Source organism: Gammaproteobacteria bacterium (genome assembly GCA_013003425.1).
Classification (GTDB): Bacteria; Pseudomonadota; Gammaproteobacteria; order Steroidobacterales; family JABDKV01; genus JABDJB01.
Genome location: JABDJB010000051.1, coordinates 1 through 41,987, shown reverse-complemented (window position 1 = coordinate 41,987; position 41,987 = coordinate 1). Strand labels below are relative to the sequence as shown.

Below are 41,987 nucleotides of genomic sequence, written 5' to 3'. Positions count from 1 at the left end.
GCCGTTACCTGCACCAGGCCAATTACACTTCTGGCTACCGTGTGCTGGACGCGTTTGATATCGCCAATGGCAACCTGTTGCAGGCCGCCTTTTTCGACACCAATCCGCCGGATACGGATGCACCGGGATTTGCCGGTGTGTGGAGCGGGTACTACTTCTTTAACAGTGGGGCCGTGGCTCTTAGCCAGATCAACAAGGGCGAGCTCTTTGTGCTGATGCCGCATCTGGATTCCGATGCAGACGGCGTCGAGGACCAACTCGATAACTGTCTGAACACCCAGAACGCAACGCAGACCGATACCGATACCGACGGCGTCGGCGATGCCTGTGATAACTGCACGGCGCGGGCGAACCCTGACCAGTGCGACACAAACGGCGACGGCTTTGGTAACCGTTGTGATGCCGACCTGGACAATAACAACATCGTTAATACGTTTGACCTGGCCGAAATGCGCAGCGATTTTGGTCTTTCCGGCAGCAACGATGCAGACCTCGACTGCAACGGCACCGTCAATACCTTTGACCTGGCCATCATGCGTGAGGACTTTGGCAGCGCACCGGGCCCGAGCGCCCTGGTGCCCTGAGCGGAGCAGGCTGATGAAAAAACTGGTCTCGCTACTGTTGATGGCTCTTGCTGTGCCGGTCGCGGCGCAGGACGTATCGCTGCCAAATATCAATGATGCGATTGAACCGCAGCAATCTGCCGGAGGCGAGTATCGACTTATGGTCGAGCCGGGTCTGAGCCCCATGCGTCTGAACACGTTGCACTACTGGAAGCTGCGGCTTACCGATGCAAAGGGCAGGGCTGTCGACGGCGCCAGCATTAACGTAGACGGCGGCATGCCTGGCCATGGGCACGGTTTGCCAACTGTGCCACGTGTAATCGCCGGTGATGAGCCTGGCCTTTACCTGCTGCGCGGCCTGCGTTTCAACATGGGCGGCGCCTGGGAGTTGAAGCTGAAAATCGATGACGGCGAGCGCAATGACCAGGTGCACCTGCAATTCATGGTGACCGACACGACGGGCAGCTGAGATGGTCACGGTGCAGCAGCTGCAAAGAGCGCTGGCGCTGGCTTTGCTGGCAACCGGTTTTCTGCACGGCTGCGCTGCACCGGGCCAGCCCGATAACCCGTTGACAGCCGACAGCCAGCCGGGAACAAAATCCGGCATTGAGGCGGTCGGCCCTGACGGATGGACGCCGCAGGAACTGGCCCTGATCCGCTCGCTGTCGTTACGCAATCTGCCGCCGCTGCCGCCATCCGAATCCAACCGCTACGCTGCGGACGAACAGGCGGCGCGGTTGGGGCAACGCCTGTTTTTCGATGAGCGCCTGAGCAGCAACGGGCAGGTGTCGTGCGCCAGCTGTCACCAGCCAGAGCTCGGTTTTGCCGATGGCCTGCCGCGCGGTGTCGGGGTCGACGTTGTTGATCGCAACACGATGTCCGTCATTGGTGCGGCATACAGTCCCTGGCTGTTCTGGGACGGTCGCGCCGATTCGCTGTGGCGCCAGGCACTGGGTCCACTTGAAGATGCACGTGAACATGGCGGTACGCGTACGCAACACGTGCAGGTTCTTGCCCGTCACTACAGTGACGAGTACGAGGCAGCCTTCGGGCCAGCGGCAGTGTTTGACCGGCTGGAGCAACTGCCGGCATCGGCCGGCCCGCTGGGTTCGCTTGACGAACTGGAGGCCTGGGAACAGATGACGCTGGCCGACCGCGATGCAATAAATCGCGTTTTCGCGGATATGGGTAAGGCAATAGAGGCCTATCAGCGTCGTCTCCTGCCGTTACCGACCCGCTTCGATGCCTACGTTGATGCCCTGAACACGGGTGATAACGGCCGTGCATTCGAACTGATGTCTGAAGTCGAGCGGCAGGGTCTCAAGCTGTTTATCGATCGTGCCGACTGTATGCACTGCCATAACGGCGCACTGTTTTCCAACAACGACTTCCACAATACCGGTGTCGCCGATGCTGATGAGAATACGCTGGGGGAGGGTCGTGTTCGCGGCGCACACCGGGCGCAGCATGGTGAATTCAGCTGCCTGAGCGGCTACAGCGATGCCGGTGAGAATGCCTGCGAAGAGCTGCGCTATATCAAGGCAACCGGCCCGGAACTGATGTCTGCTTTTCGTACGCCCAGCCTGCGCAACGTGTCGCGAACAGCGCCATACATGCACAACGGCCGGTTAGCGACCCTGGCAGAGGTCATTGACCATTATGCGGCGGCGCCACCGGGCGAACTGGGCCAGTCCGAGCTGCAGCCGCTGTCATTGAGCGCAGATGAAAAGAGCCAGCTCGTCGCGTTTCTCGGCACGCTCAATGAGCAGCAGAAAACCGACGGCAATCCCTGGCGTCAGAGGCCGCAGTAGCCTATTGCACTGTCCCGTCGGGGCCGATACGAATCACAAAGGCATCAAAATCTCCGGCGTTTGCAGCGTCGGTCAGTTCGCCGTCGGTGCCGCCGGTAATGTAAAGGATGCCGTCGCTGTCCTCGGCGACTGAGCCGGCAAGCATGTTGGCCGCTGACCCGTCCCCGCGTGTGGCCTGAATTTGGCGGGTCCATGTGATGGATCCGCCAGCATCGAACTTTTGTAACACGACGTAGGCTTCGGAGGGCCCGCCATTGGTTGCCGGCGGCGACGCGGCATCACCGACGCTACCGTAATTGATAATACCGCCGTCGGCCGTAATCAGCGGATCGGTGAAGAAGCTGGTCGTATCGGCACCGGAGTTGTCGCAGAAACGCCAAAGTTCCTGAGTGCCGTCGGCGCTGTACTTTGCAAAAAGCCCATCGCTGCCGGGGAACGCGCTGAAGTTGGTCAGGCCATTCAGGTACAGGGAATCATCCGGCGCAACAGTCACGCGGTAAAAACGGCCATTGCCGTCAGCGCCACAGTTGGCAAAGGCATCGGGTTCGCGCACCCACAAATCTGTTCCGTCGCCGGAATCGAGCTTGGCGATAAAGCCACAACGCTCACACGGGCGGACGCTGCTGGTGTCCCAGAACTCGCCGCTTATCACCAGGTTGCCGGATGAGTCAAAATCGATTCCGCGTGGTGCGATGCGATTGGAATTATCGATAAAGAAATTGACCGGATCGTCAACGGAGGTTAGCAGCTCACGTTGCCAGACCAGCGTGCCATCGGTGCCGTTGACCCTGGAAACCAGTCCGGCATGAAGAACGGACGGGTTGCTGGATTCCAGCCAGGAAAGCACATAAAGGTCGCCGGCATCATCTGTTGCCGCCCAGTATGCCGCGATTGTCAGCGTCGTTCCGGCCTCGACAGGAAGTGGCACGCTGAAAATTTCTGTACCGCCTTCATCAAAACGATACAGGTTGTCGCCGTCGCCCGATGAGACTATGTAATAGCCATCGTCCTGCGGACGCGCAAGCAAGCCGCGCGGGTTGTTGTCTTCCGCATCCCCAAACTGTGCGATCGAAGTCTCATTACCGCGCCGGTCAGTGGTACGTACAAAAAAATCATCGCCACCGGCATTTGGGGTTGATGCCACCTGGCCCTTGGTAGAGCCGACCAGAATCTGGCTGCCATCGTTCTTTATGACGAGCCCCTTCGTAATAAAAGCGTCATACGCAGCCGACCCGAGTTGCTGGGTGCCAGCCCAGCCGAAAATTTCGATGCTGATGGTGCCGGGGGCCGAAGTGGCAAATCCGTCGCTGGCCGTAACTGAAAAACTGTCGGCACCGTCGGCGGCGATATCAGGCGTGTAGACAAAGTCGCCGGTTGCTGCGTCAAGGCTGGTAACAGCGCCCTGGGCTGGCTGAGTGTTGATGGAAAAAGTGAGGGTGTCACCGTCGACATCGGTGGCAGACACGGTGGCGGTCACGGTTGCCAGATCGCTTGTGCTGTAGCTTGCCGGGGAAACGCTCGGCGGCGTGTTGACTGTAATCGTCACGGTAGCGGTGTTCGAATTGGCGATGCCATCATTGGCGTTATACGTGAAGGAGTCGTTGCCGGTAAATCCGCCGTCGGGCGTGTACTCGAAGTCACGGTTACCGCTACCGCTTAGATTTACCGTTCCGTTCGACGGGCTTTGGACTAATACAAACGTCAGTGAGTCGCCGTCCAGATCGCTCGCTGCCAGCGTGCCGCTGACAGCAGCTCCCGCCTGGGTGGACACTGAAACATCACTGGCGACAGGAGCGTTATTGCTCGGCGGCTGCGACGAAGCCAGCTGGTTACTACCGGAACTCCCGCAACCGCTCATCAACAACAGCACAATCAGCAGGCCTGAAAACCGCATATCGACTACCTCATTATTCTTTGATCGACCGGACATGGAGCCCAAAATCAGGCCGCGCATTTTATCAGCGCCGGGGATCAGCCGCAGGATCGCAATGGCTGCCAATGCTGTCCGGGCGAGATTTCACCAAATAATCAGGTTTTCTGCCGGACTGAGCTATATATTATGTAATTGCATGAACGGGATTAATAAGTGACGTCCGAGCTGCTGCGTGGTTTTTATCTGGGTGACGTACTGATCGAGCCGCTGCGCGGGCAGGTGACGGGTCCCGCCGGCTCGGCGCACCTGCCACCAAAAGCAGTGGAAGTATTGGTTTGCCTGGCGCGTGATCCCGGCCAGCTGGTGACGCGCGAGACTCTTTTGCACCGGGTCTGGGGCGCTGATGGCGGCAGCAATGAAGCGCTCAGTCATGCAATCAGTGATGTGCGCCACGCGCTCAAGGATCATCACGACGATCCGACTTATATCCAGACCCTGCCAAAGCGGGGCTACCGTTTGCTCGTCGACCCGGAGCCAGTCACGGAGAGCACATCGTCGGTGATCGGCGGCAGTGAGAAGGGTGTCCGGGTTTCTGATATCGGCTTGCTGGAAAACCTGAAGCGCCGCGGCGTACTGGAAACGGCCATTGCCTACATGGTTGTTGGCTGGTTGCTGATACAGGTTGCCGATATCGTGTTCGAACGCCTGTTGTTGCCAGGATGGGCAGCAACTTTTGTCACAGTGCTGGTTATCGCCGGTTTTCCGATTGCCCTGGTGCTTTCCTGGTACCTGGAATTTCGCGATGGCCGGGCCATTTTGCACAAGATGTCTCCGGTGGATGCACGTCGCCGGCGTTTTGGCAGAACCTACCTGTCAGTGCTGGCTGCTCTGGGAATTGCGGCAGTAGCCGTGTATATCTATGACCGGAATATCGGGCTGCCCAGTGCCGATGTGCCAGAGGTTCGTAAGCTGAGTTATGAGCCACCACCAATCGTCGAAAACTCAATCGCGGTTTTACCTTTCCTGAGTATCGATGGCAGCGAAGAGACCGGTATATTCGCCAACGGGCTTGCCGAAGATGTAATTGTCCGCCTGTCGCGCGTACCCGGTTTGCACGTTGCAGCGCGTGGCGATTCACACTCGTTGTCTCCAAACAGCTCATCTCAACAGGTGCGCGAACGGCTGCGGGTTCAGCTGTACCTGCAAGGCAGCGTCGAAGTGGCGGGCAACGAGATGCGGGTTGCGGTGCAGATGATCGACGCCGAAACCGGTTTTCATGTGCTTGGCCGACAGTTCCAAAAGCCGCGTGACGCGTTTTTTGACGTACGCGACGAAATTACCAGCCTGACGGTTGCCAATGTCCGGGTGGCGCTGCCACCGGAAGTGCAGGCCGCTGCACTGAATATCGAGGACGATCCGTCTGTAGACGCGTACGTGCTTTACCGCCGCGGCATCGACACGGCGCGAGGACCGGCATCGATCGGCAGTATCACTGCGGCACTCGGGTGGTTCGATGCGGCGCTGGAAGTTGACCCGGAATACGCTGCTGCTCACGCCGGCAGATGCGCTACGTACGTGAGGGGATACACTGAGGTCGACGACTCGTCCTACATCGAAAAGGCGCAGGCAGCGTGCAGCACGGCGCTGGCGCTCAACCCCAACCTGGATATCGTCCACACGGCACTTGGCGACTTGTATGTTTCGACCGGCCAGTACGCCGATGCCGAGGCCCAGTACCAGCGTGCACTGCGAAAGGATCCATCGAGTGTCGATGCGCTGATTGGCCTGGGTCGAACCTATCAGCGCATGAAACGGCCTGAAGATGCGGAAGCCAGCCTGCGGCAGGCTGTAAATATTCATCCTGGTAATGCCGATGCATTTAATACTCTCGGTGTCTTTCTTTTTCAGACCGGGCGTTTTGCCGAAGCGGCCAGGCAATACGAATACGTCGTAGCCCTCGATCCCGGCGACATGCGCGGGTTGGGCAATCTCGCTTCCGCGTACATGCTGCAGGGCAGGTTTGCTGAGTCGGCAGAGGCCTTCGAACGGGTGCTCGCGCTCGAACCGACCAAGGGTGCTTACAGTAATCTGGGGTTGATGAAATATTACCTGGGTGATTTTGATGCGGCGATCGAGCACCACGAGCGTGCTGTGGAGCTGCAGGAAAATGATTACCTTGCTCGCATCAACCTGGCGGACGCATTGTGGGTTGCTGAGCAGCCGCAGCCGGCACGGCAGCAGTATGAGATTGCCGCGCAGCTTGCCGACAGTGCATTGCGTGTTAACCCCAATGATCCGCTTATTCTCATGGATCTTGCCTGGATCCGCACCGCGCTGGGGCAGCACGAGCGGGCGGCCGAGCTGATCGGGCGGTCAAAAGCGCTGGCGGCGGACGATCCCTATGTCCACTATATCGACGGACTGATGCATACACGGCTGGGTGACGAAAAGGCGGCTCTGGCAGCATTTTCGACAGCCGTTGACCTGGGTTACTCAACCCGCCTGCTGGCCGGTGACCCGAACATCGGGAGTTTGCGCCACGACGCGCGCTTTGAGCGAATGGTCTCGCTGGCGGAATAGAAATTTTCGACTATGCTCAGTACAGGTGTGTCCCGGCAGGAGAAGATCGATGAACAAGCGAATATTATGGCTCCCAGGCGCAGTATTGTTAGCCAGTTGTGCCACCTATGGCCCACAAATGAACCAGCTCGGAATCCAGTCGCCGACATGCGACATCCTCAATGTACCGGCGAACTGCAGCAACCCGGGTGCGAGCGGGCCGAGCGCACCCAGCGTCAATTTCAATACGAATCCCAACGCCATGACGGTAGCGCCGCGAAACGTGTGCGCCAATCGCAACGCGACACTCGTTTTCAAGCTAACACCGAATAACCCTGGTGGCGATCCGCGGCCATTTGGGTCGGTCTCGGTCGTGGCGAAAGACCTTTCCAACACGTGGCTCATCGGCACCAATAACTCCGACCGCGAAGAAATCAGTATCGAAGTTCCGGACTACGTCGTAGCCGGCGACTACGAGTACACTTTATTCGTTAATGATGGCAACGCGCGTTGTGTCGATCCGCGCGTACACGTCGAGCACTGATTCAGGATATCGTCAGCGGGCCGCACGACCCTGGCGGGCGAGCCAGCGTGTCTGTGCTATCGCGCCAACGATGAATGCAAGCAGCAGAGCCAGATAGGTAGTCTTCAGGCGCGGGTCTTCGATTGAGTTCAACAGCGGGTCGCCGACCGGCAGCCGCAATGTCGCATCGGTCACGGCGGGAATGGCATGGAACAAAAGCGTCGCCAGGTAGCTTAACGGCGCCACGAAGCGTCCGGCAGCGCCAAACAGGCTGGTTCTTTCTGCAGTAAATCCGGCTGCCAGGGCAAGCAAAGTCAGGACAGCGAGCGCATGGGCGACGCCAAAGCCGCCGTGCTGGTATATACCCAGCGCAGTAACTGCAGTAAGCAATGTCGCCGCCAGGTACAAACGCCCGGCGAGGTTTGTGCTCGCCAGCAGTTTGTGCCGGATCAGCGCGACGACCCCGACAATAATGGCAAAGCCGCCTGCAGCGGTATGCAGCCATCCCAACAGCGTGATCTGCGGCATTGGCTCAGCGCCCACCGGATGCCGGCGTCTGCACTGCCTGTTCCAGTTCGACGAAAGCACGCTCGATGTGTCCGGCAAGTGACTGCAGGTCGCCGAGCTCTTCGGTTCCCACCAGTCCGAAATACAGCGTACCGGCGTAGCTGTACAGCGTGATGTTGAGCCGGTTGCCCGGGGTCAGCGTGCTGATCGGCACGATAGTCTCCACTTCTGCATCGCCAAGGAAGAGTGGTTTTTTCGGCCCGGGTACATTAGAGACCAGCGTGTTGCCAACCGGTGGCAACACATCGGTAAGACGCAAAAACTCGGCCAGCTGTGCGAAGACACCCAGTGCCAGCGTGTAGTGCATTACTGAACCCGGCGGCACACCGTCAACCTGGCTGCGCACATTGCGCAGCGTGAAACCGATCTCGCGCAACCGCACGTAGGGATCAGTGGTGCGCTGTGCCAGGTCAACAAGCACGATGCCGATCTGGTTGCCTGCCTTTTCGTCACCTTCGCGACGCAGCGATACCGGCATCTGGATGGTGATCGGCTGCTCCAGCTGTACGCCGAGATCTTCCAGGTAGTGATGCAGCGCCCCGTCGATGCAGGTGAGGGCGACATGATTGAGGGTCGAGCGGGTCAGCGAGCGGATCGTCTGCACGCGTTCCATGTCGACAGCCGCTACGGCAAGCTGCCGCGCCGAACTGACGCTGCCGGTCAGCGGTGTTTCGCCGGTGGCGCGAAACGGTACCGCGACGGCGTTGCGTGTCAGGCCGAAGCGCTCCAGCCACAGCTGCGCGCCCAGTTTGGCAAAACCCAGGACATTGATAAATTGCTTGCGCGACCCGAGCAGCAGTTTTTGCAGCAGGTTTTGCTGCACGCGGTCTGACTCACGGCGCTGCTTTGAATGGTCCAGAGCCCACACCGGCACCCAGTTACCGGTTCCCGGCCTGACGGCAAGAGAGCGGTTCATCCAGGCAGTGAGCGTGACGCCATCGGCATATGAGTGGTGCGTTTTTGCATAGATCGCAAAACGCCCGCGATCGACATTATCAATAAAGTGGAATTCCCACAGCGGTCGGTCGCGCGACAGCATCGGCCCGTGCAGGTTGGCAGCAAAGCGGGTCAGGGCGGCCATATCCAGCGGCTGCTCGGGCTGATGCAGCAATACATGGTCTGCAATGTCGAAGTGTTCCGCCTCGCGCCAGCGCGGCAAGCCGCCGCCGACAAAATCAATAACCTGGTTATATGGTGGCGTTGGCTTGTTGTGGGATCGTATTTCGGCGGCCAGTTGTTCGACGTAATCGACAGGCGCTCCGTCGGGTTTGCGCAATGTAATCAGGCCGGCGACATGCTTCGGGCTTTGTTCACTCTCGGTGGCGAAAAAGGCCAGGTCGAATATGGATAGCGTGTTCATAGTGGACTGGTTGTTTACCTGAGGCGGGTTTAGAAATTCAGCGGGCGCGGGCGCGGGCGCGGGCGCGGCGCAAGCCAAGCAATGCGGCATCGAGCAGGTCCAGTGGGATGCTGAGGCGAATTTTACGGATTAATGCGCCACGTATTCTGCGCTTTGAGGCTTTGTGTGCGTGCCGGTCGAGTTGTTTTGCATCGGTGGCAATTTCGTTGGCTCGCAGCAGTAGCCGGTCGGGTTCGACGAGTTCGTCAAAAAACCCGGCTTGCAGTGCTGTTTCCACATCAAAATATTGCGACAGGGTTACAGCGCGTTGGTAGTCAGCCGGTTTGAGGCGGTGACGCAGCATCGCTGCTGCCACCCGCGGCATCGTCAGGCCGATGGCAACTTCGTTGGCTGCAATTTTGAAATCGCCACGGCTGCCGATCACGTAATCGGCCGACAGCATCATAAACACGCCCATCGCCAGCACATGACCATTGCATGCGGCAATGACCGGGTAGGGGTAGCCCATGATCCGGGCCGTCAGGGCGTAGCCTGCACCAAGCATGCGCAGCGCGTTGCTACCGCCGCCTTTCATTACCTTGAGATCAAAGCCCGCGGAAAAAACCGACTCCCTTCCGGTCAGTATCACAATTGCCTGGTCCTGCTCGGCGCGATCGAATGCCTGGTTGATCTCGCGCAGCAGCTGCGGCGATAGCGCATTACGCTTGCCATCGTCAATCTCGATCGTTGCGACCTGGTCGCGCAGGGTGTAGCGAATGGAATCGGTGGTCATGGCTGCCAGTCTCACTTGCGTCGTGTCTGATCGTACACGCCCCGGCCACTGCGTGGGAACCTGCCTGTCCTGCCCCGGCAGTACTACATGCGTTAAGCTGCAACCAGACCGGCTCACTGCGTTGCCGTTGCCGGCGGGAGAATAATGCATGCAGCAGCTATCGGGGCTCGACGCCGCGTTCCTGTACCTGGAGACCGGGCAGATGCCGATGCACATCGGCAGCCTGGCGATCTACGATCAGTCGACGGCGCCGGGCGGAAAGGTCGGATTCAAGGATATCCTGCGCTTCTACCAGCAACGGCTGCATACCGCGCGGGCATTTCGCCGGCGTGCCGTGCATGTGCCGCTGGAGTTTGATCACCCTTACTGGATTGAAGATCCGGAATTTAATCTCGAATACCACATTCGCCACATCGCTTTGCCAAAACCAGGAGACTGGCGGCAATTATGTATCCAGACCGCGCGGCTGCACGCGCGTCCGCTCGACAGCAGCAAGCCACTGTGGGAAGCGTGGGTGATAGAAGGACTCGATAACGTCGCCGGAGTACCGCCGGGCAGCTTTGCGGTGGTCAGCAAATTCCATCACGCCGCGGTAGATGGTGTATCGGCTGCTGAAATCGCCAGCGCTTTTCATGGCTTGACGCCAGAGGTGGAGCCCGGCGACGCAGTGCCTGACTGGCAGCCGGAGGGTCATCCCACCCGGATGGGCTTGCTCGGGCGTTCGGCGGTACGAAGCATCCGTCAGCCGCTGGATATGGCGAAATTTGCCCTGCGCAATATTCCGGCCGCCGCGCGTGTCGGCAAGGGTGTGGTGACCGGCGACTTCGGCCTGCAGCTCAAGGTACCGAGGACGCGTTTCAACGATAACGTGTCTGCCCATCGCGTCTTTGATGGCCGCAGCTTTCCGCTCGACAAAATTCGCGCAATGAAAAACGCAGTACCAGGCGCCACGGTAAACGATGTCGTGGTAAGTATATGCGGTGGCGCATTGCGCAGGTACCTGCTGGAAAAGAATGAGTTACCCGAAGAGAGTCTGGTTGCGATGGCGCCAGTTTCGGCACGACCCGATTCGCAACGAGGTGCTGAAGGCAACCAGGTGACAACCATGAGTCTGCCGGTCGGCAGCGATTTTGCCGCCCCGCTCGAACGGCTGGCGGCGGTAACCGAGGCCAGCAGGCGGGCGAAAAAGCTCACCGCTACTATCGGGCCCTCGCTTGCCGCTGATGCGGCGCAATTCCTGCCCTCTATGACCACCGGATTACTGGCGCGCGCGTACGGGCGCAGCGGGCTGGCGAGGCGGCTGCCGCTTTTCTATAACCTGATCATTACCAATGTGCCTGGTGCTCAGCAGCCACTTTATTCGATGGGCTCGCGGATGGTTGCCATTTACGGTCTGGGTCCGGTCGCGCATGGCCTCGGGTTGTTCCAGCCAGTGGTGAGCTACAACGGAAAAGTCATGATCAGTGCAGTGTCGTGCCGCGAAATTATGCCGGACCCCTCTTTTTATTGTCAGTGTCTCGATGATTCCTACGCCGCGACTGCGGCAGCGACGTCAGTCGTTTGAGCTGCGACTGCGCGCGACATGCGCCAATCGGCGCGGAATCTTTTTCGGCTTAATCTCACTCGGCATCCTGCCTCGCTCGAATCGGGCCGGCTTGTTTCGGCGTCCTGCCTCCGCTGCGCCGGCACGACGCCGTAAAAGTTCTCTCGCCGTTCGGCCGGTTCCGGCATTCCGATGATGCGATATTGTGATCAGCGTCGCGGCTGGTGGTTAATTGGGGGTAAAAGGAGTCGAACCAGCCGGGCCGGTTCGACGATTATTGGGGCGCGAGAGCGGCCAGCCGCGAATTTGCAAATGGTGTATCGTGAGAAGCAAGAAACAAGATCGGTGACCAATGTCTGCAGTGATCAAACCGCAAGCCGACAACAACGCGAGCAACATCCGTAAGCCATCGCTGCTGCGGCAGGCGATGGAAACCCGCGCGATTGCCGAGCTTGCGGCATACGGCTGGCTATACCCGCTGCTCCGCATGGCGCCACGTGGTGACGGGCATGCCGTGCTGGTGCTGCCGGGTTTCCTTGCAAGTGGCCGGTCCACTTTTCCGCTGCGACACATTCTCAAGAAACTCGGCTACATGGGGCATCGCTGGAAACTGGGTCGCAACCTCGGCCCATCGACTATTGATGATGGTGCGGTGCTGGCACGTATGCACGAGCTGCGGCAGCGATACGATCGCCGTGTCAGCCTGATTGGCTGGAGCCTCGGTGGTGTTTATGCCCGCGAGCTTGCGTGGCGTGCCCCGGACGACGTGCGCATGGTAATTACTCTCGGTGCACCCTTGCGGCACCATGAGCACACGGCGGCAACCTGGTTGTACAACGAAATCCACATGGATCATATTGATCCGATCGCGCCCGAAGCGCTCGACCATGGCTATCGCGTGCCGCCCGTGCCGTGTACCGCGATATACAGTCGTAGCGATGGTGTCGTGCCGTGGCAGTGCTCGCTGGAAGTCGAGGCCGATCACACCGAGAATATTCGCGTTTATGGCAGTCACTGCGGGCTCGGTCACAACCCGTCGGTGCTGTGGGCAATTTTCGATCGGCTCGCCCAGCACCCGGATGCCTGGCGCCCATTCGATCGCAAGCAGTGTGCCGGTGGGCTTGTTTATCCCCGACCTGACCGGGGTATTTCCGCCTCAGGCTAGACCTGCCCGGGTTATGACAAGCAGCTGCAGCGCCGGCTGTGCGCTGACTCACGTTTTTTCTGCGGTGCTGTTGCAACAATCGCGTTTCCTATCAACGCAGGCGCAGAACCATGGCTCAGTATCAATCCGTCCGTGCAACAAGCGGCATCCTTGTGGCGCTTGGTCTCGCCGCCGTGATGGCGCTGTCACCAGCGGCTCATGCCAAGAAAGTGAAACTCAAAAAACTGCCCAACTCGCTGGACAGGCACGGGCTCGTCGTACTTCAGCTCGGCCCGAATATGTGGAACAACGCCACAGTGGTGCTGAAGCCAGGCCGTAACAGCAGCGCGCATGACGGTTTTTTCGTTGAGAAACTGAAGCCGGGTAAGTACACGCTGGAAGGAATTACCCGAGTCCTCGGCAGCAGTGGCACTTACAGCACCATTGCCAACGGCACAATTACGACCACGACATACGCGAAATTGCCGATTAACAGGGAGTTTCAGATCGAGGCCGGGAAGATTACCCATCTCGGGCTGCTGTACCTGATCCAGGAGCCGGGCAAGCCCGGTGGCGAAGGCAGCCAGGTGTACATTCTGCCATTTGAGAACCCGGGGCCCGAGCAGCGCTATTTCCAGAAGTACTACCCGGAACTGGCGGAAACAATCAAGCCTGCTGATGTGATTGTCCCGGAGTACAGCTACGTCAACGACAGGTTGACCGAGATACGAGAGATTGTTCTTGGATTGTATGCTGATGACGCAATCAAGCTTGCGCGGCAGGATCGCAGGTTTGGCGCGAGTGGTGCGAGCAACCCGATTCTGCTTTCACAATCAGGTTGGGCATCGGGCGACCTCGGGATGGTCGCAAGGAGCCGCGAAGGCCGCTTGTTGATTCTTGATAACCCGGCCGTCGACCGGCTGTCTCACATTGGCAGCGTCGCCGGTTCAGAGTGGTTTTACAGCCAGGCCGGTGGCCTGCTGCGCAACAGTGGTAGTTCGCTGCAGCAGGTGACCACGCTGCCAGGTGGCTTCTTTGTGAATAATGCCTTTAAAATTGGTGAACAGGGCCTGCTGCTTGTCGATAACCAGTTTAATTTCCTGGTTTCAGTCGATGCCGGCCAGAGCTGGAAACAGACCAGCGACTACAATGTTGGCAGAAAGCAGGCGCTGCGGGTTTCGCACTCGATAACCGGGGATGATGTTTATATCATCGGCCGTGACCATGCGCTGCTGATGAAACAGCCACGAGTGGTTGTGGTTGATCGCAAGACGGGCGAGATCAGGCCGTTTGCGGCACCTGCCAAAATCCTGAAGCACATGGTTGCGGCGTTTGAAACCGATGCCGGCTTGTTCGTCCAGACAGAGAAGCCTCTCTCGACGCCGACGACGCTGTATTTTCAGCGCAACGGGGCGACGGATTGGGTGAAAAATGAGATTCTCAGCTTCCATAGTTGCCGTGTCGCGATTCCTGCAGCAGAGCAGATCGAAGCCCTGTGTGGCTACGGCCGTGTGCACCTGGTCAGTCGCGACTTCGGCGAGTCATGGCAGCAGGTGCAGCAAACGATGTCGCACAACTGAGGAGTCATGACTGCAACGGAGCGGCCAAACATACGCAATATCGACTGCAGTCTTCATGACCATATTGAAGTTGTCTGCCTGCACGGCTATGAAGTAGAACTGGTCACCCGCGATGGAACACGCAGTCGCGGCGTGGCCAGGGATACGAAAACAAGTGAGGGCAAAGAATTTCTGCTGCTGGCTGGAGCCAAGGGCGAATTTGAAGTAGCCCTGCATGAGCTGCAGTCGTTGCAGGTGCTTACCCCCGGCGCACGGTTCTCAGTGCTGGAATTCGGCAATTGAAACTGTAACGGCGGCGCCAGCCGAAAAATACCTGCGACGATTGCTGCTGGGCGCGCCAGCCGCGAAACTCAATTATGGGCAGGGTGGGCGACGTGATCGCAGTGGGTCTGCAGCCCGGATGTGCGGTGATGGCCGCCGTTATGATCGACAAGGTAGGCCTCGTAGCCATCGAGCGATTCAATAACCTCCATGCCCTCGGTGATGCCAAGGACAAAAATCCCGGTTGCCAGTGCATCACACCAGATGCCGTCGGGACCCACTACGCTGACGCTGCGTACATCGCTGGGCGAATTACCGGTGCGCGGGTTGATGATCTGGTGATAACGCACGCCGTCCTGTTCGAAAGCCCGTTCGTAATCGCCTGAAGTCGAAATCGCCTGGTCATTGAGCGGGATGCGTACCTGGTAAACTTGGTCACCGGCGCGAGGATTCCGTATCTCTACCACCCATGGCTTGCCGCGGCGATCACTCATCGCCCGGGTGTCGCCGCCGGCGCTGACCAGCGCATGCATGGCGCCGCAGGCGGCCAGCGTTTTTATCGCGCGGTCGACGGCGTGTCCCTTGCCGATACCGCTGATATCTATGCGCATGCCGTCTTTTAGGAAGTGCACCGTGCGTTCGCGCCGGTTGGTCTGTACCAGCCGGTAGTCGACAACCTGCAGCGCCTTTTTCGTTTTCTTGCTGTCGGGGCGAACGCGTTTCTCGTAATCGTACAGAAACCCGACGCTGGCAAAAGTAATGTCAAAAGCGCCGCGAGTTACGGCGCCGAAGCGCAGTGCCTTTTCAATCAGGCCATAAAGCTCAGTGCTGACAGTTACCGGCCGACGCGCCGCTTTGCGGTTGATCTTTGCCATTTCGGACTTCGGGTTGTCGGCGCTGATCATCACGTCGATACGGCGCATCTCGTCCTGCACGCCGGAAATACAGCGGTCAGCGTAGTCAGGATTGTCGTGCCAGAATTCGATCTGCACGGTGTCTTCGAGTATGGCGGCGGTGCCGGTGTACCACTCTGCCTGTACCGCCGGCGCGGCTGACAGGCAGAATCCGATGATGCAAAGATATTTTTTCCACATAGCTGCTGAAATATAACAAGAAACCGCCCCGATCGAGCGGTTTGGTGGCCCGGTATGCGGTTCTGGCTGTGCCTGCAGCCCGCAGTTGTTAAGCATGGTCAACAGCGATTAGGCTTTGCCGTTCCGCAACCGGAGATTCTGCCATGAGGAATATCCCCTCGATCATACCCGTAGCGATATTGGCGCTGTACGCCCTGGCTTTGCCTGGTTGTGCTACCAGTCCGGCAACGACGCCCGGCAGTGGCGCATCAGATGAGCTGGCGGAGCTGATTGCTCAACATCGCGCGTATCAGCTGCGTGAATTTCCGACGCTCGCAACGCGAGCCGGCATGACCGACTACAACGACAGGCTCGGTAGCGTGAGCGCCGCAACGCTGCAGCGACAGCGGGAGTTTGAAAGTGTGTTGCTTGCGCAGCTCGGTCAACTGCCGCGTAATGAGCTCGAACATGCAGACCTGATCAACGCCGAGTTGCTCGACTGGGTGCTGCGCGACTCGCTGGCAGCACATGAGCTGGACCTGGCGCGGATACCGCTCAATACGTTCTGGGGTTTTTATATGGGCGCACTGCGTGCCAGCGATGGTGTGCGTATGGAGTCCGCTGAGGCGTACCGCCAGTACATAGACCGGATTCGTGATTTCCCGCGCTGGTTCGATGAAAACATTACCAATATGCAGCGTGGTATTGAAACCGGGTTTACGCTGCCACGTATCGTGGTGGAAGGCGTATTGCCGGGCGTCCTGGCACAGGTAAAAGATGACCCGGCGCAAAGCAGCCTGTACCAGCCGTTTGAAACCATGAGTGAGCGGCTTGCCGCCGCCGAGCAGGAGCAGCTGCGTAGTGCAGCCAGAGAGGCGATAGCCACTGCAGCGATGCCGGCCTTTGCCCGGCTGCATGAGTTCATGAGCAAGGACTATCTTGCGGCGGCTACCGCAACGGTAGGCGCCAGCGCTATGAATGGCGGCGCGGACTACTATCGTTTTGCGATTCGCCGTTACGTTACCGCCGATATGGACCCGGATGAGATCCACCGTATTGGCCTGGCCGAAGTGGCGCGCATTCGCAACGAGATGCGGCAGGTCATCGATGAGCTGGGCTTCACCGGAAGTTTTGATGAATTCACCGAGTTCCTGCGCACCGACCCTGGGTTTTATGCCAGCTCCCCCGAGGAGTTGCTGAAAGAGGCTAGCTGGATTGCCAAGCGCATCGATTACGTGATGCCCAGGTTTTTTGGCAAGCTGCCGCGCCTGCCCTACGGCATCGTGCCGGTACCCGACGAGATCGCGCCGAACTATACGACTGCGTCTTACAATCCGGCGCCCCTGGGTGGTGTGCGTGGCGGTGCCTACTGGCTCAATACATACCGGCTCGACCAGCGGCCGCTGTATGAGCTGACTGCGCTCACGTTGCATGAGGCAGCACCGGGTCATCATCACCAGGGTGCGTTGTCGCAGGAGCTGGACGACGTCCCCGAGTTTCGTCGCAACCTGTACCTGTCGGCATTCGGCGAGGGTTGGGGGCTTTATGCCGAGAAGCTGGGTATTGAGATGGGCGTGTACCAGACTCCCTATGATCATTTTGGCCGTCTCAGCTATGAGATGTGGCGCGCCTGCCGGCTGGTGATCGATACCGGTATCCACTCGCAGGGCTGGAGCCGGCAGCAGGGGCTGGACTACCTGGCGCAGAATACGTCGCTGTCGCAGGCTAACGTACGCGCCGAGGTCGACCGCTATATCTCGTGGCCCGGCCAGGCGCTGTCGTACAAGCTCGGCGAGTTGAAAATACTGGAGCTGCGACGCCGCGCCGAGCAGGCCCTGGGCGGCTCATTCGATTTGCGTGAATTTCACGACACTCTGCTGGGCAACGGCGCGTTGCCGCTGGTCATGCTGGAGGCTGAGATTGACCGCTGGATTGCGGCGCAGCAGCAAGGTGCCGACGTCGGCGGCTGAGGGCCTTTTTCGCGTTATGCCCGACCCGGCGCTGCCCGCCGGTATTGCTTGCCGGCCGGGTGAATACGGGTACACTCGCCGTCTCATGTTCCAGCGTGTCATTACTACAGTGCCTGTATCTGCAGCAGCAACCAGGCCTCGCGATTCCATCGGGCCGGTTTGCCCGGTGCCGTTATGAGCCCGGTCAGGCTGATGCTGGGGCCGCAGCGGCCGACGCCCAACCTGGGGGAAGCCTGTGATGCAGCCGGCGTACCTTCCGGCACGCTGGCCGTGATATCGGCCGGCCTGAAGGAGGCCGAGGCAGATATCGATCATGTGCGCCAGGCGCTCGGCCGGCCACTCGAGGATCTCGCCCTGTATCAACGTGCCGAAGCGGTCTTTGCCACTGATGCGGAGCTTGCTGCCGCCTGTCGCGCGCGCCAGGACCAACTGAAGGGGCAGCAGCGGTTATACCGCCTGCGCCTGCGGCAACTGGCGACTGCGGCGCGAAAGCTTCTGAAGACAAAGGGCGATGCAGAAATGCTGGCCGTCGAGCAGCGCCATGCGATTGAGCAGTTGCGGGCGCTCGACCGTCATCATCTCGAGCGCACACAGGCGATAAACATGCAGTGTGACGAAGTGCTGGCGGATAAGCCTTCCGAGCACTTGTCTCGTCACCGCGATGCCGTGCGACAGGTGTTGCAGCGGTCGGCCGGTCTGGTCATCACCGGCGGCAACCTGGCCATCATTCTCAACCGCATGCGCCTGTTTGGAGTCGAAGAGCTAATCAAAGATACGCATGTGGTTGCCTGGTCCGCCGGGGCGATGGCGCTCGCGCAACGTATTGTGTTGTTCCATGATCGTGCGCCGCACGGGCGGCGCGAGCCCGAGATTTTCGGTGCAGGTTTCGGGCTGCTGCCCGGTTTTATTTTCTTTCCCGACGCCGCGGCAAGGTTACGTGACAAGGATCGTGCACGAATGGAGCTGTTGTCGCGGCGCTTTGCTCCCGATCAGTGCATCGCGATGGACAATGGCACCGCCCTGCATTTTTCCGGTGCTGCCGTTGTCTCCGCCAGCAACGCACGGCGCATCGCAAAGGATGGCGGTTTAGAGAGTTTTCGCACGTCATGAACCCGCAGCTGCGACAACTGTTCCGCAAGGGGTCACCGGCGCCTGCCGCGCTCGAGGTCTTTATCAAAGAGACGGAATTCCCCCTGGTTGACGGCAGCGATGTAACTTTTGTCTATCACGGCCAGGCCGACGAGGTTTTCCTGAGGTGCTGGATTGCCGGTCTCGATACGGCACAGCCGTTTCAGCAACTGGCTGATTCCGACCTTTGGGCGACAACGATTGAACTGCCAAGGGGTTCGCGCATCGAGTACAAGTTCGAGGTTGTCAGCAATGGCCACCGGGAGCTGATCCTCGACCCGCTCAATGACGTGCTGGCGCACGACCCGTTTGGCGCGAACTCTGTATGCCAGGGTTACGGCTATGAGCGGCCCGACTGGACGCAGCATGATCCTTCCGTCCGCTCCGGGTCACTGGAGCAATTGCACTTCGATAGCGCAGTTTTTGGCGAGCAGCGCGAAGCTGTTATTTATCTGCCGGCCCGGTTTCGCAAGAATCGACGCTACCCGCTGCTGGTCGTGCATGACGGCAACGATTACCTGAATTTTGCTGCGCTGCAGACGGTGCTGGACAATCTCATCCAGGCGCTTGAGATACCGCCACTGATAGCGGCGCTGATACAGTCGCCGGACCGGTTGATAGAGTATTCCGGTAACGATATGCACGCGGATTTCGTCGCCAACGAATTGCTGACACAGCTGACAGACCGCTATCCGCTGCTGGACGAGCCGCAGTCACGCTGCCTGATGGGCGCCAGCTTTGGCGGGGTGGCGGCATTGCATACCGCCTGGCGCAACCCCGGTCTGTTTGGCAGGCTGTTGCTGCAATCGGGGTCCTTTGCGTTCAGCGACCTGGGGCGCCACCAGCGTGGCCCGGTTTTCGACCCGGTGGTGCAATTCATGAATGAATTCCGCAAGGGTCCCGGCCCGGTAGCAAATCGCATCTATCTCAGTTGTGGTATCTACGAATCGCTGATCTACGAAAACCGCTCACTCGTTCCGCGTCTGCAGGCCGAGGGCATCGAAGTGCGATTCGAGGAGGCTCGTGACGCCCACAACTGGGAAAACTGGCGGGATCGGCTGCGCACCGGGCTTTCGTGGCTGTTTCCCGGCCCGCTTTGGCTGGTTTACGAATAGACTGGTACTAATCACGAACTACTTTTGACAGGATTTACACGACAATGGCAACGCGAACTCGCCGAATAGGGCTTTCACTCGGGGCCGACATCTGCTGGCCAATCTGTTACGAAGGATTGCTGCGGAAACTCGACCTCGAAATAAAGACCGGGAATGAAACGCAGCGTTTCGAAGTGGAGCGCGTGCATATTGAACCTTTCGACCTGCGCCAGGAGTGTCGTTACGATGTCGTGATCGACCGCCTGACACACTGGTACCACACTTCGCGTGAGTGGATAAAGAAGTCGATACTTACCGACGACCTGTACGTGTTCAACAATCCATGGTCACTGACGGCAATGGAAAAACACACGAGTTACTGCGCCATGATGCGGCTGGGTTTTCCGGTGCCCGACACCTGGCTGGTGCCGCCAAAGGAGTATGCCGAGACCCCGGATCTGCAGCCGACTTTGCAACAGTACGCAAACCTGTTCGATCTGGGCGAGATTGGTGACCGTATTGGCTATCCGCTGTTTATGAAGCCCTATGATGGTGGCGCATGGGTTGGCGTGACTGCGATTCACGATCGGGAAGCGCTGCACGATGCCTACGACAAGAGCGGCACGCGGGTAATGCACCTGCAGGAAGCGGTGTTGCCGAACGACGCTTTTGTGCGCTGCCTGGGGTTGGGTCCGCAGTGGCGTTTCGTCAATTATGATCCGGCAGCGCCGTTACATGACCGCTACCGTATGGATACCCATTTTCTGTCTGCAGAAGACGAAAAACTTCTCGCGGACATGACCATGGTTATCAATGCGTTTTTCGGCTGGGATTTCAATTCCTGCGAAGCGCTGCGGGGCAAAGGCGTATGGCGGCCGATTGATTTCGCCAATGCGTGCCCGGATTCCCAGGTAAGTTCGCTGCATTTTCATTTCCCGTGGCTGATAAAGGCCAACCTGCGCTGGTCAGTCTTTTGTGCAGCAACCGATCGCATCATGCCGACGCTCAACTGGCAGCAATACTTCGCGATTGCCGCTGAAGACAAGCCCTTTGAGGACAAGCTGGCCGACTATTCCCGGCTCGCGATGGCCCATTTCGAGTACGATCGCTTTGGCGAGTTTTGCGAAAAGCACCTGGGCGATCTCGATGAGGTTGCACTGGAGTTTTTCGGTTCCGACGCAGCCTACGATGCCGTACGACAAAAGGTGGAGGCGCTGTACCCGGAGCATGAAGTAGAGGAATTTACTCAGCTGTTCTGGGATCGCATTCAGCAGTGGCGGCAACAGGACAGCGCGGCCTGATATGCACAAAGAGATTACGCATTGGTACACGCAGCGGCTGGAGCAGCACATTCAGCTGGTGCGCTGGGGTCATTACGGTACGCCGGTGCTGTTGTTTCCCACGGCAGGCGGGGACGCCGAGGAGGTAGAGCGTTTTCACCTTATCCACAGTCTCGCGCCGCTCATCGATGCCGGAAAGATCAAGGTTTACTCGACAGACAGCGTTGCGGGCCACACCTGGGTTACAGGTGAGCATTCGACTGAATATCGCTCGCGGGTGCAAAACCTGTTCGACGCCTACATTTATCATGAAGTCATGCCGGCTATCCGTAATGACTGTAAATCTGGTGACATAGAGATCATTACAGCCGGTGCCTCGATCGGCGCATTCAATGCAGTGGCGACCGTGTGCCGCCATCCGGATGCCTTTCGTGCGGCCGTTGGCATGAGCGGCACCTATGACCTGTCAAAGCTGCTCAATCACGGCATAAACCAGGATTTCTATTATTCTTCGCCGCTGCACTTCCTGTCAGGGCTGGAAGGCCCGCTGCTCGACCAGCTTCGTACGCGTTTCATACTCCTGGCGAGCGGCGAGGGTGATCACGAGGATATCGGCGAGTCCTGGCGGATGGCGCATGTGCTGGGCAGCAAGGGAATTCCAAACCGGGTCGACTCCTGGGGGCCTGAATGGCCTCACGACTGGCAAACCTGGCGGGAAATGCTGCCGCAATACCTGGCGCAGCTGGCCTAGAGCGCTGCCGAAGGCCGCGTGTTCTTTACCGGCGTGACCTGCGCTGAGCCAGATGCCGATCAGTTCAGCTTGCCGTCGCGCCAGTATTTGGTCCCCTTGACGGTGGCCTGCAGCGCCAGACCGCTTTCGGTGAGCTGGTAGATCGACACGTCGTCGACAATTGCTTCTCCGCCGACGGCAGCGCCCTTGTCACCAGCCTTCGCAGCCGCATCAGCCTGACCGCCGAATGCCCATCCATGCTCGATGAAGTCATTCATTGTCTCGCTGTCGTGAAACACAAACACCACGCGATAGTCTTTTACGCCGGCACCCAGGCCGATACCGACCTCACCCATGCGCATGTAAGTATCGCGGCCGGTTTCGTTGTTGTGCACGACCCCATACCCACCGCCAAAACTGGCCAGTATGAGGTTGACATTGGCGTTGCTGAACACTGCATAGCCGGGCGCTTCGGCAACCTCGGCCCGGGCGCTCCTTTTCTGCCGATAAAGCTGCTGCAGCACGTCGTTTTTCATTTCCTGTATCGCATCGCGTTTTTCCGCCGGCGTCGCGCCGCGGTTGGTGACACAGGACGCAAGCAGCAACGCCAGGATTAAAGCGAATAAACCGTGGACTAATCGCATCGTGGCCTCTCGATAAGCTGGCTGTCAGGGTCAATAGTCTACAGAGGCCGCCAGATTTTTACACAGCATGGGCAAAAGGTTGGCGGCCGGCGGGAGCCGCTCGCATCGTACCTCTGCTGGGCGGCTACTCCTGCGGCGCTGAGGGATTTCCCGGATAGGTTGTGCACAGGCACACGCCTACCCTCAGTCCCATATTCAACAATTCCGTTGAGGCGTCGCGAAAGGCCTGCAGCTCTTGTCTGCAGTGCGAGCCGGGCAGCTGTCCGGAAAAGCATCGCGCCTCTCACCAGGAGTACAGGCCATGTTGCGCTTCAGTCGCTTTGTTATCGTCGTTTTCCTCAGCACGTCATTTTTTACCACACCGGCGCAGGCGGTAACCCGCGACGCTGTAAAGCGCGATTACGATGCTCGACCGGCGCTAAATGCAGGGCTGAATGTGGTGCCAACGGCGGCGCAACAGGTCGCGCTTGACGCGCTGGAGGCGTCAATAACTTCACTGGGTTATTCGATAGATCACGCCAGCGGCGTTACGCGTACGCTGTCCAACCACACCGGGTATCTGACCGGATCGCAATCCGGCGATCACGAAGCCATCGCGCTGGCCTTCGTCAACGCAAATGCAACGCTGCTCGGCCTGTCGGCTGCAGATCTCACGGATATGGAGCTCGAAAGCAAGGTCTATTCAGCCGTCAGCGGCGCAACGCATATCTACTGGCAGCAGGTAGCGGCCGGGTTGTCGCTTTATAACGGCCAGCTTCATGTGAATGTTAATCGCGACGGTCGTATCATCAGCGTCAATAACAGGTTCCTGCCGCAGCTGGCCGGAGCAGTAAACACCACAACGCCCGCATTAACCGCCGCCGATGCCGTGGCAGCTGCAGCCGCACACCTTGGCACTACCGCCGGTGCCGTGAGTGTCCAGCAGGCACCGAGTGGTACGGATCAGTACACGGTGCTATCCGCACCTGCTTTTTCGCAGGAGCCAATCGAGGCGCGGCTCACGCTGGTGCCGATTGCGGCCGGCAACGCCAGGCTGGCGTGGAATTTCCTGGTGTTCACAAACGACAGTCAGCACATTTACCAGTTCAATATCGACGCGGTCGACGGCACAACCTGGACTCGCTTCGACGCCGTCGACTCGGCGACCTACGAAGTTTACGAGCAGCCTGTCGAAAGCCCGAACCACACCGCGCCGCTGCCGCCGGCGGATGGCAGGACGATTCAGTTGGATCCGGCCGACGCTACGGCATCACCCTTCGGCTGGCACGACACGGATGGTTTTGCCGGTGCCGATTTCACGATTACCCGCGGCAACAATGTCGAGGCCTACGAGGACCGTGATGGCAACAATAACCCGCCGGCTGCACAAGTGAACTGTGGGCCGCCGCTGGACTGCACTGCGCCAATCAACCTGACCGTAGATCCTGTCAACCACATCCCGGCCTCTGTCATCAACCTGTTCTACTGGAACAACATCATTCATGACGTGCAGTACCAGTACGGGTTCGATGAAGCCGCCGGCAACTTCCAGCTCAATAACTATGGTCGTGGCGGCGATTTTGCTCTCGACCAGGACTGGGTCGAGGCAGAGGCCCAGGACGATGCCAACGACAATTCAACAAACGGTGGCAACTGCAACGCCAACTTCGGCACGTTGCCGGACGGCTTCACCGGGCGCATGCAAATGTACACGTGCGACCTGGTCACCCCCGAGCGAGACGGTGACCTCGATAATGGCGTGATCGTGCACGAGTACGGCCACGGTATTTCCAACCGCCTCGTTGGCGGCCCGCTCAACACCTTCTGCCTCGAGGGCGACCAGCAGCCGGGCGAAGGCCTGTCTGACTGGTGGGCGCTTGTGTATACAGCCGAGGTCGGCGATACCGGCCCGGATGTACGCGGTATTGGTACCTATCTGTTTGGCCAGGCACCTGACGGACCCGGCATCCGACCGTTTCCGTATTCGACTGACAACAGCGTCAATCCTGACACCTACGAATCGATAGGTTCGCGCGTGGCGCCACACGGCGTTGGCTCGGTCTGGGCGCAGGCCGCGTGGGAAGTTTACTGGGCGCTGGTCGATCAGCACGGCTTTTCGCCGGATCTTTACGATGCGATGGGCGGGTCTGGTAACCAGCGCGCCATGCTGTATGTCAATGAAGGTCTGAAGAACACCATTTGCCAGCCGACTTTTGCCGATGTGCGTGACGGCATCGTGCAGGCGGCAGTGGATAATTATGGCGGCGAAGATGTCTGCCTCATCTGGCAGGCATTCGCCGACTTCGGCCTGGGCGCCGATGCCGTTCCCGGCACGCCCGCCACGACTGTTGTTGTCAACGGCTTTTCACCGCCGCGCGAGTGTCAGGCCGACTTCACCCTGAGCGTTACGCCGGATGAACTCGCAGTGTGTGCGCCCGCGTCTGCCGATTACGTCGTCGATCTTGGAGTCAATCCCCCGGCGGTACCGGCGGCGGTTACGCTGTCGCTAAGCGGTGCGCCGGCCGGAGCAACAGCGACGTTTGCACCTAACCCTGCCACCGCACCGGCAGCCAGCGCGCTGAGCATTGCCACTCCGGGCGCCACGCCGGGAACGTTCACAATGACTGTTACCGGTGACGATGGCGGCACTTTCCGCGCGTCGCAGGATATCGGGCTGGCGCTTTACAATGCGCCAGCCGGGCAGCCAGTGCCTGTAGCGCCTGTCGACGGTGCCGAACGCGTCGGGCTGGCTCCTTTATTCCGCTGGGATGACGGCGGTCAGGGCGGCAGCTACGAACTCACTCTCGCAAGCGATGCGGCGTACACCAGCGTGATTGCGTCGACAACGACGACCGAGGCGTCGCACACTTTTGATCTCACGCTGGATCCGTTTGCCACCTATTACTGGCGGGTGCGCGCGATGAACTCGTGCGGAGATTCAGCTTTTGCCGAGTCGTCATTCACGACCGGTGCGCCTGGTTTCGTACTGCTGGTCGATGACGATGACAATGACCCTGACGTTCGGGCGGCCTATACGGCTGCACTTGCAAACCTGGCCATGCCGCATGACGTGTGGGACACCGCCAACTCGGACAATGAGCCAACTGCGGTTCAGCTGTCCGCCTACAATGCAGTTGTATGGTTCAGCGGTGATGAATTCGGCGGTTTTGCCGGCCCGGGTGCTGCAGGAGAGTCGGCGCTGGGCAGTTATCTGGACGCCGGCGGGTGCCTGTTGCTGAGTTCACAGGACTACTTCTACGATCGTGGCAACACGGCGTTCATGACGACTCATCTTGGTTTGCTGACTGCCACGTCTGATGTCGAGCAGGTAACCGTGGGCGGCGCGGGTTCGATATTCGGCACGCTCGGTAACTACTCATTGGATTACCCGTTCAGCAATTACTCTGACGATCTGGTTCCAGAACCAGCAACCTCAGAAATTGCGTTTACCGGTAACGCCAGTGTGCCTGGCGGAGGTGCTGCTATTAACAAGACTGATGGCATCAAGAGCGCATATTTCGGCTATCCGGTCGAGGCGCTTGGACTCGTCGACCGGACCCAGGTCATGGCAGCATTTTTGCTCGATCGGTGCGGCCTGGTTGCGCCCGACAGCGATTCCGATGGCATCCTCGATATACAGGACAACTGTCCGTTTACCGCCAACCCCGGCCAGGAAGATCAGGATCTGGACGGGCTGGGTAACGTCTGTGACAACTGCATCGAGGTCGACAACCCTGACCAGTGCGACACCAACGGCGACAAGTTCGGCAACCTCTGTGATGCTGACCTGGACAACAATGGCATTGTCAACAGCTTTGACCTGGGCATCATGCGAGAGGAGTTCGGCAAGCAAGGCAAGAATGACGCCGATCTCGATTGCGACGAGGTCGTCAATACGTTCGACCTGGCAATCATGCGCGAACTGTTTGGTACCGCACCGGGCCCGAGCGGCACCGACTGAGCTGTTCCGCGAGCCAGTAATAAGGGCACCGGCCCGGGTAATTGCATAAATGGCAATGCCCGGGCCCGGCCCGTTATGATTGGTGGATGAAGATCACGATATTCACCACCGGCGGCACCATCGACAAGGTTTATTTCGACGAGAAAAGCCGGTATGAAATCGGCGCGACCACCGTGGGGGAAATACTCCGTGAGGCGCAGGCGACGATCGAGTATGAGCTGGTGGGGCTGATGCAGAAGGACAGCCTCGAACTCGACGATGCCGATCGTGCAAAGATCCGGCAGGCAGTGGCCGATTGCGCCGATGACCGCATCATGGTGACCCACGGCACCGATACCATGACTGACACGGCGGCGGTGCTGCAGGGTATCGCCGGCAAGACTGTTGTGCTGACGGGCGCACTCAGCCCGGCACGCTTCCGCTCAACCGACGCATCGTTCAATGTCGGCATGGCCATAGCGGCACTGCAGGTGTTGACGCCCGGAGTTTACATTGCGATGAGCGGTGAGATCTTTCCCGCTGGTACGGTGCGCAAGAATCGCGAATGCAATCGATTCGAGCGTATCTGATATTAATTGCTGGTTGAACTGTGAATCATGTCCGCGCGTCAGGTGCCGTATAACCGCTATGTTCTGCGGTACCCATGCGACCGAATGATAGAAGCAAAATAATCAACACCATCAACTACGCCGTCCGGCAGGTGGACCCGGATAGCAGGAACCCGATTGTCTGGGCACTACTGGCGCTGATATTTGCATTTGCCATGACAGCGGCCGGATTTTTTGCCGGTTCAGTACTTGCCTATTTCACCTATGCATTGACGCCCGACGGCCTGAATCGCGGCTGGCCGGCCCTGATTGTATTTACAACAACGGTCGCGCTGGGAGCGCTGTTTGGCCTGATCCGCGGCTGGCTGATGTTTCGCAGCAAGGTCCCGGGTGTGTAAATCAACGGTTGCCTGGGGCACTGATTTCCGCCGCGCGGGCGGCTGATGGCCCGGCCGGCCTTTTTCAAATCTGGGTTATGGATCCGGAGTCCAGGGTTGGCAGCCTCCCCCGGGTCTCAGTGTTCTTCGTCGTCCCACAGGCGGACACCGCCGATGATGCCTGCGATGTTGTCGACAGGTTGTACGCCGCCCGGCATTTCAAGCGTCAGTTTTTTTGTATTGCCGCCACCGAGATACAGCACGCGCGGGTTCCAGATTGGCAGCATGATCCCGATGGCACGCAGCACGCGCTGACTCCACTTCTTGTTGCCGATCTTGCGTCGCTCCTTGTCGCCGAGGCGCTGCTCGTAGGTTTTTCTTTTTTCGAACGGGTGATGGCCGAGTTCCAGGTTTGGCACCAGGTGGCCATTGGTGAAAATGGCAGAGCCCAGTCCGGTGCCGAGCGTTACCATCATTTCGACACCGTGGCCTTCAACGGCGCCATAGCCCTGCATGTCGGCATCATTGACCGCGCGGCACGGCTTGCCGGCCAACTCGGCCACGCGCTCGGCCAGCGGGACGCCATGCCAGTTGCCGTCCAGGTTTGGCGCACTGTGCGTGATGCCGGCAACGACTACACCGGGAAAACCGACTGATACACGGTCGTACTCCGGCTGCAGTGCAATCAGCTTGCCAATCACCTTGAGGACAGCCTTCGCGTCAGCGTGTTTCGGCGTGGTAATGCGTTCGCGGTCGTTCAGCGGTTGCCCTTTGGCATCGAGCACCATGCCCTTGATGCCCGAGCCGCCGACGTCGATGCTCAGTGTTTTTGGCCCCACGATATCTCCCCTGGTGCGGTGCTGGACGGATTATATTGCGACCGACGGCGTTTTGCGCCTTTCTTGTTAATATTGCCGCTGGACTTAATGCTGCGGCGAGGACTGGAACTGATGAGCGACAACCCACGTGGCATGCTGACCACCCGCACCATGGCCATGCCGGCCGATACCAATCCGTCCGGCGATATCTTTGGCGGCTGGGTGCTGTCGCAGATGGATATAGCAGCGGCGATCTGCTCGGGCCAGCGCGCCCAGGTGCGCGTGGTGACCGTGGCCTTGGAGAGCATGAGTTTCATCCGGCCGGTCAAGGTCGGCGATATTCTGTGTGTTTACACCGACGTCACCAAAGTAGGGCGCACGTCCGTGACGGTCCACGTTGAAGCATGGGTGCGCCGCGATCGCATTGGCAATCGGGAAAAAGTCACCAGTGGCGACTTCAAGTTCGTCGCCATTGACGAAAATGGCGTACCAACGCCTGTACCGCCGGAAACCAGCCTGCCGGACTATGCGCGTTCGCTTTCGCGCCTCGATTGACCGCGTCGGCTAGTCTTTCGCGTGGCCTCGCTGCAGATCGCGCACCAGGGTACGGGTGAGGCGTTCGGTGGTGATAAAGCCCCAGGACCAGTCAGCATCGTAGTCGGCCAGCGGGTTCATCTTTAAGATTTCGTCCGCCGAATGGCCGGCGTCGAGCAGCTTCTTCACTCGCTCACAGGAATCAACCAGCATATCGTTGGCGGCCTGAACGTCTTTCCTGGTAGCCAGCGGGCCGTGGCCGGAAATTATCTTCGTGTCATCACCTGCCAACGCAATAATTTTGCGCTGTGCCGCAACGTAGCCATCGACGCTGCCGCCTGAATCGAGATCGATATACGGAAACAGGCCATTGAACAGCACGTCGCCAGCGTGAATTACATCTGCGTCGGGAAAGTGCACGATGGAATCGCCGTCGGTGTGGGCATTGGCGACATGGAAGACATGCACGCGCTGGCCGTTGAGGTGCAGGGTTACCGCGTCATTGAAAGTGATTTCGGGCAGCCAGTGTGCGGTGGCCGGCATCTGGCCATCAGGTCCGGTGACGCCTTCTTCCACCAGCCGCTGTCGCAGCCGGTCATGTGCAATGATGGTGGCGCCGGCTTCGCTCAGCCCCTTGTTGCCACCAACGTGATCGCCATGGGCATGAGTGTTGACTACAAAATCAACTTTGCCGCCCACCTGTTTGCCGATGGCAGCATACGTCTTGTCGAACAGCGGCAGCATGCCATCGTCGATGAGTATCGCCCCGTCATCACCGGTCAGCAGTCCAAGGTTGCCGCCGGCAAAGCCGCCAACGCCCTGCAGCATGTGAATGCCGGGCGCGACTTCCGTCGACTCAAAGCGGATGTCTCCCTGAGCCTGCGCGCTGGCGCAAAGGCTGCAGCAAAGTATGAGGGTACATAGTCGCATGGTGGTATTTCCTGTGTTTACTCGGTTGTCAGCGCTCGACCGGGATCATTGCATCGGCTTCTTCATCCGTGATTGCCGAAACTTTGAGGCGCCAGTTTACTGCAGTGGAGATCACCCGGAAACGCATGCGGCCGGTTTCACGGAACAGCTTGGTGCCGGCGCCGGCGTAGCGCGTGCGCAATACCATGCCCTGGTGGCCAAGAAAGACAGCGTCGAGCAGGTTTATCTCGATGCCGGCTTCGCTGGCGTAATCGGTGGTAATACTCCAGTCGAGCAGCCAGGGGCCGGTCACCTCGAATTCCTCAGTGAGCTTGTTGCCGGAGCCGGAAAATTCAACCAGCACCTCTTCTGCTGCCGCGCCGGCTGCCAGGCCCAGCGCAACAATAGCGATTAGAATTTTCATACGTAGATTGTTACTGACCCTGCTGCCGGCTGTCCATCAGCCTGAATTGTCTGGCGTGCCTTTCGCCTGGTGTCGCCGGAGTTTGGTATCACAGGCCTTAAGACCCGCCCGCGGCGCAACGGTTCCGGTACTCGAGGAAATCAGATGCGCCGCCGCCGACTGGCGGGACGCTAAAGCGGGCGCAGAAGCGGGCATGCAGCTAGAATCAGCACAATTGGGTAAGCAGGAACGAGCACCATGAAACGTATCAGTTTATTTGCAATGTTGCTGGCAGCAGTCGCAGGGTGTGCTGCGGACAGTGTGCCTGACCAGGCTGTCGCCGCTGCAGCCGGTGACGACAAGTACATTGTCGATGAGTGGCAGGTGCCGTACGAAAAAAGCCGGCCGCGCGACCCTTTTGTCGACTCGACCGGGCGTGCGTGGTTCTGTGGCCAGGCTGGCGCCTACCTTGCGTACCTCGAGCCGGGTACAGGGACGTTTCACAAGTATGACCTGGCCGACGGCGCCGGGCCGCATAACCTCATTGTTGATAGCGACGACCAGGTCTGGTTTGCAGCTAACACGCTGCCATACATCGGCCGGCTCGATCCCGCCAGCGGGGAGGTTGAGAAATTCCCAATGCCGGATGCGATTCGTGACCCGCACACGCTGGTGTTCGATTCAGCCGGTGATATCTGGTTTACCGCGCAACGCTCGAACTACATCGGCAAGCTGCTGGTCGCAACCGGCGAGGTAAGGGCATTTGCCGTACCAGTGCCGTCGTCGCGGCCGTACGGAATCAGGGTCGATGCCGGCGACAGACCCTGGGTAGTGCTGTTTGGCAGCAACAAGCTGGCAACAGTGGATCCCGCAACGATGCAGCTGGAAGTGATCGACCTTCCGCGTGAAGAAATCCGTCCGCGGCGGCTCGAGATCACGGCGGATGGTGCGATCTGGTATGGCGATTACGCGACGGGTCGGCTGGGCCGGTTCGACCCGGAAACCGGTTCCGTCAGGGAGTGGTTAATGCCGGGTGGCAGCAGGGCGCGGCCATACGGTACAGCGCTGGATGACAACGGCGCTATCTGGCTGGCAGAGGGTAGTTCACCCAACCGGCTGGTGCGCTTTGATCCTGTGGCCGAGGATTTTACGGACGTTGTCGAGTTGCCAAATGCTCAGGGTTCGGTACGGCACATGTATTTTCATGCACCGTCGCGTGAGATCTGGTTTGGTGAGGATTCCAACTTCATTGGCCGCGTGCGGCTGAACTGAGACTACACGGGTCTTACGCTATTTTTTGTACTTGTCGTTAAGGCCTTTGCCGGCGACGATCATCGGCAGGATTTTTTTCAGCCGGCGGGTTTTCGTTTCGGCTTTCTTTGCGTCGGCAATGTAGTCGGCATACTCACGCTGCCGCCCCGGGGTCAGCAGGTCGAAAGCCTCCCGCGCCGTCCTGCTCCGGGCCAGCGTGCGTTTCAGCTCCGGCGGTAACACGACCGGTTTCCCGCGTTCGGCCCTGATCTCTTTGCCGGTGGCGGCCAGCTCCATGGCTTCTTTCAGGTATGCGCTGATCAGCCGTACCTTGATTTCATTCGCCGACTTGAAGCGCCATTGACGCATCGCCCGGGTCTTGCCTGACTGGGCATTAACCAGCACCCGGCTGCGGTCGCGCAACAGCGCACCCTGGAAAAACCACAGACCTACATAGGACTTGAAGGCGCCGAGGCCGACGACGTTCTTGCCGGCGTGCATGTAACACGGGCCACCCCATTTGATGGTCTCATCGAGGCCGGCATCGAGCAGTATCTTTCGCAACCGTATCAGCTCTTCCTGCCCCCGGCTGGCGCTCTGGATGTAATCGTCGACTGTTTTGCCACGCTGCACGAGCTCGCTCCGCGTATGCCAATAAAACGACTATAGGTCAGTGGCCTGCTATCAACAAAATGCCCGGCCAGGGACGAGGCTCGGCATATTAGGCGCTTGCAGGAGCGGCTTCAGCCGCGAATCCCCGAATGCCCGAATCTCACAACACAGGTTCGGCCGTCGCTACGAACCGTCGATGTTGATGATGCCGATATAGGGCAGAGTGCGATCTTTCTCGGCGTAGTCGAGTCCATAACCGACCACCCATTCGTCGGGTATATTGAAACCGGAATAGTCCACTTTCACTTCGACCTGCGTGCGGCCGGGTTTTTGCAGCAGCGCACAGGTGCGTATTGATGCGGGATTGCGGGTCTCGAGCATTTCTATCAGGTAGTTAAGCGTGTTGCCGGAGTCGACAATGTCTTCGACGATGAGCACGTGTTTGCCTGCGATGCTGTCACGCAGGTCCATTATCAGCCGCACGCCACCGGAAGTGCTGCCGTCGTCATAGCTGGATACAGCGATAAACTCAATGACCCGAGGAACCGTCAGGCAGCGGGACAGGTCGGCCAGGAACATGAACGCACCCTTCAGAATGCCAACAATTACCAGCGGCCCCTTGTCAGCATAGTCAGCTGATATTTCTGCCGCCAGCTCGTCGACCCTGCGCTGAATCTCTTTCTGACTGATAAGGATGCTGGCGTTGAGTTCACTCATCGGTAACTCCGTGCAATACGAGCAGTTCCAGCACCAGGCAATTTGCGTAACCGCACTATTCCCTGACAAAGAACCTGCCTGCCTATAGCAATTGCGTCTTTCGACAATAATTCAAGGGCAGTTTAGCGTTGTGCCTGTTTTCCTGCGACATTTTTTTGTGGAAGTCCTGATCATACCCTCTAGGTAGTACTCCCGATATGGCTAAAGATTTTGGCTCGTTACCGTGTAATAAGGTAAGGCGGTGGCGGGTTTCAAAGCTACTTTTGACTCCGCTCCGCTGCAACCGCAACCGGCCTGAAACAGGCCCGGAGGTGCGCAATGTCAAACATTCTTATAAAACTGATGTTGGCATTAGCAGTCGTCACCTTATCCGCATGTGGCAGCGATGGTAACGACTTCACGGTAGCCCCTACGCCGCAACCGCCTGCGCAGGGGGCTATTACTACTGACAACGCGCAGGACCTGACTCAGGATGTGCTGGAGGGCGTCACGTCGCTTTTCGACGCAACCGAGATGATCAATGTCATCGGTCTGCCATTGCCTGGAGCGTTTGCAGCGGCCAGCGATTTCGCAGTAGCCGGTGATACTCCGTTTGCCAGGCTGTATGGCTTCAAGCCTGCTGTACCGCGTGTCGGTGGACCGATTGTTGATACCGGAGATTGTGATGCCGGTACATATACCAGCACGTGGATGGACATGGACCTCAATTTCCAGATCACGACCGGCGATACCTTCGATCTGGTATTCGACGGGTGCTTCTGGTCAGATCCAGGTATCACACTGGTTGGTGATGCAGCAATAACCGGCATTGAAATTACCGGTGATGTGCTGGGTGAGATTCCGCCCTGGACGCTGGCCTTCACGATCGATTGTGAGGCGCTGAGTGGTACCGATGTCGACCAGTTTGAAGCCACCATGTCCGGCGGATTCTCCCTGGCGGCAGAAACCCAGAATGGGCTCATTATTGAGCTGTCACTGACTGGTGACTCGGTCAGCTGGATTCGCAGTGGCGATACTGACACGTTGATAGATTTTGTGGTGGATGAGATTTTTGATTTCAACACCATGACAGCAACGCTCGATGCAGTTGGATCGTTGGACAGCACAGTGGCAGGCGAAACAGTCACATTCGAAACGATGGAAAGCTTCGTCATCATCGGCGAGGGCGAGCCGTCAGCTGGCCAACTGCTTATTACGGCGGCTGACTCGAGCGTCCTGGTCAGTGTTATCGACAACATCAGTCTCGAATTGAGTGTCGATACCGACAACGATGGAGTGCGAGAATCGACCTTCAATATCACATGGGAAGATTTGGACCTCGACTGAAAACAACAATAAATGAAAGGAGGCCGCGCCAGCTCGTGCAGCGCGGCCTCCGACCGCCGGCGCTGAGCTCACCCAGCGTTCACAGGTCATTCGAAATGCGGCTTACCAGAGGCTTCCCGGCGTAGGTACAAGTTCGAATTGCGCAGGGCAGCGGCCGGGCCAACTATCAGGAGTGGCCCCCGGGGAATGGTCCCCGCGGCCTTATAGTGAGGTTAGTACTATGTCGAAGGTACATAAAATTACACCCAGAATGGGAAAAGAGATCGGCGTGAAACGGGCACTAACCCCATTCGCACACAGCATGGAAGATCTGTTCGAGAACTTCCTGCCGCGGCGCTGGATGGGCGGTATGGATCCATTCATCGGAAAACGGCCATGGGCCGAGTTTGAGGGAATGTTGGATCGCACTGACATGCGGTTCGATATACTTGATCGTGACCATGACCTGGCTATTCGCGTAGAACTCCCCGGAGTAAAAAAAGAAGACATCAATATCTCCATCGCGGGTGACTACCTGACTGTTGAAGCAGAGAGAGTGTTCAAGGAAGAAGAAGTAGAAAACTATTTCCGCAGCGAGCTCGGCACGGGCAAGCTGATTCGCACCATTCTGCTGCCGGTCGAGGTTGAGCCCGAAAAGGTGATGGCCGTATTGAAGGACGGCATCCTCGAGATTGAACTGCCGAAAGCAAAACCGGAAAAACGTCACGTCGTGAAAGTTGCCTAGCGGCTTTCGATGCCCGCCGGGGCGGCAACCGTCCTGGCGGGTTTTGTGATTTCGCCCCGAGAGTTCGAATTCATCGCGGCAGCAGGCTATGATTTGCGTGCCGATTAGCGAGGAGCCTGAATGGCCGCCAGTAAATTCGGATCGCAGTTCGCCGCCCGGTTTGCACACAGCAGCTACGCTGACGGCAGCTGGCTGCCAGCACAAATCGAGCCGGTTGCCACACTGAGCCTGCACCCGGCTGCACATGTGCTGCATTACGCCAGCACCTGCTTTGAAGGGCTTAAGGCCTACCGGCACGCTGATGGCAGCGTACATTTGTTCCGTCTCGACCGGCACGTCGCCCGCATGCAGCGCAGCGCGGAATTGCTGTGCCTGCCGGTACCGCCGGCCGACCACCTGGCCAGTATGATCGCCGGCCTGGTTGACAAGGTGCGCGACGAAGTTCCTGATTACCCGTCCGCCCTTTACCTGCGACCGGTGCTGGTCGGCGTCGACCCGAACATCGGCAGCGCGGCGCATCCGACCAGAGATGCATTGCTCTATGTGCTGGCTTCGCCGGTCGGAAGCTATTTCGCAAAGGGCGCCAGCACGCTGCGCCTGCTGGTGGAAACCGAACACATGCGCACCACGCCGGAATTTGGCGAAGTCAAGACTGGCGGCAATTATGCAGCTGGGCTGCGGCGGGTCGTCGATGCCAGGGCCGCACACGGTGTCGACCAGGTACTGTTTTGTCCTGGTGGTGACGTGCAGGAAACCGCGGCGGCCAATTTCCTGCTGTTGAATGACAAAAAAGTGGTCACCAAGCGCCTCGATGGTTCGATTTTGCCAGGCATCACGCGCGCGTCGGTGCTCAAGCTGGCGGGGCAGGCCGGTTACCAGGTGGAGGAGCGTGATATCGAAGTCGCCGAGATGCTGGAATGGGTAAAAACAGGCGAGGCGGCGCTGTCCGGTACGGCTGCGGTACTGACGCCGGTCGGTGCCCTGGTACATGACGGCAGGGAACACCCGGTCGGTGATGGGCAGGCGGGCCGCAACACGCAACGCTTGTGCGAGGTACTCATGGCTATCCATGGTGGTCGCGCTGCCGATACGCACGGCTGGCTGACGCGTGTCTGACACAGGACCGATGATCAGGATGTCCGGCAAGGCTGCGTTCACGGTATTTGCGGCATTGGTGCTGGCGAGCTGCAGCACTCTGGTGTCGACAGGTCCAGGCGCCGCAGCGGCAGCCAATGCAGGTCCGCAGTACCTCGGCAGCGATACTTTCCTGATCAAGGGCACGCACGAGGCAAAGCGATATCACTGGGCGCGCCACGATGGCCGGCGTGTGACATCAATGATCACGATCCAGCATGAACGCATCCTCGATGGGGTCGAGGGACAGTACGAATTCAACATACCGCCGGAAAAATACCTCGGCGGCAGCAACTACCGCTTTAGTGCTGAACCGGTGCAGCTGTGGGGCCATGAATGGGTGCACAACACGTGGGCTTTTGATGCTGACCAGAGTGCCGCGGAGAACCCTGGCAAGGAGGCTGAGCGTACCGCGCTGCTGCTGACGCAGCACGACCTGGTAATGGGCGGCGGGCGCATCATGTCACGCTACGTGCGCGCAGTGGGTGAGGATCAGCGGGCCGAAGTCATCGTGTTCTACACCGAGACGCTTGCGACAAATGGTCACACTATTGCAGATTTTCCCGACGGCGGCCCGGTCAGCGAGGTATACGACAAACTATCGGCTGCAGTTATCGAGCGCGGCCACGCAGAGCTGGCGCTCATCGATCCGCGCTATGCCGAACCAGTGAAATAGCGGACAGTTTATAAATCCGGCTAATTCAGGGACAGTTCACTTATTACTATGGTAATAGTGAACTGTCCCTGACACGGGCTGCCGGCCCGGGACAATTTTTTATTGAACGTCGAGCGTAACGTTGTCCGCGTTGTAAATCGGCACGAACGTCAGGCCGCCGCCTGCATTGGTACCGTTGACCGTCGAGAACGTTCCGCTGCGTGAACCAGCGCCGAGTATTTCGAACATATTTCCAGGCGCTGGCGCGAAGCCTGCTACCGAGATATCAAGCGTGCCATTCAGTGACAGCGTCGAGCTGCCGGTCATGTCGATCCGGCCGAAGTCGGCAAGGCCTGTCCCGCTGATTTCGACAGCAAGACTGCCACCCGCGCCCTGTACATAGTCAGAGGTACCCGCAATGCTCGCGCCGGCGTCGATCTCGATCGAGCCGTTATTGGTAAAGGGCCTGCCGTTCAGCGTAATCACCTCAGGCTGGTTGGCCCTGATGGTTCCCTGCAGCGTAACCTGGCGACCGCTACTGGTTGATCCAATCAACCCACCTACAGTCAATGGCCTGACAGTGATACCGGAGCCTATGGTGAGGTTCGTCGAGCCGCCAACGGAAATACGGTCGCGTGTGTCGTTGGCAGTGGTGCCGCCAAACAGCACTTCTCCCGTACCATCGAGGGTCTGGTTTCCGTCGAACAGCAGGGATGTCACGGATCCCGTGCTCGCAAGCGTCAACATGTTATTCAGCGTTAAGCCGTTGGTTACGGTGCTGGTAACCCCGTCACCAAGGGTGGTATCGACATCAAGCGTCACACCATTCAGGCCACCGTTGCCGCTGATCAGGAAAGTGGTACCGGTTACGGTGCCGCCGGTGATTTCGCCACTGGTGCCCAGCTCCCACGTGCCTGGTACGGTGTCCAGGTCAAGCGTGAGGCCGGCGTTGTCGAGTATGCCGTTCACTGTCATCACGCCAGTACCAGTGCTGGTGAAAATTCCCAGGTCAGCGAACGAGAACAGCCCGCCAAGTTCGGCATCAGAGTCAACCAGATCGATTGCTCCCGTGTTTGTCCAGATATCGCTGGTGGTGTTGTTGCCGATGTCCAGCAGGCTGTTTGAAACCGTAATCGGACCGTCGTTGACCCACTGCCCGAACAGTGCCAGCTCGCCGCCACCGCTGATGGAGATATCCGCCGCCGCGCTGGCACTCCAGTCACCACTAATCTCGATATTGCCGCCCAGCGTTGCAGCCACGTTGCCGGTAATCGACATTGGGTCTCCAAAGATCGAGATCTTCTTGCCGGAGACAGCCGAGCTGACGGTTCCGTTAACCGTCAGGCCGCGATTTGCAGTTGTTGTGCCAAGCCAGCCACCTACTGTATCTACTGCCACTGTAATTGCTGGCCCGACCGTCAATGTGTCGCCGCTGCTGCCTGCAGAGAAACGATTGCGGGATTCATTGGCTGTATTGCCACCGAAGAGAATCAGCCCGCTGCCATCCACTGTCTGCGTTCCATCGGCAATCAATTGAGTGACGGAGCCATCGCTCTTCAGTGTGATTGTGGAACCACTCAAAGTCAGTCCATTGCGCAGGTTGAGGATTTGTCCATTCAGCAGGTCCATGTTGGCATCGAGAGTGACATTGTCGAGTGCGCCATTGGAGCCGGTTACCTCCAGCAGCGTGCCGCTTATCGTGCCGCCGGAGACAGTGCCGCTGCCAAACTTCCAGTCACCCGGGAGGGTGTCGATATTGAGTGTCTGCCCGGTGTTATCGAGAAAGCCGTCGATAGTCACTGTACCGTTCGAACTGAACGTGCCGATGTCAGACTGCTGGAACGAACCGCCCAGCGAGACATCAGAATCGACCAGGCTGATGCTGCCCAGGTTAGTCCAGGGCTCGGCGGGATCGTTACCGATATCCAGGAAACTGTCGGTTACGGTGATGTTTGCACTGCTGGTCCAGGTGCCGTTGAGTTCCAGCGTGCCACCACCGGCCATCGTCATGGTGGTTGCACCGGAGGCCATCCAGTCGCCATCTACAACCAAGCTTGCCCCGGCGCTGCCACTGAGTGATCCGTCAATAGCAAGCGGATCGCCCTGGAGGGTCAGCACCGCGCCGCTCACGTCGGCGATTGCACTGCCCATGAAGGTGAGACCGCGACCTGCTGACGTCGTGCCCACCCAGCCGCCGGTCGTGCCAGTGCGAACCGTAATGCCAGCATCAACGGTGAGTGAGTCGCCGTTGTTTCCCGCAAAAACACGGTTGCGAGAGTTGTTGGCTGTGGAACCACTGAACAGTATGGTGCCTGTCCCATCCAGTAATTGCGTGCCCTGGAAGATCATTTGCGTCACTGAACCATTGCTGATCAGTGTATAGGTCGAGCCATCCAGCGTCAGGCCGTTGAATACGTCTACGATCAGCCCGGTGTTCTGCTCAACCGGAAGACTCAGTATGGTGCCATCCAGGTCGCCGTTTCCCACTATGGTAAGACCGCTGCCAGTGACGGTGCCATCCTGAATAATGCCGCTGGTACCGAGCTGCCAGGTGCCCGGTTCGTTATCGACGTTGAAAGTGAGACCGGTGAGAATCAGGCGGCCGTTGAGAGTACTGAGGCCATCAACGGACATATTGCCAATATCAGCGGGTACAAAGACGCCGCCAAGCTCTGCGTTGGAACTGACCAGGGTTATCGTACCCAGGTTGGTCCACGTGTCAGCATCGTTATTGTCGCCAATGTCCAGCAGTCCATCTGTGACACTCACGACGGCTTCGCTGCTCCAGTTGCCGTGCAATTCCAGTTCCGCGCCAGTTGTCGTGGTCATTGTTGTGGTATCTGGCGCTGTCCAGTCGCCATCAACCTCAAGTATTGCCCCATTGCTCGCGGTGAGCTCAGCGTTAACTGTCAGAGGATCACCCTGAATCAGAAGTTCGGCGTCAATTGCGTTCGCATCGGCCGTGCCGCGAAAAATGAGTCCGCGATCCGCGGCCGTAGCGCCTATCCAGCCGCCGGTCGTTCCGGTCTGCACCGTAATTCCAGACTCGATTGTCAGCACTTCACCAGCGGTTGACGCCAGTACCCGGTTACGGCTGTTATTGGTGGTGCTACCGCTGTAGAGCAGGGTGCCTGTGCCGTCCAGGGTCTGGTTGCCCCGGAATATCAGCTGTGTCACTGAGCCATTGCTGATGACGGAATAAATCGAGTTGAGCGTCAGACCGTTGAATACCTCGACGACAGTGCCGTTGGCCTGTTCCGCATCAACAGCAAGAATGGTGCCATCAAGTCCGGCGCTACTGACTATCGGCAACAACGTGCCGGTGACAGTGCCGTCCTGGATAATGCCGCCGGTTGCCAGCTGCCAGTTGCCGGGAGCAGTGTCCAGATCAAACGTCAGGCCGGTCAGTACCAACCTGCCATTCAGCGTAGTAGTACCGCTGCTGGTCAGGTTGCCTATATCGGCGGGACCAAAAACCCCGCCCAGCTCGGCGTCAGAACCTGTCAGCGTGATAGTGCCCTGATTGTCCCAGAAGTCCGTGCTGTTGTTGTTGCCTATGTCGAGCAGGCCATTGTTGACGTTGACAGTCGCCTGACTCACCCAGCTGCCAAACAGCTCCAGCTCCGAGCCACCGTCCGCCGACATTAGCGCCGCCGCGGTCGCCGTCCAGTTACCGGCAACGGTAACTTTGGCGCCGCCTGTGGCGCTGAGCAATCCCCCGGTAATGCTCAGTGGATCACCCTGCACGGCAAGCTGGGCAGCGGCAACATCGGCGATGACCGTGCCAGCCATATTTACACCGCGCCCGGCGCTGGTCGTACCCAGCCAGCCACCGGCCGGGCTCGATCGGAGCGTAATACCGGGCTCGACAGTAAGTACGTCACCCGCATTCTGCGGAACGAGCCGGTTTCTGGACGGGTTGGTAGTCGAGCCGGAATAGAAGATGGTGCCGGTACCGCCAAGCGTCTGAGAGCCGCGAAATACGCCCTGGGTGACTGAGCCGTTACTTGCCAGCGTGAGGTCGCTGTTATCCAGCGTCAGGTTGTTGTCAAAATTGATTGTCAGTCCGTTGTCGATCGTCAGGTCGAAAGCCAGCGTTACATTGTCGAGCACGACGTTGCTGGTCAGCACCAGCGGGGCACCGGGCCCTTTGGTTGCTACACCGCGCAGGACACGGGCGTTGCGCAGCCGCGTGTTGGTCGAGCCGGTCATATTGAGCGTTCCCTGCATATCCAGGTCGCCGTTTACGGTCAGGGTGCCACCGGAAAGCTCGATGTCTGCATCGCTCAGCACACCGGCGCATTCATTGCTGCCGGTGTCGTGGGTAACCACGATGCCCGGCGTGTCGATCAGGGCGAAGTTGGGCGCGATCGGTTTGTTGGGGAACCAGTTCTCCGCAACGTTCCAGTCGCCGCTTTCCGGGTTGACCCAGCGAACCTGGCCGACCGGTCCCGGTGGTGCCAGGAACCCGACCCTCACCAGGGCCAGGTCCTGCAGGTCTATGGAGTTGTCGCCGTTGAGGTCGGCATCGATGTCGTAGCCGGGGTTACCGGCCGAGGTCAGGAAAACCTCACGAAACAAGGCCAGGTCGAGCAGATCGACAATGCCGTCATTATTGATATCCGGGTCACAGGCATTGCCGTAACCGTCGCCATTGCTGTCGAGCTGGCTGGCGTTGGATTGCAGCAGGCAGTTGTCCTGCCGGTCGGGTATGCCGTCGGCGTCCTGGTCAGCCAGCGCCTGCGTGGCGCCCAGGCCAAGTATCAGGACACCCAGCAGGCGGGTGACGCTGAATGGCGTGCTCATCGGGTCCCTCTTTATCGCTCGTCATGTGGAAGCGATTGTTATTTCGCACTTTTCCGGTGTGCGCGGGCCGCGAATTGTCCACGCACATCATGAGTATAGGCGGCGGAAAGCGCGGCCGCTGTACGGAATTCCCGCAGGCCAAGCGGCTGCATCGGCAGCCTTGCCGACGCAGCAGGCAACCTGGACTGAGAAAGGCGTTCATGACAAACCCGCATAACACCGTTACATTCACGCCATGTCTGAAGGAAACGCAACACTGCTGGTGTCCTGTCCGGATCAGCCCGGCCTGGTAGCGCAACTGACCGCATTCATCCATGGCAATGGCGGCAATATCGTTCATCTCGACCAGCATGTGGATACGGACGACGATGTGTTCTTCATGCGGGTGGAGTGGGCGCTGCAGGATTTTGTCATTCCGCGCGACGCGTTACCCGGTGCTGTTGCCAGGCTGACCGACCCGCTGGGCATGCACGCAGAGCTGTATTTTTCCGATGCGCCGGTCCGTATGGCGCTCTTTGTGTCGAAGCAGAACCATTGCCTGTACGACCTGCTGGCACGCCACGAGGCCGGCGAGCTGCCGCGGGTGGAAATACCGCTGATTGTCTCCAACCACATTACGCTCGAGCCAGTAGCACAACGCTTCGGTATCCCGTTTCATCACTTTGCGCTGAGCGCAGATAGCAAACCGCAGGTTGAAAAGCAGCAACTGGCGCTACTCGCTGACGCCGGTATCGATACCATCGTCCTGGCCAAATACA

General features: G+C 58.9%; 35 protein-coding genes and 1 pseudogene. 24 read left to right on the top strand and 12 right to left on the bottom strand.

Features of this window, described 5'->3' with window-relative positions; genetic code table 11:
- The 3 genes from HKN06_07955 to HKN06_07945 form a co-directional block, all read left to right on the top strand.
- A partial coding sequence (locus HKN06_07955) for a hypothetical protein (protein NNF61247.1) occupies nucleotides 1-584 on the top strand: 584 nt, incomplete at its 5' end.
- Nucleotides 585-597: 13 nt separating this feature from the next.
- On the top strand, nucleotides 598-1,032 hold the full coding sequence (locus tag HKN06_07950) for an auxin-binding protein (GenBank protein ID NNF61246.1): 435 nt from the start codon (nucleotides 598-600) through the stop codon (nucleotides 1,030-1,032).
- A 1-nt stretch (nucleotide 1,033) separates the two neighbouring features.
- Nucleotides 1,034-2,374: a cytochrome-c peroxidase gene (locus tag HKN06_07945; GenBank protein ID NNF61245.1), complete on the top strand. Its 1,341-nt coding sequence runs from the start codon at nucleotides 1,034-1,036 to the stop codon at nucleotides 2,372-2,374.
- A gap of 1 nt (nucleotide 2,375) precedes the next feature.
- Here HKN06_07945 and HKN06_07940 read toward each other — a convergent pair whose 3' ends face one another.
- Nucleotides 2,376-4,328, bottom strand: coding sequence for a cadherin-like domain-containing protein (locus tag HKN06_07940; GenBank protein NNF61244.1), 1,953 nt, complete (start codon nucleotides 4,326-4,328; stop codon nucleotides 2,376-2,378).
- 132 nt (nucleotides 4,329-4,460) lie between these two features.
- Between HKN06_07940 and HKN06_07935 the strand changes: the two genes are divergently transcribed.
- Both HKN06_07935 and HKN06_07930 read left to right on the top strand, forming a co-directional pair.
- On the top strand, nucleotides 4,461-6,827 hold the full coding sequence (locus tag HKN06_07935) for a tetratricopeptide repeat protein (GenBank protein ID NNF61243.1): 2,367 nt from the start codon (nucleotides 4,461-4,463) through the stop codon (nucleotides 6,825-6,827).
- Between the two features lie 49 nt (nucleotides 6,828-6,876).
- Nucleotides 6,877-7,350, top strand: coding sequence for a hypothetical protein (locus tag HKN06_07930; GenBank protein NNF61242.1), 474 nt, complete (start codon nucleotides 6,877-6,879; stop codon nucleotides 7,348-7,350).
- A gap of 12 nt (nucleotides 7,351-7,362) precedes the next feature.
- Here HKN06_07930 and HKN06_07925 read toward each other — a convergent pair whose 3' ends face one another.
- From HKN06_07925 to HKN06_07915, 3 genes are read right to left on the bottom strand one after another with little or no spacing between them, the layout of a single operon-like run.
- Nucleotides 7,363-7,857, bottom strand: a complete 495-nt coding sequence (locus HKN06_07925; GenBank protein ID NNF61241.1) for a hypothetical protein — start codon at nucleotides 7,855-7,857, stop codon at nucleotides 7,363-7,365.
- 4 nt (nucleotides 7,858-7,861) lie between these two features.
- A complete protein-coding gene (locus tag HKN06_07920; GenBank protein ID NNF61240.1) occupies nucleotides 7,862-9,256 on the bottom strand; it encodes a DUF1298 domain-containing protein in 1,395 nt (464 codons plus the stop codon).
- A gap of 37 nt (nucleotides 9,257-9,293) precedes the next feature.
- Complete coding sequence (locus HKN06_07915) at nucleotides 9,294-10,028, bottom strand: crotonase/enoyl-CoA hydratase family protein (protein ID NNF61239.1); 735 nt, start codon at nucleotides 10,026-10,028, stop codon at nucleotides 9,294-9,296.
- Between the two features lie 148 nt (nucleotides 10,029-10,176).
- Between HKN06_07915 and HKN06_07910 the strand changes: the two genes are divergently transcribed.
- The 4 genes and pseudogenes from HKN06_07910 (at nucleotide 10,177) to HKN06_07895 (ending at nucleotide 14,577) form a co-directional block, all read left to right on the top strand.
- Nucleotides 10,177-11,592, top strand: coding sequence for a wax ester/triacylglycerol synthase family O-acyltransferase (locus HKN06_07910; protein NNF61238.1), 1,416 nt, complete (start codon nucleotides 10,177-10,179; stop codon nucleotides 11,590-11,592).
- 331 nt (nucleotides 11,593-11,923) lie between these two features.
- Nucleotides 11,924-12,673, top strand: a pseudogene (locus HKN06_07905) (alpha/beta hydrolase).
- Between the two features lie 173 nt (nucleotides 12,674-12,846).
- Nucleotides 12,847-14,295: a hypothetical protein gene (locus HKN06_07900; protein NNF61237.1), complete on the top strand. Its 1,449-nt coding sequence runs from the start codon at nucleotides 12,847-12,849 to the stop codon at nucleotides 14,293-14,295.
- A 6-nt stretch (nucleotides 14,296-14,301) separates the two neighbouring features.
- Complete coding sequence (locus HKN06_07895; GenBank protein NNF61236.1) at nucleotides 14,302-14,577, top strand: transcriptional regulator; 276 nt, start codon at nucleotides 14,302-14,304, stop codon at nucleotides 14,575-14,577.
- A 68-nt stretch (nucleotides 14,578-14,645) separates the two neighbouring features.
- Here HKN06_07895 and HKN06_07890 read toward each other — a convergent pair whose 3' ends face one another.
- A complete protein-coding gene (locus tag HKN06_07890) occupies nucleotides 14,646-15,650 on the bottom strand; it encodes an FAD:protein FMN transferase (GenBank protein ID NNF61235.1) in 1,005 nt (334 codons plus the stop codon).
- 143 nt (nucleotides 15,651-15,793) lie between these two features.
- On the opposite strand from HKN06_07890, the gene HKN06_07885 reads away from it, so the two are divergent.
- The 5 genes from HKN06_07885 to HKN06_07865 all read left to right on the top strand — a co-directional run bounded on the left by HKN06_07885 (nucleotide 15,794) and on the right by HKN06_07865 (nucleotide 21,852).
- Nucleotides 15,794-17,599: a DUF885 domain-containing protein gene (locus HKN06_07885; GenBank protein NNF61234.1), complete on the top strand. Its 1,806-nt coding sequence runs from the start codon at nucleotides 15,794-15,796 to the stop codon at nucleotides 17,597-17,599.
- Nucleotides 17,600-17,773: 174 nt separating this feature from the next.
- A complete protein-coding gene (locus HKN06_07880) occupies nucleotides 17,774-18,709 on the top strand; it encodes a type 1 glutamine amidotransferase-like domain-containing protein (GenBank protein ID NNF61233.1) in 936 nt (311 codons plus the stop codon).
- Nucleotides 18,706-19,842 (top strand): enterochelin esterase, encoded by a 1,137-nt coding sequence (locus HKN06_07875; protein ID NNF61232.1) that lies wholly within the window; start codon nucleotides 18,706-18,708, stop codon nucleotides 19,840-19,842. The genes HKN06_07880 and HKN06_07875 overlap by 4 nt, the downstream gene beginning before the upstream one ends.
- 44 nt (nucleotides 19,843-19,886) lie before the next feature.
- Nucleotides 19,887-21,122, top strand: coding sequence for a hypothetical protein (locus tag HKN06_07870; GenBank protein ID NNF61231.1), 1,236 nt, complete (start codon nucleotides 19,887-19,889; stop codon nucleotides 21,120-21,122).
- A 1-nt stretch (nucleotide 21,123) separates the two neighbouring features.
- Entirely contained in the window at nucleotides 21,124-21,852 is a 729-nt protein-coding gene (locus tag HKN06_07865) for a hypothetical protein (protein NNF61230.1), read from the top strand.
- A 59-nt stretch (nucleotides 21,853-21,911) separates the two neighbouring features.
- On the opposite strand, the gene HKN06_07860 is transcribed toward HKN06_07865, so the two are convergent.
- Entirely contained in the window at nucleotides 21,912-22,475 is a 564-nt protein-coding gene (locus HKN06_07860; GenBank protein NNF61229.1) for a hypothetical protein, read from the bottom strand.
- Nucleotides 22,476-22,776: 301 nt separating this feature from the next.
- Between HKN06_07860 and HKN06_07855 the strand changes: the two genes are divergently transcribed.
- The 3 genes from HKN06_07855 (at nucleotide 22,777) to HKN06_07845 (ending at nucleotide 27,361) form a co-directional block, all read left to right on the top strand.
- The gene (locus HKN06_07855; protein ID NNF61228.1) at nucleotides 22,777-26,415 is read left to right on the top strand and encodes a hypothetical protein; all 3,639 of its coding nucleotides are present in this window, start codon (nucleotides 22,777-22,779) and stop codon (nucleotides 26,413-26,415) included.
- An 86-nt stretch (nucleotides 26,416-26,501) separates the two neighbouring features.
- Nucleotides 26,502-26,984, top strand: coding sequence for an asparaginase (locus HKN06_07850; protein ID NNF61227.1), 483 nt, complete (start codon nucleotides 26,502-26,504; stop codon nucleotides 26,982-26,984).
- Nucleotides 26,985-27,058: 74 nt separating this feature from the next.
- Nucleotides 27,059-27,361 carry a hypothetical protein gene (locus HKN06_07845; protein ID NNF61226.1) on the top strand — a complete coding sequence of 101 codons (303 nt, stop codon included), beginning with the start codon at nucleotides 27,059-27,061 and terminating at the stop codon, nucleotides 27,359-27,361.
- A gap of 116 nt (nucleotides 27,362-27,477) precedes the next feature.
- Here HKN06_07845 and HKN06_07840 read toward each other — a convergent pair whose 3' ends face one another.
- Nucleotides 27,478-28,179, bottom strand: a complete 702-nt coding sequence (locus tag HKN06_07840) for an ROK family protein (GenBank protein NNF61225.1) — start codon at nucleotides 28,177-28,179, stop codon at nucleotides 27,478-27,480.
- A gap of 111 nt (nucleotides 28,180-28,290) precedes the next feature.
- On the opposite strand from HKN06_07840, the gene HKN06_07835 reads away from it, so the two are divergent.
- Nucleotides 28,291-28,713 (top strand): acyl-CoA thioesterase, encoded by a 423-nt coding sequence (locus HKN06_07835; protein NNF61224.1) that lies wholly within the window; start codon nucleotides 28,291-28,293, stop codon nucleotides 28,711-28,713.
- Nucleotides 28,714-28,722: 9 nt separating this feature from the next.
- Here HKN06_07835 and HKN06_07830 read toward each other — a convergent pair whose 3' ends face one another.
- Nucleotides 28,723-29,622, bottom strand: coding sequence for an MBL fold metallo-hydrolase (locus tag HKN06_07830; GenBank protein NNF61223.1), 900 nt, complete (start codon nucleotides 29,620-29,622; stop codon nucleotides 28,723-28,725).
- 28 nt (nucleotides 29,623-29,650) lie between these two features.
- The gene (locus HKN06_07825; protein NNF61222.1) at nucleotides 29,651-30,025 is read right to left on the bottom strand and encodes a hypothetical protein; all 375 of its coding nucleotides are present in this window, start codon (nucleotides 30,023-30,025) and stop codon (nucleotides 29,651-29,653) included.
- 237 nt (nucleotides 30,026-30,262) lie between these two features.
- Here HKN06_07825 and HKN06_07820 point away from each other — a divergent pair, with 237 nt between their 5' ends.
- Nucleotides 30,263-31,276, top strand: coding sequence for a lyase (locus HKN06_07820; GenBank protein ID NNF61221.1), 1,014 nt, complete (start codon nucleotides 30,263-30,265; stop codon nucleotides 31,274-31,276).
- Nucleotides 31,277-31,294: 18 nt separating this feature from the next.
- On the opposite strand, the gene HKN06_07815 is transcribed toward HKN06_07820, so the two are convergent.
- Together HKN06_07815 and hpt are read right to left on the bottom strand one after the other, a co-directional pair.
- Nucleotides 31,295-31,888, bottom strand: coding sequence for a hypothetical protein (locus HKN06_07815; GenBank protein NNF61220.1), 594 nt, complete (start codon nucleotides 31,886-31,888; stop codon nucleotides 31,295-31,297).
- Between the two features lie 162 nt (nucleotides 31,889-32,050).
- Entirely contained in the window at nucleotides 32,051-32,584 is a 534-nt protein-coding gene (hpt, locus tag HKN06_07810) for a hypoxanthine phosphoribosyltransferase (GenBank protein NNF61219.1), read from the bottom strand.
- Nucleotides 32,585-32,902: 318 nt separating this feature from the next.
- Here hpt and HKN06_07805 point away from each other — a divergent pair, with 318 nt between their 5' ends.
- The 4 genes from HKN06_07805 to HKN06_07790 all read left to right on the top strand — a co-directional run bounded on the left by HKN06_07805 (nucleotide 32,903) and on the right by HKN06_07790 (nucleotide 36,444).
- Entirely contained in the window at nucleotides 32,903-33,910 is a 1,008-nt protein-coding gene (locus HKN06_07805) for a hypothetical protein (protein NNF61218.1), read from the top strand.
- Between the two features lie 268 nt (nucleotides 33,911-34,178).
- Entirely contained in the window at nucleotides 34,179-34,634 is a 456-nt protein-coding gene (locus tag HKN06_07800; GenBank protein NNF61217.1) for an Hsp20/alpha crystallin family protein, read from the top strand.
- 120 nt (nucleotides 34,635-34,754) lie between these two features.
- The gene (locus tag HKN06_07795; protein ID NNF61216.1) at nucleotides 34,755-35,750 is read left to right on the top strand and encodes a branched-chain amino acid aminotransferase; all 996 of its coding nucleotides are present in this window, start codon (nucleotides 34,755-34,757) and stop codon (nucleotides 35,748-35,750) included.
- On the top strand, nucleotides 35,743-36,444 hold the full coding sequence (locus tag HKN06_07790; GenBank protein NNF61215.1) for a hypothetical protein: 702 nt from the start codon (nucleotides 35,743-35,745) through the stop codon (nucleotides 36,442-36,444). Before HKN06_07795 ends, HKN06_07790 begins: the two co-directional genes overlap by 8 nt.
- A gap of 99 nt (nucleotides 36,445-36,543) precedes the next feature.
- Here the strand turns inward: HKN06_07790 and HKN06_07785 are convergent, their stop codons facing one another.
- Nucleotides 36,544-41,229 (bottom strand): hypothetical protein, encoded by a 4,686-nt coding sequence (locus tag HKN06_07785; GenBank protein NNF61214.1) that lies wholly within the window; start codon nucleotides 41,227-41,229, stop codon nucleotides 36,544-36,546.
- Between the two features lie 235 nt (nucleotides 41,230-41,464).
- Here HKN06_07785 and HKN06_07780 point away from each other — a divergent pair.
- Nucleotides 41,465-41,987, top strand: a 523-nt coding sequence (locus HKN06_07780; GenBank protein ID NNF61213.1) for an ACT domain-containing protein, incomplete at its 3' end; no start/stop codon positions are given.

Coding starts and splice junctions, on each gene's coding strand:
- HKN06_07950 (NNF61246.1), top strand. CDS start 598: ATGAAAAAACTGGTCTCGCTACTGTTGATGGCTCTTGCTGTGCCGGTC.
- HKN06_07945 (NNF61245.1), top strand. CDS start 1,034: ATGGTCACGGTGCAGCAGCTGCAAAGAGCGCTGGCGCTGGCTTTGCTG.
- HKN06_07940 (NNF61244.1), bottom strand. CDS start 4,328: ATGCGCGGCCTGATTTTGGGCTCCATGTCCGGTCGATCAAAGAATAAT.
- HKN06_07930 (NNF61242.1), top strand. CDS start 6,877: ATGAACAAGCGAATATTATGGCTCCCAGGCGCAGTATTGTTAGCCAGT.
- HKN06_07925 (NNF61241.1), bottom strand. CDS start 7,857: ATGCCGCAGATCACGCTGTTGGGATGGCTGCATACCGCTGCAGGCGGC.
- HKN06_07920 (NNF61240.1), bottom strand. CDS start 9,256: ATGAACACGCTATCCATATTCGACCTGGCCTTTTTCGCCACCGAGAGT.
- HKN06_07915 (NNF61239.1), bottom strand. CDS start 10,028: ATGACCACCGATTCCATTCGCTACACCCTGCGCGACCAGGTCGCAACG.
- HKN06_07910 (NNF61238.1), top strand. CDS start 10,177: ATGCAGCAGCTATCGGGGCTCGACGCCGCGTTCCTGTACCTGGAGACC.
- HKN06_07900 (NNF61237.1), top strand. CDS start 12,847: ATGGCTCAGTATCAATCCGTCCGTGCAACAAGCGGCATCCTTGTGGCG.
- HKN06_07895 (NNF61236.1), top strand. CDS start 14,302: ATGACTGCAACGGAGCGGCCAAACATACGCAATATCGACTGCAGTCTT.
- HKN06_07890 (NNF61235.1), bottom strand. CDS start 15,650: ATGTGGAAAAAATATCTTTGCATCATCGGATTCTGCCTGTCAGCCGCG.
- HKN06_07885 (NNF61234.1), top strand. CDS start 15,794: ATGAGGAATATCCCCTCGATCATACCCGTAGCGATATTGGCGCTGTAC.
- HKN06_07880 (NNF61233.1), top strand. CDS start 17,774: ATGAGCCCGGTCAGGCTGATGCTGGGGCCGCAGCGGCCGACGCCCAAC.
- HKN06_07875 (NNF61232.1), top strand. CDS start 18,706: ATGAACCCGCAGCTGCGACAACTGTTCCGCAAGGGGTCACCGGCGCCT.
- HKN06_07870 (NNF61231.1), top strand. CDS start 19,887: ATGGCAACGCGAACTCGCCGAATAGGGCTTTCACTCGGGGCCGACATC.
- HKN06_07865 (NNF61230.1), top strand. CDS start 21,124: ATGCACAAAGAGATTACGCATTGGTACACGCAGCGGCTGGAGCAGCAC.
- HKN06_07860 (NNF61229.1), bottom strand. CDS start 22,475: ATGCGATTAGTCCACGGTTTATTCGCTTTAATCCTGGCGTTGCTGCTT.
- HKN06_07855 (NNF61228.1), top strand. CDS start 22,777: ATGTTGCGCTTCAGTCGCTTTGTTATCGTCGTTTTCCTCAGCACGTCA.
- HKN06_07850 (NNF61227.1), top strand. CDS start 26,502: ATGAAGATCACGATATTCACCACCGGCGGCACCATCGACAAGGTTTAT.
- HKN06_07845 (NNF61226.1), top strand. CDS start 27,059: ATGCGACCGAATGATAGAAGCAAAATAATCAACACCATCAACTACGCC.
- HKN06_07835 (NNF61224.1), top strand. CDS start 28,291: ATGAGCGACAACCCACGTGGCATGCTGACCACCCGCACCATGGCCATG.
- HKN06_07830 (NNF61223.1), bottom strand. CDS start 29,622: ATGCGACTATGTACCCTCATACTTTGCTGCAGCCTTTGCGCCAGCGCG.
- HKN06_07825 (NNF61222.1), bottom strand. CDS start 30,025: ATGAAAATTCTAATCGCTATTGTTGCGCTGGGCCTGGCAGCCGGCGCG.
- HKN06_07820 (NNF61221.1), top strand. CDS start 30,263: ATGAAACGTATCAGTTTATTTGCAATGTTGCTGGCAGCAGTCGCAGGG.
- hpt (NNF61219.1), bottom strand. CDS start 32,584: ATGAGTGAACTCAACGCCAGCATCCTTATCAGTCAGAAAGAGATTCAG.
- HKN06_07805 (NNF61218.1), top strand. CDS start 32,903: ATGTCAAACATTCTTATAAAACTGATGTTGGCATTAGCAGTCGTCACC.
- HKN06_07795 (NNF61216.1), top strand. CDS start 34,755: ATGGCCGCCAGTAAATTCGGATCGCAGTTCGCCGCCCGGTTTGCACAC.
- HKN06_07785 (NNF61214.1), bottom strand. CDS start 41,229: ATGAGCACGCCATTCAGCGTCACCCGCCTGCTGGGTGTCCTGATACTT.